Genomic DNA, 57,237 nt, shown 5'->3' with positions numbered 1-57,237 from the left:
CCGCGGCCGGACAGGGAGACGAGGATGTGCAGCGGCTCCGCGTCCCGCGGGTGCTCGGCGGCGCGGCGCAGCGCGTAGGCCAGGGCGTGCGAGGACTCGAGGGCGGGGATGATGCCCTCGTGGCGCGACAAGAGCTGGAAGGCGCGCAGCGCGTCCTCGTCCGTCACGGGGACGTACTGGGCACGCCCGGACTTGGCCAGGTGCGCGTGCTCCGGGCCCACCGCCGGGTAATCAAGGCCGGCGGAGATGGAGTAAGACTCCTCCACCTGGCCGTCCGCGTCGCGCATGAGGTAGGAGCGGGTGCCGTGGAGGATGCCCACGGTGCCCGCGGCGATGGCGGCGCCGTGCTTGCCCACGCCGAAGCCTTCCCCGCCCGGCTCGGCGCCCACCAGCTCCACGCTCTCGTCGTCGATGAAGTCAGCGAACATGCCGATGGCGTTGGAGCCGCCGCCCACGCACGCCACCACCACGTCGGGTAGGGCGCCGATGCGTTCGAGCATCTGGGCGCGCGCCTCGGTGGAGATCACCCGGTGGAACTCTTTGACAATCTTGGGAAAGGGGTGCGGGCCGGCGGCGGTGCCGAGCAGGTAGTGGGACTCGTGGAACGTGGCCGTCCAGTCCCGCAGCGCCTCGTTCACCGCGTCCTTCAGGGTGCCCGCGCCGGACTCCACGCCCACCACCTCAGCGCCCATCAGGCGCATGCGGTACACGTTGGGCTCCTGGCGGGCCATGTCCACCTTGCCCATGTAGATCACGCATTCCAGGCCCAGCAGTGCGCAGGCGAGCGCGGTGGCGGTGCCGTGCTGGCCAGCGCCGGTCTCGGCGATGATGCGGGTCTTGCCCATCCGCTTAGCCAGAAGCGCCTGGCCAATCACCTGGTTGGTCTTGTGGGCGCCGCCGTGCACCAGGTCCTCGCGCTTGAGAAAGATGCGCGCGTTGGCGCCGTCCAGAGGCAGGTTCCGGCACTCGGTAAGGGGCGTCGGTCTGCCGAGGTAGTCGCGCAGGAGGCCGCGGTACTCCTCCATGAACTCGGGGTCCTCGAGCGCGTCCACAAATGCGCGCTCCAGCTGGTCCAGCGCCGGTAGCAGCGATTCGGCCACGAATTGCCCGCCGAACTCCCCGTAGTACGCGGGCAGCAAGGTCGACCCGCCCGCTTTGTTGTCACTCACTGTGGTCTCCTTCATGGTGGTAGTTGCCGATGATGGTGAACGCGCGCCGGATGGCCGCCGCGTCTTTGCGCCCCGGTGCGTACTCCACGCCCGAGTTCAGGTCCACGCCCGCGCAGCCGGTGGCGAGCGCGTCTCGCATGTTGCCGGGTCCGATGCCTCCCGCAAGGAGAGCTTTGTGCTTGACGACGCCCGGGATCCCCGCCCAGTCAAAGCCCTCCCCCGAGCCACCTTGGTGGGCGTCCAGCACGAGCATGTCAACCGCGTCCGCGATCGCGGACGCGACCTCCGGGCCCGCCGCGGTGGTCATGGAGATGGCGCGCCAGACTTGGATGTTCTCCCCCACCTCCGCACGAACCCGCTGGATGAGTCCGAGTTCCGCCTCCACGGAACCCTGGTACGGCGCGTGTACCTGCACGGCCGTGACGCCCTCGAGCACGAGTTCCGCGTAGCCCGCGGCGCGCCGCGACACCGCCACGTAGTCCAGGCCCGGCTCGTGGGCGATGATGTCGCGCGCCGTTTCACGTGAAACATTGCGCGGGCTGGCCTCCTCGAAGATGAGGCCGCCGTAGCGCGCGCCCGCGGCCTTGGCGGCCTGCGCGGCGGACCACTCGGTGAGGCCGCACACCTTGTTCGGCCCGTAGACCAGGTCGCGCGCGGCGCGGTCGATGTCCGGCTGGCTGGTCAGTTGCGAGCCCACCAGGAACGCGTCGGCGTGGCCGGCGAGGCGGCGCACCGTCTGTACGTCGCGGATACCGGACTCGGCCACCACCACCGCGTCCGCCGGGGCGAGCCGGGCGAGGCGCCCCGAGCGCCCGAGGTCAATGCTCAGGTCGTGGAGGTTGCGGTGGTTCACGCCAAAGATCTTCGCGCCGAGGCGGGTGGCGCGTTCCGCCTCCTCCTCGTCGATCACCTCGGTGAGGATGTCCATCCCCAGCGAGGTGGCGAGCTCGGCCAGGCGTGCGTACTCCGCGTCGTCGAGTACGGAGAGCATGAGGAGCACCGCGTCCGCGCCGTAATAGCGGGCGGCGTAGATCTGCACCTCGTCGATGATGAAGTCCTTGCACAGCACCGGCAAGTGCGTGGTGGCGGCCACTGTGGCCAGGTGGTCGTAGTCTCCGCCGAAGCGGTCGGGCTCGCACAGCACGGAAATGCCGGCGGCGTAGCGGGAGTAGACGCTGGCGATGGCGCCCGGCTCGTAGTGCTCGCGGATGGTGCCGAGGGAGGGCGAGGCGGACTTGCACTCCATGATGTAGCCGGTCCCCTCCCGCCTCAGGGAGGCGTAGAGGGAGCGCTCCGATTTAGGTAATGTGCCAAAATCCACGTGTGCCAGGCGTTGGCGGATTCCGTCAAGGTGACGTTTACGGCCCTCGACGATCCCCTCCAGCACCGTGGGCAGCGGGCTCGGGTTAGGCACTGTAATCCGCCTCCTCGTGAGTGGCCAACCAGCGCTGGACGGTGCCGTCGGTAAGCAATGCGCTCGCGTGCGCGGCCCCCTCCGCGATGGTGTCGCTGACGCCGTACAGGTAGAACATCGCGCCCGCGGAGAGCGCCACGGCGTCGCGGTGCGCGGCGGGGCCCTCGCCGGCGAAGGTAGCGCGCAGCATGGCGGCGTTTTCTTCCCCGTCGCCGCCGCGCAGGTCCTCCAGGGAGTGGCGGGTTACGCCGAGCTCCTCCGGCGTGACGGTGTAGTAGGTGATCTGGCCCTCCCGGTCCAGCTCCCAGATCTGGGTCTCGCCGTGCACCGCGATCTCGTCCGTGCCGGCGCCGTGCACCACCATGGCGCGGCCGCGGCCGAGCTCGCGCATCGTCTCCGCGATCATCTGGCCCTGGGCCGGGTTGGCAATGCCCATGATCTGGTACTCGGGGCGCCCGGGCGAGAGCAGCGGGCCCAGGGTGTTAAACAGGGTGGGCACGCCGAGGGACTTGCGCACCGGCTGCACGTGCGCGATTGCCGGGTTATACGCGGGGGCGAAGAGGAACGTGAAGTTGGATTCCTGGAACTGCCGCACGGCGCGCTCGGGGTCCAGGTCCAGCGGAATGTTCAGCGCCTCGAGCACGTCGGCGGAGCCGGATTTGGACGACACCGAGCGGTTGCCGTGCTTGACCATCTTCACCCCGCCGGCGGCCGCGGTCAGCGAGGCCGCGGTGGTGATGTTGATGGTGTTGGCGCCGTCGCCGCCGGTGCCGGCCGTGTCCATGATCCCCTCCCCCGTCACCGGGAACGGGCGTCCGGCGGCCAGGAACGCGCGCGCGGCGCCGGCGATGTCTTGGAACGTCTCGCCGCGGGTGCGGATGGTGGCCAGGAGCGCGGCGATGTGCACGTCGTCGTAGTCGCCCACTGTCAGGGGGGTGAAGGCCTCCACGGCCTCCTCCACGGTGGGCTGGCGGTTGTCCAGGAACCGCCGGAAGACCTCGAGGGATGTATCGCTAGCCATGGGTGGCTCCTTTCGCAAGCAGGTGGTTCACGCAGCGCTCGAGCAGCAGCGGGCCGCACGGCGTGAGGATGGATTCGGGGTGGAACTGGAGGCCGAGGGACATGCCGTCCTCGCTCTCGGCGGCCATGATCACGTCGCCGATGCGCGTGGGCGTCCACGCAAGCGCCCGGACACCGGCGGGCGCGGCGGTGGCGCCCAGGGAGTGGTAGCGGGCCACAGGCACGGTGCGTCCCTCGTCGCCGGGGGCGCCGCCGGTGGTGAACCCCTGGAAGAGGCCGCTTTCCACCCCGGCGTCGGACAGCTCCATGCCAACGGAGGTCCCGTGCTCCGGGCCGCACGGCTGCACCTGTCCGCCAAAGTGCTCGATCAGCGCTTGGTAGCCCAGGCAGATGCCCAGGATGGGGATGCGGCCTTGGGCCCGCTCGATCACCTCCATCATGCAGCCGGCATCGGCGGGGTACCCGGGGCCGGGCGAGAGGACGATCAGGTCCGGGGCCTCGCCGCCATCCTCGCCCAGCACCGTGGCGGCGGAGACGGTGTTTCTGTACACCACCATCTCCTGGTCCACCTGCCCCACCAGCGCGTCCACCAGGTTGTACACAAACGAGTCCTGGTTATCTAGCAGTACAATCACTTCTCCACCTCCAGGGTTGCGCCCTCGGCGAGCGCCAGCGCGGACAGCACGGCGTAGGCCTTGTGCAGGGTCTCGTCCGCCTCCGCCTGCGGGTCCGAGTCCCGCACCACGCCCGCGCCCGCCTGCACCACCGCCGTTTCACGTGAAACATAGGCCGAGCGGATCACAATGCAGGTGTCAAATTCGCCCGAGCCGGTGAGGTAGCCCACCGCCCCGCCGTAGGAGCCGCGGCGCGCGCCCTCCACCTCGCGCAGCAGCTCGGTCGCCCGCAGCTTCGGCGCGCCGGTGAGCGTGCCCATGTTCATGCAGGCGCGGTACGCGTCCAGCGCGTCGAGGTCCCCCGCCAGCGTCGCCGTCACGCGAGAGACCAGGTGCATGACGCGCGAGTAGCGGTCCACCTGCAGCAGCTCGCGCACCTGCCTGGTGCCGGGGGCGGCCACTCGGGCGAGGTCGTTGCGCGCCAGATCCACCAGCATCGTGTGCTCCGCCACCTCTTTCGCGTCGGTGCGCAGCTGCAGCTCCATGCGGGTGTCCAGCTCGTGGTTGACCGTGCCGTCCGGGTTCAGCCCGCGCGGCCGCGTGCCCGCAATCGGGTACAGCTGCGCCTCTCGGGTTGTCGCGTCGAACTTCAGGTTGGACTCCGGCGAGGCGCCGAACAGCTCGTACGCCTCTCCCGCCCGGTCCAGCCCGCGCAGGTAGAACATGTAGGGCGAGGGGTTGGTCTCGCGCAGCCGCTCGTACGCCGCGAACGCGTCTGCGCACGGCGCGCTGAAGCTTCTCGACGGCACCACCTGATAGATGTCCCCGTTCTCAACGGAGCCCTGCAGCTTCTCCACGTCCCCCCGGAACTGCGCATCCGACACGTCCGCGCGCACCCGCAGCCCGCGCCCCGGCTCTTGAGGCTCGGCCGCCGGCCCGCCGGCGGCGCCCGCCCCGAAATCCGCGCCGTCCACCTTCGCCGCCAGCTCGGAGAGGTCGATGCCCTCGCCCGCGGCGTCCACGCCGGCCAGGTACGCGGTCTGCGCCTGGTGGTCGACGCGCAACAGCACCTCGGCCAGCACAAACTGGAAGTCCGGGTAGGTGTTGGGGCCTTCCGCCACTGCCGGTAGGTCCTCGAACGTGCCCACGTAGTCGAAGGCGAACCCGCCGGCGAGCATTGGGAAGTCCGCATTGCCGTAGTCCGTGCGGGTGGTCAGGGCGCGCAGCACCTCCACGGTCGAGGGCGCCGTGAGCCGCTCGCGCTCGTCCTCCGCGCCCGCGCGGGGGAACTCGTACACGCCACCGCCGGCGGCGTACTGCCCCAACTGCTCGGCCACCTGGGCGGCGAGCACGCGGCCGGACTCGGTCAACGGCTCGACCGCCACGCGGTTACCGTCGCACGTCACGCGCAGCGACGCCCGGAGCACGGCGACGGATTGGAGGCCGGACTTGGTGGTGATGTCCGCGGATTCCAGCAGCACCGAGTCGGTGGCCACCGCCGGGTCGGTGCCGCCCAGGTGCTCGAAGAGGCGGGAGGCGTCCGCGTGGTAGCGCACCTCTTGGCGGGTGAAGCGTGGTGGGGATGTGCTCATCGGTACTTCCTTGAGTTCGTGCTTGAGTTCGTGCGCACCGGGGTACTTAGAGCAAAGGCCCGCGGCGCTTGGGGTGCAAGCTGGCGGGCCGGGACTTCTGGGTGGCGCGCCAGTTAGGCGAGCCACCACCACTTGGGAGAAGTCGGAAACGTCACAAAGCAATAGCTTAGCGGAAATGTTCCGCTGCGCCCTGATTTATTCAGGAGATGCCCCCGCAGTGTCGTACTTGTCCACCAGCTCCCACACGTCCCGCTTGATGCCGTCCAGATCCTGGTCCAGGTTCAGGTACTCCACCGTGACCACGCAGCGGGACTCGCGCGGCGTGCCAGCGAAGTGCTCCGGCTGGCGGATGACGTAGCGCACCGGGTGCGCCGGGTCCCGCTCCCCCGCGTACAGCAGCACCACTTCCTCCACCCCGAGCACGCGGGAGTAGGTGATGGATTGGTACAGGTCCGCCTGCTGCGGCTCCTTGTCCTTGAACTTGGTGTCCATCACCAACAGCTGCCCGTGCGGGTACCTCGCCACAATGTCCGGCCGGATGGTGCGGTCCGCACGGTTGGACGCGAGCGGCTCCACGTACTGCGCGCTCACGGTATCCAGTGCCGGGTCGGTCTTCTCAGCCATCGCGCGGGCCACCGCGGCCTCGTAGATGCGCCACGTCTGGATGATCACGCCTGCACCCTCGCGGCTCCCGACCGCCAGCGCCTGGCCCTCGCCCTCTAGGATCAGCTCCGCCACCGCCAGCGCCTCCCAGTAGTGGCGGTTGCGCACGGTGCGCGTCCAGGTTGGGATGCGGCCGTGGATCGGGGTTTGGGGGCCTAGCTTTGCGACGCTCCTCCTCAGCCGCCCCACCATCACCTCACGCTCCGCCCGCTTGTCCATCTCGGAGACCACCACCCGCAGCATGGCCTGGAGCGCCGCGGCAAGGATTTGGTTCTCCGCGATGTTCGGGGAGAGATCCGTAGTCTGCACCTCCAACGGGTACGGCTGCATGAAGCGGCGCGCGAGCTGATCCTCGAAGCGCAGCCGGCCGCGCATGTACCGCGAGGTCTCGTCCACCGCAACGTAACCCTTGAGCACGCCAGCGCTCAGTGCTTCCGTGACCACCTGGTCGAGGTACCCGGCCATGAGCAGCGGCACCGAGTCGTGCTCCACCTGCACGGTTCCTGGGTCCCAGCTCAGGCCCGTGCGGGCGTAGAGCACCAGCTCGAGGAGGTTGCGCACCGTAGTCTTCGGCGCCACCTCAAAGGTGGCGTCGCCGTTGCCGAAGATGCCGCACACGTTGCCCGGGTTGACCAAGAACTGGCCGTTTGCCAGCGGCCTTGCCGAGGCGTGGCCGAGGCTGTTGAGCCACGCCGCGGTCGCCGGGGTGATCTCGCACTGCGTGTCGGAGGCCTCGGTGAGCCTGAAGGTCCGGTGCACGCTAGCGCGCGTCCTGATCCAGCTTGGCCTCGATGGCGGCCAGGGTGAGCTGGGCTACCTTCTCGGGTTCCCCCGGGAACAAGGCGCGCAGCTGCGGCGTGATCTCGTAGTCCCAGATTTTCTTCACGTCCGCCTGGTTCTTCGCGGGACCACCGAGGAAGTAGGACGGGCCGAGGAGCTGGTCCACCTGCACGCCAAGGCGCCGCAGCTCGTCATTAAGTTGGCTCCAGATCTGCGGCAGGCGGGCGTAGGAGGTGTGCGTCTCGGACCACTTCTGCAGGATGTCGCTGGTCGGCTCCTCCAGCGGGTTGAGCGGGAAAATGGCGAAGCGGCGGCGCAGCGCCGCGTCGACCTCGGTGACAGAGTGGTCCGCGCTGTTCATCGTGCCGATGATGTAGAGGTTGCCGGGGAGGGTGAACTCGGACTCCGGGCTGTACATCAGCGGCACCTTCTCATCGCGGTGCTCGAGCAGGTAGTACAGCTCGCCGAAGATGCGCGGCAGGTTGCCGCGGTTCATTTCGTCGAGGATCAGCACGAAGTCCTCGTCCGGCTTCGTGCTGGCCCGCCGGGCGAGCTCGCGCAGCGGGCCCGGGGTGAGCTCCATCTCCAGGGCGCCGGTGTGGCTGCCCTTGCGTGGCCGGTAGCCCTCAAAGAAGTCCTCGTAGCCGTACGAGGGGTGGAACTGCACGATGCGCATGTTCTCTGGCTTCTCTGGCCCCACGAGCTTCTTCGCGACGCGGTTGGCCAGGTAGGTCTTGCCGGTGCCGGGAGGACCGTCGAAGATGATTTGCTTCTTCGACGTCAACAGGTCCGCAACCGTTGCCAGCCAGCCGGAGCTGACATGCATTCTGTTGGCTTCCCCTTGCGTGAACGTGACCACTGGCTTCTGCGGCTCTGTCGACTTGTCTAGCTCGAACTCGAAGTCCGGTTCATTCGTCTCAGCGCGCAGGATCCTGCGGAGCTGGCCCACCTGGAACTGCGCCGACGCAGCGCTGTCCAGCTCGTCCTGGTATTCGGGGTAGGAGCCGAGGATGCTCTTCAAATCGTCCCCGTCCACCACCGGCGGGAATACCTCCGGCGCGAAGAGGAACTGCAGCGCCCGGACCATGGCCGGGGCCCTGTGCGAGGGCAGGCCGCCTTTGAAGATGTCGCCCCGCAGCGTCGCCTCGATGTTCTCCGGCTCCAGCGCCTCCCGGCGCTCCTCCCCGCTCAACTGGGCGAACTTTCGGCCGAGCTCCGCGAGGTATCTCAGGCTCTCGATCCTGCTCGAGCCGTAGTTGGGAAAGTTGGTCAGCGCGCCGGAATCTTCCAACCGGCGATCCAGCTCGACCGGCAGCGCGCTGGGCGCAGCGTCAGCGTCCTCCATCGCCGGGAGGAGCTGCGTCACGGCATCCAGCTTGCCGGCCTTGGCAATGTGGTTCAGCGGGAGGAGGTAGAGCAGGTACAACTCCGCCATCAGCTGGCGGGTTTCCACTGGGGCATCCGACACCGCCGCCACCAACGCCTTGGGCAGCGACTTGGCTTCCGCGAGGTCCGGGGTGGCCAGCACGTCCGCCACGCGGGCGAAGTTGTCCGCGCTCCACAGCCCGTCCATGCTGCCGGCGTCCTCGAAGATGGAGTTCTGGTCGATGAAGCCGGTCTGTTTGAAGCGCCGCGCCGCCTGCGTGGCGTTCTTCACCTTGTCGTGGTGCGTCGGCTTCAGCCGGTAGAAGTCTTTAATAGGCCTGCCCGCGCTCTCCCGCGGGTACGCGGCGTCGGCCATATCGCGGCCCACGTGCTCTTCGAGCTGGGCGCGGGTCAGGCTCTCCACCTGCGCCTCGAGATCGTGGATGACGGCATTACGCACCGTCTGGTAGGAGTACTGCGCGCCAGGGCTGTTCGCATTCACGCCATCCTGGATCTTCGACACGGAAAGCGGCACCTTGGCCTTATCCAGGACGCGGAGGATCGCGTCGTGGAGGGGCTTGGACTTCGATTCTTCGGAGGAAGCGGCGGGGGCGTTGTCGGCGGGCATGCCGACGAGGCTATCGGATGGCGGCGCCTCGTGCCGGGGTTTCGTGCGCTACTTGTCGGCCTGGCCTGCGGCGCGGCGCAGGGCGTCGAGGTCCACGGCCGGAGCGGACTGGGCGCGGGCGGCGGCGGCTTCGTCTTGGGACTGGGCTTCTAGGGCGGCGTCGACAAGCACTGCAGCCCGAGCCCCGAAATTCCCACCGACCGAAAGGGCGATGACCGCGGCGACCACCGCGATGACCGGCGCGACCCACACCCACCCATGGGCGATGAACGCGAAGGCGGCGGCGATGGCCAGCGCCACGCCGGTGAGGATCCAGAACGGGCCCACCACCCGGTGCGCCTGCACCCACGTGGACTCGTGCTTGCGCACCTCCGGCACGCGCAGGCCGATCGTCGCGTTGCCGGGGAGCTTGCCGACGGTGGCCACCGCGCCGAGGACGATGAGGCATAGCGCGCTGGCGAGGAAGATGATGCCGAGGACGAGGTTGAGCGTGGTCATGGAATCCAGCGGTGACATGCACTCAAGCATAAACCGCGCCGAGGTGGGCGCCGAAACGTACGACGCGGGCCGAGGGAGCGCTTCCAACTGGCCGAAGACCGGGATGTAAGTGCGCAGAGTTCCCGTGTACTGGGTGCCCACCAAGTATTCTGTGCGTGTCCCGTCCACCGTCGCGCCCCCCGCGCGCCCTGTCAAGGTCCTGGAACCAATGAAATCGAAACTCCTCAACAGCCTGCTGTTCTGGATCGTGCTCGCCATCATCGGCGGGTACCTCTGCAGCCTGTTCTTCCCCGTGTGGCTGGCCCGCGTGTTTGTCACCTTCAACGGCCTGTTCTCCAACTTCCTCGGCTTCTTCGTGCCGGTGCTCATCTTTGCGCTCATCGCCCCCGCGATCGCCGGCCTGGGCCAAGGCGCGGGTAAGTGGCTCGGCGCCACCGCCGGCATCGCGTACGGTTCCACGATCATCTCCGGCCTGATCGCCTTCGGCACCGCGAAGCTGCTGTACCCGCTCATGCTCAACGGCGGCCTGGTCACCGACGTGGCCGATCCGGAGGAAGGCGGCCTCAGCCCCTACTTCACCGTGGAAATGCCCGCGCCGTTTGCCGTGATGTCCGCCCTGCTGCTGGCGTTTGTGATCGGCGTGGCCATGACCGCGGTGCCGTCGCGCGCCATGAAGCAGGTGCTCGACGAGCTCAACGGGGTGATTCTCAAAGTGGTCACCAGCTTTGTCATCCCGCTTTTGCCGCTCTACATCTTCGGCACCTTCCTGAACCTGGGCATGAACGAGAACTTCGGCTCCACCATCGCCGCCTTTGGCAAGGTGCTCCTGCTCTCCATCGTGATGACCCTGGTGATCATCCTGATCCAGTACCTGGTGGCGGGCGCTATCGCGGGCCGTAACCCGTTCACCGCGCTGAAGAACATGCTGCCGGCGTACTTCACCGCCTTGGGTACCTCGTCCTCCGCCGCCACCATCCCGGTCACCTACGAGTCCACGCTGAAGAACAAGGTGGATGAGGACGTGGCTGGCTTCGTGGTCCCGCTCTGCGCCACGATTCACCTCTCCGGCTCGATGATGAAGATCACCCTTTACGCGCTGGCCATCGTCTTCATGGATAACCTGGACGTGTCCAACGGCCAGATCATCGGCTTCCTGCTGCTGCTGGGCATCATGATGATCGCCGCGCCGGGCGTGCCGGGCGGCGCCATCATGGCCGCCGTGGGCCTGCTGCAGTCCAACCTCGGTTTCGACGATTCCATGGTCTCCCTCATGATCGCCGCCTACATCGTGGTTGACTCCTTCGGCACCGCCGCGAACGTGACCGGCGACGGCGCGATCGCCCTCATTGTGAACAAGTTCGCCGCCGGCAAGATCAAGGGCGATGTTTCACGTGAAACGGACGCCGAATTGGTTGCCGCGGACGGCGCTCCGGGCGACATCGCTCCCGGCGAGGGCTCGACCGTGGTGCGTTAGATCCCGGCACGGACCACTCCCCGTCGGCGCTGATTGTTCAGCCCCGGCGGGGAGTTTCTGTTTGTCCGGGGGCTCCTCGGTGTGCGCATCACTGTGGTGTCAGTGAAGTCTCACTGAAGCGTCACTGAAGAAATTGGGGTTCTCACTGAAAAAGTGACGCCGTCAGTGAATGAAGTGAGCACGTCACTGACGCTGTCACTACCAAATTCGCGTCATCAGTGAACCAAATGGACGTTTTTCACTCTCCTCACTGAAGATTGCAATATATTGACGGTGTGAGTGAACGCATGGATCGCATCATGGCGAGACTCAACCGCCAAGGAGACGACGATAACTACGTTGAGGCAAAAAGCGGCGCCGGCAAACTAGATAAAGGGTTTTGGAGTACGGTGAGTGCTTTCGCGAATACCCGTGGCGGCGTCATTGTTCTGGGAATTTCAGAAGATCAGCAGCTCGGTTCATTCCAGGTCAACCCTGACTTTGACTACCGACGCGCCGCTGATCGGGTCGAGGATGCGTTCCGTCATTCAAAAGAAGACCCGGGTGTCACGCCGATGCCGCGTGTGGAGATTGAATCCGACGAGTTTGAAGACCAGCCGGTTATCGTCCTCACGGTGTACCCGATGCGGGATGACCCAAAGCTCGGGAAACAGATGCCGTGCTTCGTCACATCGCAAGGCCCGCGTAACGGTTCGTATAAACGAGTGTTGGATGGCGACCAACGGCTGTCCTCGTATGAGATCTTCCAGCTATCTTCACTGTTCGAGACAGATATCGCGGAGCTGGCCACGCCGCCGCAGGCCACACTCGATGACCTCGAACGAGCGGCGTGGATCGCCCTCTTGGAATCCTTCGTAAAGTCCGGATCCCGTCTGATGTACGGAACGCGGACCGATGCCGAAGCGCTTGAGCGTCTCCATGTGGTCGATGCCGGCGGTAAACCGACGCTCGCTGGTCTCATGGCGCTGGGATCGTACCCTCAGCAGTTCTACCCGCAGCTCTTCATCGACGTAGCGGTCCATCCGATGGCAGAGAAGTCGGCCAGCGAAGTGCGGTTTCTAGAACGTAAGCAGTGTGATGGGCCGCTGCCAATTGCTGTGGAAACTGCAATCCAGACGGTGTTGGCAAACTTGCGAACGCGGGCCGTCGAGAGGGGTTCTGCGATGGTCGATGAACCGGAGATCCCAGAGATCGCGATCCGCGAAGCCGTGGTCAATGCTGTGATGCACAGGGATTACAACCCCCAGGTGCAGGGCCGGCAAGTGCAGATTGACATCTACCCGGACCGGGTGGAGATCAACAACCCGGGTGGTCTCTGGGGCGACCGAACTTTGGAGAATCTGGACGAAAACCGCTCTACAACGCGGAATCCTGCGCTCGCTAACCTGCTGAGTCATCTTCCATCGCCGGGGGGCTCGTCCCGTGTTGCGGAGAACCAGGGCAGCGGCATCCAGAGAATGAAGCTGGGGATGCAGCACCAAGGACTTCCCCAGCCGGTATTCACAGCCACCATCAGTGATTTCACCGTCACCTTGTATCGATTCGGCCTTCTGACGCCAGAGATTGCGTCTTGGCTAAGCACCATTGCTCCGGATGCCAGCCGCGAAGAGCAGATCGCTCTGGCGATTGCACACGGCCTGGGTGCCGTGTCGGTTCGGGAGCTGAAGAACAACATTGGGCTGGACAGCGATGATGCGAGGGGGGTGCTCAGTGGGCTCGTCGAAAAGCATGTTCTGGTTCCAGCCGGGGACCCTGACGCCTTCACCTTGCCGCCGGCCGCGGCGGTGTCTACCGATGAGGAGATCGCACGGTTGTTGGCTGATGGAGGCGAGCTGTCTGCGCGGGAGATTTCGGCGGCCCTGGAGGTGAGCCTCGGTAGTCTCCGGCCACGCCTTCGCAAACTCGTCGAGAGTGGCGAGGTTACACCGACGGCCCCGCCAACAAGCCGGAATCGGAGGTACCGGCTGGCCTAATGATCTCCCGCTACGCTAGCCGCCATGGCTTATGAGATCATTTCCACTCACTTCGTGGCGCACGAGGAGGACCTCAACGATGCGTATGAGCTCTACCGCGCCCGCGTAAGCGCGAGCCGCGCCGAGGTGGTTGCGATCTCCCCCCAGCCGCACCCGATTGAGAACGACTTCTTCCTCTGGGACCTGCGGTGCGAGGCCGCGTACGCGAATATGCCGGCGCCGGAGGGGATGCAGCTTTACGAGTTGAACGCGTTGGTCGATTTTGTCATTGCGGACCGGGACGAGGCAGTGGAGGACTTCTTCTTCGAAAGCCCCGCTGACCCCACCCGCTACCCGTCGACGCTCGACGGTATCTCGGAGCTCCAAGTCCGAGACGGGATTGAGGGGGAGCTCTCGCTCATCACCGTGGTGTACCTCGGCACAGAGGCTAACGAGGCGGTGGCGCAGCAGCTTTTCGACGATCTGCTTGCAAACGTCAACGCCGTTGCTTTCCATCCCGCCATCTCGGAGATGGAGGGTACGGAGCAGACGAAGTTAGTTGGCCCCCTGTGGGTCCGCGACGCCACGCTGAACATCATTGGCAAGGGGGACGGCATCTTCTCCCCCGGCAAGACAGCGTGGGCGGGGTGGTTCCTCACCTCGGAAGCGCGGGAGAGCGTGGAGGCGAAGCTGACCGAGCGGATCGACGAGCACGCCGTGGTGCTCGCCCGCCTCGAGGCTGAGCCCTTTTAATCCCCCAGCCGCTCCCCCAGCGGCCCGGCCACCACCAGCCGGATGAGGTAGAGGGTGAGCGCCGGCACCAGGAAGGTGGTCAGCGGCACCGCCCACGCGATGGGCAGCGCGACCACGGCGGCCGCGCCGGCGAGCAGGATAGCCACCGCCGCCAGTGTATGGCCTAGGTGCCGGAACGTGGCCAGCACCGCCGCGGGGAGCAGCTCGCCAAAGCCCGTCTCCGGTTTGCGGGATGAGGCGAGCGCGAAGAACCACACGCTCACGCCCGCGATGATGAAGGCTCCCGAGAGCGCAAGCGCCTCGACCACCACCAGCGCCCCGCGGCCCAGGCCGGCGTGGAACACGACCCACTGCTGGTACGCCAGCGCCGCGCCGAGGGCCGCGAGCAGCAGCCAGTAGAGGGTCACCGGCTTCCACCGCTGCGTCAGCTCCCGCAGGAACTGCATGCTGTAGCCGGAACCCACCCCGGCCACCATGTCGCGCACCACCACGGCCGCGGCGCGCACCGCCGCCCCGACCGTGACCACCGGGAGGCAGGCCACCACCAGGAACATGTTGAGAATGACAATGTCCGCCATCAGGGTGATGGCGGACATGAAGCGGGACTCGGGGTGGAACACGCCTTCAGGCTAGCCCTTGACGGCGCCGGCGGCCACGCCCTCCACAATGTGCTTCTGCGCGGACATGTAGAACACCACGATGGGGATGATGGCCAGCACCAGCATGGCCATCATGGCGCCCATGTCGCGGTTGCCCTGGGAGCCAACAAACTGCTGGATCACCACCGGGATGGTGCGGTACGGCGTGGACAGGCCGATGACCAGGTACGGCAGCAGGTAGTCGTTCCACACCCACATAGCGTTCAGGATGGCCACGGTGATCGCGGTGGGCTTGAGCATGGGCAGCACCACGCGGAAGAAGGTCTGTAGCGGGGAGCAGCCGTCGATGGTGGCGGCCTCCTCGATCTCCAGCGGGATGGACTTCACAAACCCGGCGAACATGAACACGGACAGCCCGGCACCGAAGCCCATGTAGAGCACCACCATGCCTAGGGGGTTGTCCAGGTGCAGGCGGTCCGCAATGGCAACGGTGGGGAACATGACCATCTGGAAGGGGATGACCATGGAGAACACGAACAGGTAGTACAGGGCGGAGGTCCACCACGTCTTCACGCGTGTGATGTAGTACGCCGTCATGGCGGAGAAGAACACGATGGCGGCCACGGAGAGGATCGTGATCACAAAGGACCACACGATGGCCATACCGAAGCCCTCGCCCTGGATGCCGGTGACGTAGTTCTCAAACCCCGCCCACATATCCCCCAGCGGCAGCGTGAAGGGGTTGTTGGAGATGGCGAACTTCTGCTTGAACGAGTTCAGCAGGATGAAGAAGATCGGCCCGAGGAACACCACCGTGAGGAAGATCAGCACCGCGTAGATCAGCGTCTTCGCGGGGCCGGAGAGTGTGCCGGCGGTGGCGGAGGGCTTGGGCTTGTTTGCGCTCACGGGGGCGTCGTCAAGCAAAAGCTCCTCCCTCGGAGCCTCGCCGTCGTTCACGGCCGGATTGATGCGGCTAGTCATGGTTTAGGCCTCCACTTCCCTGCTGCGCGTGGCGCGCAGCTGGAACATCGCGATGACAACCACGACCACGACAAAGATCACGGCCTTTGCCTGGCCCACGCCCTCGACCCCGATGCGGTTGAACATGGTGTTGACGATGTTGAGCGCCACCATCTCCGTCTGCCCGCCGGGCGCGCCGTTGGTGAGCGCCAGGTTCTGGTCGAACAGCTTGAACGTGTTGGACAGGGTGAGGAAGAGGCAGATGGTGATGGACGGCATGATCATCGGGATGGTCACGTGCCGCAGCATCTCCCAGCGGGAGACGCCGTCCAGCTCCGCGGCCTCCACCAACTCCGGCGGGACGTTCTGCAGGCCGGCGATGTAGATGATCATCATGTACCCCACCAGCTGCCAGTTCAGCAGGATGATCAGGCCGGCGAAGCCATACTTCCAGTCCGCCACGATGGTGGTGCCGTAGCGGGCCAGCACCGCGTTGATCATCGACTGCCAGGTGTAACCCAGCACGATGCCGCCGATGAGGTTGGGCATGAAGAAAATGGTGCGGAAGAAGTTCGTGCCCTTCAGCTTGCGCGTGAGCACCCACGCGATGGCGAAGGCGAACACGTTGACCGTGATGATGGACACGATGGACACCAGCGCGGTGAACCCGAAGGAGCGCACGAAGCCCTCGCGGGCCTCGAACGCCTGGGCGTAGTTGTCCAGGCCCACCCAGGAGGCGTTGGTGATGGTGGTGAACTCGGTGAAGGACAGCAAGAAGCCCATCACAAACGGCACGAGGAACGCAATCAAAAACGCCAGCAACGTGGGCAGTACGAAGATGGGGAAATACTTTTTCAAGGATTGCTGCATTGGCAAAGCCTCTCTCGGGGGGCGGGAAGACGTCCGGCCTAGCTGGTCTTCTTCTCGGCCTTCCAGTCCTCCTGGAAGGCCTTCACCACGTCGGCCCAGTCCATGTTGCCCGCCGCGTACTGCGCAAGGTTACCGCCGAAGAGGTCCTTGAACTGCTGTGACGGGAAGTACTGGAAGTCCCACGGGATGGTGGAAACGGAGTCGTCCGCGATCGCGGCCTGCACCTGCTTGGCCAGCGGGTCCGCCGGGACGTCGTTCTCGCCGTAGTTCTTAAACGGGGCGATGAAGCCGAGGTCTTCAATCACGTGCTGCTTGCCCTTCTCGGAGGTAAACAGCCAGTCCAGGAAGTCCTTGGACGCCTGCTGGTCCTCCTCGGAGGCCTTGGAGTTCACCGCGAAGTAGTTCTCGGTGCCCACGTTGATGCCGGTCTTCTCCTCGTCCGGCAGGCCCATGTACATGGGGAGGAACTTGATCTTGTCCTCCTTGACCACGTTGCCGTTCACGTCCGCGATCTGGCTCCAAGCCCAGTTGCCGTTCTGCACCATCGCGGCCTTACCCAGGGCGAACTCGGCCATGGAGTCGGACACGGCCTTGGAAGGCGCGAGCGACGGCTGCACGGTGGAGTTCTGCAGGTACAGGTCGAAGAGGTTCTTGAACTCCTCGTTGTACTTGAACTCCACGTCCGCGGTGTTCGGGTCGCCGATCTCGTCGAACTCGTAGTGCATCGGGCCGTTTGCCAGGTGCGTCTGCCAGCGCCAGTCCTCGCCGGAGGCCAGGGAGGTGGAGGCGAAGGTGCCGTCGATGCCCAGCTCGCCGCGCTTAGCCTGCATGTCCTCGGCCAGCTTCTTCAGGGACTCGAAGTTCTTCACCTGGTCGATGGAGGTCACCGCCGCGCCGGGCAGGGCGAAGTACTTGTCCAGGATCTCCTCGTTGTAGAGGATGCCGAAGCCCTCCACGGCGAAGGGGATGCCGCGCACGGAGCCGTCGTCCTCCGTCAACGGGGTGACGTCGTCATTGAGCTGCTTGGCCACCTCGGTGTCGGAGAGGTCCGAGGTGTAGTCGCGCCAAGTGTCAAAGCCGGTGGGGCCGTTCATCTGGAACAGGGTCGGCGCATCGGACTTGGACACCTCGGTGCGCAGGGTCTGCTCGTACTTGCCGGAGGCGGCGGTAACCACCTTGACGGGCACGCCGGTCTCCTCGGTGTACTCCTTGGCAATCTGCTGGTAGGCGGCGTCCTGCTCCGGCTTGAAGTTGAGGAAGTAGACGCTCGCGCCGTCGTCTTCGGCGCTGCCTCCGCAGGCGGAGAGACTGGTTGCGGTCAGCGCGGCCACGGCGGTGGTGGCGAGCACGCGGCTGAACTTGTTCATGGGCATTCCTTTGCTGCGCCAATTGGTTGGGACACACCCAATATTAGAGTCCTGCTCACAGCGGGCAAAACGATGTGTTACGTGTCACCGTTTTCGCGGGGGAGGCGGTACACCATCGCCTCGTCCCGGTGGCCGGGCAGAACCTTCTCAAAGTAGCTCTCGGCAGCCTCCGCCAGCGGCACGAAGCGGGACAGGTTCTGGCTCAGAAACCAGCGGTGGTCCAAGATCTCGTGGAAGATTTGGGCCGGCTCCAGCTTCTCCCGCAGCTCCGGCGGGATCAGGTGCACCACCGGCTCGTACTCCTTGACCATCCAGCGGTGCGCCACCGCCTCCAGCGGCAGCCGCCCGCCGTAGCGCACGGCGCGGTACACCTCCATCTCCCCCAGCAGGCGCTGCGCCTGCCGGTCCTGCACGTCCAGGCCCGTCAGCGCCTGAAGCCGGCGGCGGTTGAAGCCGGTGGAGAACACGGCCGGCTCGATGTGCACCCGGTGGACGTCGCCGGTGTGCTCGATCTGCATCTCCCCAACGTCGAAGCCGAGCTGGTTAATGCGGGCCACGCGCTCGGCGATGGCGTCGAAGGCATCGCCCTCCACCACCAGCTCGCCCGTCATCAGGTCCCACAGCTCCAGGTAGGTCTGCTCGATCGCGTTACCCAGCGCGATCACGTCCACCGACGCGTCTAGGTACTGCCCCGCCTGCAGGTCCATCAGCTCGCCGATGATGTTTACGCGCGCCACGTCGACGTCGTAAAGCCTGCGCCCCGGAGATAGGGGCTCGTGGAACTCCCCCGTCTCGGCGTCGACCAGGTAGGCGGAGAATTGGTCCGCGTCGCGGCGGAAGAGGGTGTTGGACAGCGACACGTCGCCCCAATAGAAGTTCAGCAGGTGCAGCTTGACCAGCAGCACGGCGAGCGCCCGCACGAGCTTGCTCACCGTGTCCGGCTCGAGCACGCGCGAGAACACGTCGCGGTACGGAAGGGAGAAGCGCAGGTGCTCGGTGACCAGGCAGGCTGTCAACGCCCCGCCGTCCGCGTCCTCGCGGTTGGTCACCACTGCCACCGGCACCACGCACGGGGCGTCGAGCTCCTGCAGGCGGCGCAGCATCCGGTACTCGTGGTAGGCCACCGCCTCGCCGATCTCCTTCACCGCAAAGACAAGCCCGCCCGCCGAGATCAGCCGCACCGTGTGGCGCGAGATGCCCCGCGGCAGGGCAGCCAGCAGGTCGCCGCTCCACTCGTCGAGGGGCTGGTCCCACGGCATAGTCAAAAGCGTCGGCGCGTAGGCCGGCGAGACAACGTTGAGTTTTTCCACCCGGCTAGATGCGGGTGCCGGTGGCCTTTGAAAAGGCGTGCAGGCCGCCGTCCTTGATGCGGGCGTGGATCACGTCGCCTTCTCGGGCGCCGGACAGCGGCGGGGTGCGCAGCACGATCTCTCCCGCGTCGCCCTCCTCGCGGCCCTCGCTGCGCCAGCCGCCGCCGGCCAGGTGGCCGTAGATGAAGGAGTCGGAGCCGAGCTCCTCCACAAAGTCCACCTCCACCGGGATGGTGTGCTCCGCCGAGGCGTCCACCAGCTCGAGCGCCTCGGGGCGGAAGCCGAGGATCACCTGGCCGTTGTCCTCCGGGGTGATGCGGGCGAGCACCTCGTCGCTCAGCGGGATGGCGGCCTGGCCGGCGCGCGCGGTGCGGGAGGCGGCGTCCACGTCGAAGGTGGAGAGGTTCATCGCCGGCGAGCCGATGAAGCCGGCCACAAACACGTTGTTGGGGTGCTCGTACAGCTCGCGCGGGGTGCCCACCTGCTGCAGCACGCCGAAGTTCAGCACGGCGATGCGGTCACCCATGGTCAGGGCCTCGGTCTGGTCGTGCGTGACGTAGATGGTGGTCACGCCCATGCGGCGCTGCAGGTTGGCAATCTGGGTGCGGGTCTGCACGCGCAGCTTGGCGTCCAGGTTGGACAGGGGCTCGTCCATGAGGAACACCTGCGGCTCGCGCACGATGGCGCGGCCCATGGCCACGCGCTGGCGCTGGCCGCCGGACAGGGCCTTCGGCTTGCGGTCCAGGTACTGCGTGAGGTCCAGCGTCTTCGCGGCCTCCTCCACCCGGCGGTTGATCTCCGCTTTGTCCATGCCCGCGATCTTCAGCGCGAAGCCGATGTTCTCCCGCACGGTCATGTGCGGGTACAGCGCGTAGTTCTGAAACACCATGGCAATGTCGCGGTCTTTCGGGCTCGCCTTGGTCACGTCCCGGTCACCGATGAGGATGCGCCCCTCATTGGTCTCCTCCAGGCCCGCCAGCATGCGCAGCGCGGTGGACTTGCCGGAGCCTGACGGGCCGACAAGCACCAAAAACTCGCCGTCCGCGATGTCCAGGTTCAGTCGGTCCACGCTGGGCTTGTCCGCGCCGGGGTAAATGCGCGTGGCCTGGTCATAGGTCACAGTTGCCATGATGTTCTCCTCCATCGGCAGGTACGTGCCGAACGATCCGTAGTGGGTAGTAGGAATGTAACACGGGCCTTTGCTTATCGACGCCCCCTTTGAACACCTTTTAATCCCCCTTTCAAACCCGCCCGAACGCCGTACCATGGCGCCATGGCAGACAAGGGCACAGATGCGGGATTCCGCGGATCAAAGAGCACCAAGGGCAAGGACTGGGCCGCCGTGATCGGCGCCACGGCGCTTTTAGCCACCGGCGGCGGCGCGCTGGGGTACGCCGCCAGTGACGTGCCCTCCCCGGACCAGGTGGCCGTTGCCGTGCAGTCCCAGGCCCCGGCAGTGGAGATCTCCGACCCGGCCGATCTGCTCACCCCGGAGGACGAGGCCCGCATGGTGCGAGACGCCGAGCGCCTGCAGCACCCCGACACCGTGAAAAAAATCCATTACCTGGTGCTGAACGAGGGCCGGGACAACGTCAATGACTCCGTGGAAAATTTCCTGCGGGACAACTACCCGGACGAGATCGGCGACGAGCGCTTTGCCAACGGCGTGCTGATCATTGGCGCGGACATGAACTCCCGCCACCAGTTCGTCTTCGCTGGCGTGGACGTGCTGGACCAGCTGAAGCTGTGGGACGGCCAGCGCCTGGACGGCGCGATCGACGCCATGGTGCCGGGCTTACGCGACAACAACATCCCCGCCGGCCTCTTCGCCGGCGCCGACTACGCCACCGATACAGAGGCGGTGGCGGACTGGGTGGTCAGCGGCGCCGAGACGGACCGCGTGATGGGGACCGTGGTGGGCACCCTGCTCCCGGGTAGCGTGGCGCTCGGCGGCGGGGCGATAGCCGCGGCTCGGCGCGAGAAACGCAGAAAAGCGATTGCCCAAGCCCGCGCGGACTACGCGCTGCTGGCAAACGACTACACGGGGCTGAGCCAGCGACTGGACGAGCTGGATATCCGCGCGAACTCCGTCTCCTCCGCCTTTGCCAACGCGGAGCTGCGCAGCGAATGGGAGGACGTGCGCGACAACTTCCTCTCCCTGCATGACGCCACACAGCGCTACAGCGTGGCCACCGACCGGCAGGCGTGGGAGAACCGCAAGGCGCTCGCGGAGGCCGCGGCCACCATGACCGGCACCGGGCACGCCGAGGACAACATCAACCGACTTTTTGACGTGGAGCGCGGCGACGCCGCCGCCCGCCGCCACCTGATCACCGACATCCGCGAGGACATCATCCAGGCCCGCCGCGGCGTGAAGAGCGAGGAGCTCAAGCGCGACCTAGCGGAGCTGGAGCAGCGCGTGGAGTGGCTGGACCAGCACCCGGACTCGCCACAGTTTGTGGACGAGTTCGTGCGCGTGCTGGGTGATTACCGCCTGCTTTTGGACGAGGTGAAGCGCCGCCAGTTCTCCGACGTCAAAGAGCGCGAGCAGCTGCGCCAACCCTCGCTCACCGAGCCCGGCTACATCTACAACGGCTACGTGCCCTACATCGTGCTCAATGACTGGCACGCCTCCAACGTGCGCGCCGAGCAGCAGGCGCAGAGCTCCAGCTCCGGCTCTGGGGCCACCAACACCTCCTTCAGCTCCGGGTTCGCCGGCGGCGGTGGCTCGGGCTCGTTCTAAGGGCCGGGGCTAGACAGCGGGGCACCGGCACCGCTATAGTTGCTGTCGCGGGTCCCCTCGCCCACGGTCCATCCCCCCCGAGACCGGATGAGCGCTCAACCACCCCCCCATTTAGAGCGCGAGCAGGCGAGGGGGCTTTGCTTTGCCCAATATCGCGCGAGCCCGTGCCCTGGGTGGGCGCCATGTGAGCCGCGACTCACACTTTGGTGCGGTGCAGGCGGGAATCACAGAGCGGGGTTACACTGAGGGCGCAGGATGAAATATCGCCCGCGCCGGGTGGCCCGGCCCCCAACGCCTCCGGTGTTTCACATCGCCTCTCAACCCAAAACGGGAGTCGTGTTATGAGTACGGAAGCAATCCTCGACATCGTCTTGCTCGTGGCATTCGTCATCGCCACCGCCATCTTTCTCAAGTGGGGCGGCAAGGAGTACGAGTACGACAAAAACGGCAACCTGGTCGAAGTGAAGGACGACGAAGCTGGCGCGGATGCCGGCGTACCCGGCTCGGACCGCGCCGCGCTGGTGTAGCAGGCGCTGGTGTGGCAGACGCTGCTGTGGCTGATGCGGCCGTAGTTGATACGGGCGCCGCGTGTGGCCCGCGGTTCGCCCCCGGTTCCAGCCCGTTACGTGAACAACAGGTGACATCATTCGCGTTTTCGGGGACGGTAACGGAACAGTTTATGGACAAACGGTGAATTGTTCCGTCTGGGCTGTGCATAGGGCCTGCGCAACTAGATAATTACCCCCTGTGAGCATCACAGTCCTCCTCATCCTCATCATTGTCGTAGCACTGTTCTTCGACTTCACCAACGGTTTCCATGACACCGCCAACGCGATGGCCACCTCCATCGCTACTGGCGCACTTAAGCCCAAGGTCGCCGTCGCACTCGCCGGTATCCTGAACCTTGTCGGTGCCTTCCTCTCCGTCGCGGTTGCGAAGACGGTTGCAGAGGGCATTGTCAAACTCGACGTTTTTAACCTCGACGATCCGCTTGACTCCGAGCGCCTCCTCCTCGTGGTGTTCGCCGGCCTGGCCGGCGGCATCATGTGGAACCTCTTCACCTGGCTGTTCGGTATCCCGTCCTCGTCGTCCCACGCCCTGTTCGGCGGCCTGATCGGTGCGGCCATCGCCGCCATCGGTTTCGACGGCGTGGTGTGGAACGGCGTGTTGGACAAGATCGTCCTCCCGGCCCTGTTCGCCCCGTTCGTGGCCGGCCTGATCGCTGCCATCGGCACCTGGCTGGTGTACAAGCTGACCGCCAACGCGGAGAAGGATCACCGCGACAACTACTTCCGCTGGGGCCAGATCGGCACCGCCTCCCTGGTGGCGCTCGCGCACGGTACCTCCGACGCACAGAAGACCATGGGTGTGATCTTCCTGGCCATGGTTGCCGCCGGCAAGTTCGACTCGGACCACCCGATGCCGTTCTGGATCCAGCTCGCCTGTGCACTGGCCATCGCCATCGGCACCTACTCCGGCGGCTTCCGCGTGATCCGCACCCTGGGTAAGGGCCTCGTGGAGATCCACCCGCCGCAGGGTATGGCCGCTGAGACCTCCTCCGCAGCCATCATCCTCACCTCCTCCCACCTGGGTATGGCGCTGTCCACCACCCACGTGGCCACCGGTTCCATCCTCGGTTCCGGCCTGACCGGCCCGGCTGGCGAGGTCCGCTGGAAGGTCGCCGGCCGCATGGCCCTGGCGTGGATCACCACCCTGCCGGTCGCCGCCCTGGTCTCCTTCGTGGTCTGGTGGATCGGCCACTGGGCAGCTGAGCTCGGCGGCGACCTGGTCTGGGGCGGCATCGCCCTGGCGGCCATCATCGCCCTCGGCGGCGGCTACATGTTCTACCAGGCGCAGAAGAAGCCCGTGCACAAGGACAACGTCAACGACGACTGGGACCACGAGTCCAACTCCGCCGCCTCCACCGGCAACAAGTCCGACGACAACCAGGACTCCGACACCGACGCCGATGCCGACAACCGCGGCACCAAGGTTCGCTCCGGCAAGAACCGCAGCCGCGTGTACGGCGAGCCGGCGGACTTCGTCGACACCAGCGCTGGCCTGCGCGACCTTCCCGGTGGCGGCTCCACCACGGTTGTAAAGCACCCGAAGAAGTAGCCGGACCGGAACTAGATAAGGAACAACAACATGGAACTTCTCAAGTCCCTTTTCATGGTCACCAGCGTTGGCATCCTCCTCGGCGCCGGCCTGCCCGCCCTGTTCTCCCTGAGCATCCACTTCCTGTCCCCGGGCCCGGACGGCACCAGCCCCTCCGGCGGCAAGAAGGCGATCGGCTGGCTCTTCCTGGCCATCGTGGGCATTGCGGTGATCGCGGCGCTGCTGCTCATCGCCCGCGAGCGCATCGAGTACTTCACCGGCTGGGATCCGTACCCCTTCCTCTAACCGCTGAACAGCACGGCTGAACAGCGCGGCTGAACTGAGAAGCTGAACAGCGCGGCTGAACAGCGCAAATAACCGGGCCTTCGGGCCCGGTTTTCGCTATTAGTGGGGCTACACAAATCATTGGTGTTGACAAACGATTGGTATGAACCTAGGGTATCTCCCAAGTGAACGGAAGGTAAACAGATCCCGTTCCGGAAAGGAGAATGTCTCATGATGAAGTTCATGAACGCAATCCGTGAGTGGTTCCACGTCGAGTCCGAGGGTCTCCCCTCCCCGCTCGACGTTTCCCCGCTCGCTGTTCTGCCGCGCACCAACTAGCGCGTGAGGCGCTAGTGAAGCGCTAGTGAGGCGCTTGACCAAAAGCGCCCCAACAGCCCACGGCGGGCTCGGCCATCTCGGCCGGGCCCGCCGTTTCGCTCTTGCTTGTCGTTCGGCTGGGGAGCGTTCCCCGCGTAGCCCGCCCGCGGATGTAGCGAGAGCTACGTTATGGCTATGGCAATCACAGAATTCGAGACAAACGCGGGCGGGACGACAACGTACATGCAGGTCGAGGTAGCGCCACGTTACTTCCGTCCAGAAAACGACGCAATGCCGGGGTTTGCGAACCACATCGTCAACGTGCTGCTTGATACCGCCGACGAGCACGCCGGCACGGATACGGCAAAAGCCCATGTCAACGACCGGGCTGTGCAGTCAGTCGCGCAATCCCTGCAGCTCATTTCTGATATCGAGGACGCTATCGACATGGGCACCACCGCCACGGAAATCATGGAGCAGTTCGAGGCGATCGAGCGTGAGCTCGACGCACTCACCGAGCTCGATTCCCGGTTCGTGGTGGCGCGATGCATAGCGCGCAATGGTTACGTCGCCGCGGGTGATTTCGGTTTGGACACAGCTCTCGAGGTGTGTGACGAGCTGCGCAGCGCGCTCCCCGAACCCCAGGAGGTCGAGGATGGGTGGGAGTTTCCGCCGCAATTGTGGACGCATGACCCCGAGCCGGAACTGGAGATTTCTGCTCTCGTCTCCGATATTTCGGTGACCGTGAACCTTCGCGCCACCGATCCTGACTTCGGACTCCTGCGCGAATACGCCGATGCCGTCGACACGGTCCTCCAACGCCTGCCGGGCCTGCCTGCCGCCGAGTACTACGCCGAGCTGGCCCACGCCAAGCAATTGATCTCGCTACGCCATAGCCAGCGCTTTCAGGAGCAGGATGCTTTTCGACGCTCGCTGCTCACCGCCTTGGCTTCATCCTTCGAGCGCCTAACCGCCCACTCGGGTCGCTTCAACTTCCCGCTGCGGATGGCTAGCGGGGCTGTGCAGCTGGATGAACAGGGCCAGATGCAGGCGCTCCAGCCTCTCCTCGAGAACATCGAGGGCTGGCTGCCCCGTACTGTCAACGAGCTGTTACCGCCGTGGTGGTTCGGCGAAGAGAACGCCGAGGACCTTGATGACGTTTTAGAGTCCCTCACCACCGGCGCCTACGTGCGTCTCGTCGCAGCCGAGACCGGTACGTTTACGGAAGATGGTTTGCCCGAGCGCGAGACTGTTCAAGCCGTCGCGATTCCCAATCTAAACTCGAAGTTGCTGGCCGCATCAAACGTGATGCTGTTTGCTGAGGAGGCGTAGCAATGAATTCCTATGAAGATGCGCGAAGTGATGCCTACTTCGATTTGAACGAGCTTCACCGCGCGATTGAAGAGGCCGAGCAGAAGCTTGCCGCAGCGAAGACGGAAGAAGAGCGCCTCGAGGCCGAAGCCGAGCTCGAAGATGCTAGTGGAGCGCTCGAAGTCGCCGAGATCGAGTTCTTCGACGTGTTCGGCGAGGAACCCTAGTTGCCCGGTCGCGACGGGCAAAGACAGCTCCGCATCAGAGTCCTCGGAGAAAAACGGAAAGTGCGATCCGAATCCTTCGGAAAAACGGTAAGTTAATGGCCGGCAAGATTAAAATCGGCACGATCGTTCCGCACGAGAGGGGTGGAGATGGATATCGGGTCGCTCGGATCCTTCGTCCGCGCTCAGCGGAAACAGCTCCGCCTCACCCAGCTCGAGGTAGCGGAGCTCGCCGATGTCTCAGACCGGTTCATTCGGGAGCTGGAGAAGGGGAAATCAACGGCAGAGATCGGCAAGGTCATAGAGGTCCTAGGTGTGCTCGGATATGACCTTGTACCTGTTTTGCACAGGACTGATCCACTATGACACATCCGGTGGCTGCTGCAGACGTGTACGTGGGCGAGGCATTGGCGGGCAACTTTACTCGGTTGCCGGACGGGCTCACGGAGTTTCGCTACGTCGACACGGCGCCGACCGCGGTGGCTACAACGTTACCTTTCAGCGGGGCACCCTACATCACACCGGCGGGCGCACTCCCGCCGTTTTTCACGAACCTCCTGCCGGAGGGGCGGAGACTCTCCACGCTGAAGCGCACGGTCAAGGCGTCGCTCGATGACGAGCTTGCTCTTCTGCTCGAGGTGGGTTCCAACACTATCGGCAACGTCAGCGTTGTACCCCACGGTCAACCCCTTGAGCCCGCCTCCGCTTCGATTGATCTTTCCGGCCCCCTCGATTTTTCTGCCGCGCTCACGGCCGCAGGTATCGCCGACCCCGTTGCCCTGCCGGGGGTGCAAGACAAGGCTTCCGCTCGCACGATGGCGGCTCCGGTCCGCGGCCACGATACCGACTACATTCTCAAAGTCTCCCCGCCCGAGTACCCGCAGCTGGTAGAGAATGAGGCTGCCTGCTTTGCTATCGCCTCAGCCGCTAAGTTTCCGTTGGCTCAAACGCAGCTGCTTGTCGACGCCTCCGGTCGACCCGGTCTCCTAGTCACCCGCTTCGACCGGGAGAACGGCACCCGTTTCCACGTAGAAGACGCAGCCCAGATCATGGGCCTCTATCCCAGTGCCAAGTACGAACCGGACATGGAGGATGTGGCGGGTGCCCTCATGAGCGTGAGCGCGTCGCCAATCCTGACTGCGCGGTCGATCGCATTCCAGACCGCGTTGGCGTGGCTCACCGGAAATGGCGATCTCCACGCGAAGAACCTGTCGCTTGTGTGGCGCGGTAACGGGGCCCAGGTCGCGCCGATCTACGACATTCCCTCTACCGTCCCATACGGCGATTCCACAATGGCGCTGGCGCTGCAAGGTCGCAAGGACAACATCAGCGCCAGAATCTTCCGGGCCTTCTGCTCGGAGATCGGACTGTCGGAGCGCGCCACCGACCGGGTCATGGCGCAGGCACTTGCAATCACAGCAGGTGCCGCCGAGAGGATCATCGCCGCCACGGATTTCGATCCGCGGCGCTCACGCGACCTGCGGCGGGTGCTCGATCGACGCAGGCGCCTCTGGCAGTAACCCAGCGCGGAACCCCCTAGCGCGCCTGCGCGTTAGCCCACCCACCGTTCGGGTTGTAGGGGCTGAACCAGCCGTAGATAGCTAGGAAGAGAGTGCCAAAGACCAGGACCCCGATGGCGGTGCCGACCGTGCTGCTGGAGCCGGAGTTGGCATTCGCGGCGGTGGTCTTCGCGGTGGTCTTCGCCGGGGTACCGGTGTTGGCGGCACCCGGGTTCTGGTCGATGGGCGTCCTCGCCACGGGCGGGGTGAAGTTGTACTTCTGCTCGGCGGAGGCCGGTGCGGCGGCGATGCCGGAGAGGCCGAGTGCGCCCGCAGTGATTACGGCGGCAAGTTTCTTGTGCATGGGGACCTTTCTGTCGGACCGTGAAGTGGTGGAGGTGTACCTGCATATAGCCCATCTGCCTTCCCAGCCCCTCCGCAACAATAAATTCACCTCGACGCAACCCGGTGCTCACCTGCTGAATTTAAATTGAGAGGTGGCTCGGAAACCCCTGCCGTACACCTGCTTTCGCTCTGGAGATGTCATGCGCACACGCGTTGCCGCCGTAACCGCCCTGGCCTTGCTCACCCCGATCACCCAACTGGCGCTGCCTATGGCGGGCGCCGCAGAAAACCTCGCTTCCCGCTTCACCGTCCAGGTCATGCCGGACACCCAGTTCTACGCCCGCTACGGCACCGAAGCGGCGGGCGACATTTTCGGTTCCCGCTACGGTTCCAACCCGTTCAACTCGCAAACCCGGTTCATCGCGGACAACCATGACAAGCTCGGCACCAAGTTCGTCACCCATCTGGGCGACTTGGTGGATCAGCCGCGGGACCTGGCCAGTTGGGACATCGCCTCGGACGCGATGAAGATCCTCGAGGACGCCAAGGTGGATTACTCGGTGCTGCCGGGCAACCACGATTACGCCATGGTGAATAACACCTCCGTGTTCCAGCGGTACTTCCCGCAGTCCCGCGCAGAGGCCGTCCCCACCTTCCAGGGCCGATTCGAGTCCACTGATATCTATAACAGTGGGCGGAACGATTACGGATTCCCCGGCCAGACGGTGGATTCGGAGTACCACATCTTCGAGGCGGAGGGGCAGCGGTACCTGGTGCTCGCGCTCGGCTTCCGCGCAAACGATGCAACGCTTGACTGGGCGCAGCGCGTCATCGACGAGCACCCGGAGCTGCCGGTGATCCTCACTGCGCACGAAATCGACGCGATCGACGGCCAGGGCAACGTGTTCTACAGCAAGGAGTACGGGCAGCACCTGTGGAACAAGCTCATCCGTAAGAATGACCAGATCTTCCTCACCATCGCGGGCCACAACCACGGCGCCGGCTACCACGTGGAGACCAACGACGCCGGCCACCAGGTGATCAGCATCCTGCAGGATTACCAGATGGCGTACTTGGGCGGCAACGGCCTGATGGGCCAGCTCATGTTCGACCTGAGCAACAACAAGATCGAGATGACGGCGTACTCCCCGTGGGTGAAGGAGAAGCAGCCGGGGCAGCTGACGTCCTTCGACCACCTGCTGCCCGCCGGCAAGGGCGATTCCTACGTCATCGACTTCGATTTCGCCGAGCGCTTCAAGCCTTTCAACCAGGGCTGGGCCAAGGGCGACGAGAACGACCCGGATTACGCCGAGGTCCTCCGCGAGAGCCTGCGGGACGGCTACACGCCGTACACCATCACCGAGGCCGCGCGGCCCAAGGACACCGAGGATTACCCGCACGTGGAGGGCACCGTCGCGCACTGGCGCCCGGGTCAGACGCGTTTTAAGGGGCAATTGCTTGTCGACGCAACCCCAGCGCCCTCCGGCTCCACCATCCCCGACGTCGCCGCGGGCAACGACATGACCCGCGCCCGGTACCGCCTCGGCGCGAAGCAGGAGCACGTCACGTTCACCACCGACAAGCACCCCCTGTCCTCCGACGCCGGCTCGCTGCGCTTCTCCGAGCCGACCTTGAAGCACGGTGTGTCCTGGTTCGAGACGGCCGAAAACGCCCCAGTCAATGACGCCCGCTTTGACAAGGGCTACACCCTCGAGGCCTTCCTGAAGCTGGACGAGGACTGGAACGGCGACGACAACGGCTGGTCCAACGCGCTGGTGCGAGACATCGACGGTACCGGCGTGAACCCGGACGACCCGGACGGCGACCCGATCCAGATGCTCGGCGTGTCCAACCTGCGCGAGCTGCGCTGGTACTCGCTCGGTGAGAACGGCCGCGGCTTCTCCAACTGGACCCACGAGGTGCCCAAGGGCGAGTGGATGCACGTTGCCGTGGTCAACGACCCGGCTGACCAGTCGGTGACGATGTACGTGGACGGCTCGCCGATTCTCCGCGACGGCTACGGCCCCGTTGGCATGGCGGGCGAGGGGTACAAGTGGATCCTCGGCACCTCCGAGTGGGAGACCCGCAAGGTCGACGGCTGGTTTGGCAACATCGGCGAGATCCGCATCGTGGACCACCCCATCGGCCAGGACGAGTGGCTTACCGCCCGCGCGACTACCCAGGAGCCCGAGGCGCCGGGGACGGACACCGAGACCCCGGGGACGGACACCGAGACCCCGGGGACGGACACCGAGACCCCGGCACCGGCCCCGACGCCGGTGCCGGGGGCGGGCGGCGGCTCGGTGGCGTCGTCAAGCAAGAGCTCCTTCTGGGTCTTTGTGGCGGGCACCGTGTTCGGCGCGCTCGGCGCGGCTGGCGCGATCGCCGCGCTGCTGGTGAGCCTCGGCGGCGAGGCAGCCAAGCAGCTGCGGGACATGCTGGGACTGTAGGACCGCGCTGCGGGGCGCAGTGCGTGGCCAGGGCTGCGACGAAAAACACCCGAACACGCCGGCCGCGCCTGTTACGCTCGGACTTCTTACTAGGGACTGAAGAAGGGCCACAGCACCATGTCCACACCGAGCGGCAACTCCGCCGCGGCAAACCAGACGGCAAACCAGGCAGCGAACTCCGATACCGGCGGCAACGGCGAACTCCCCGAGCAGTTCGGAGACGAGCACCTCGAGATGGGGCGGGCCGAGTTCGACAAGGAGAACCTCTCGGACGCGGACATCCAGCAGATCCAGGAGCAGCGCGAGGGCGATGAGCCGGACGGCTCGTTCATGCGGTGGGTGATCACGCTCTTCGGCACCGGCGTGGGCGCGGGCATCCTGTTCCTGCCCATCAACGCGGGCAGCTTCGGTTTCTGGCCGCTGCTGATCGCCACGCTGCTGATCGGCCCGATGGTGTTCTTCTCGCACCGCAGCTACGCGCGCATCGTCTCTGCCTCGCCGGAGAAGGGCCTGGATGTGCTGCAGGTGATCACGGCGCTGACGGGCCGCAAGCGCGGCTTCGCCTCCGCGGTGCTGTACTGGCTGGGTATTTACCCCACGGTGCTCATCTACGGCATCTCCATTACCAACACGCTGGACAGTTTCATTGTGAACCAGCTGGGCGGGGAGTCCGTGAACAGGTGGGTGCTGGCGTCCGCCGCGGTGGGTGTGATGACGGGCGCGTACGCCCTGGGCAAGAAGGTCACGTTGTGGCTGGCCAACATCCTCGTCTACCCGCTGATTGTGGCCCTGGCGGTGGTGTCCTTCTACCTCATCCCGCAGTGGGACTTTGACAGCTTCCGCGCCTACGAGTCCTCCATGCCCATCTGGCAGGGCGTGCTGCTGATCCTGCCGGTGCTGGTGTTCTCCTTCAGCCACATGGCCGCGCTGTCCCAGTTCGCGCTGGACGTGCAGAAGAAGATGGACGGGGACGTGGAGGCCACCGAGCGCGAGGTGGGCAAGGTGGAGCTGGTCACTGCCATCCTCCTAGTCACGTTCACCATGTTCTTCGTCTGGTCCTGCGCCCTCTCCCTCGGCGCGGAGGGCATGGACGCCGCCAACGAGCAGAACGTGCCCGTCCTGTCCTACCTGGCCAACGAGACGGACACGGCGTTCATGGCCTGGATGAGCCCGATCGTGGCTATCTGCGCCATCATCACCTCTTACTTCGGCCACCTGCTGGGCACCGAGGAGGGCACCGGCTACCTCATCCGCGTGGCCGCGCCCGGGTTCGCCTCCCGCATCTCCTCGAACGCGCTGCGCTGGATTGTAAACATCTTCGTCTTCGTCACCGCGGTGCTGGTGGCTGTGGCCAACCCGTCCATTCTGGACATGATCTCCGTGGTGGGCGGCATCTTCGTGGCGTTCCTCGTCTACATCATGCCGGGGCTCCTCTTCAACAAGGCCATCGCCTTCAAGCACTACGCCCGCCGCCCGGACACCATCTTCGTGTTCGCGCTCGGCCTGGTGATCATGGGCGTGACCGTGTGGAATATCGCCGCGGGGCGCAGCTAGCCGCGCGCAGGTGCCGCGCGATTGCCGCCCCGCGTGCCACAATAGGGCCATGGCCTGCAGCGTCTACTACTCCAGCTACTACGGCTCGACGCGCGAGTACGCCGAAGCCCTCGCACAACGCCTCGGCACCACCGCCGAGCGGATCCCGGAGCTCGCGGCCGCGATTGCCCCGCAGGGGCCGATCGTGGTGCTCTCGCCCGCACACGGCCCGCTCAACGACGGCGCCACGTTCGTGCTTTCGCTTGCCGACGACATCCTGGAGCACTACCCCGTCGCCCTCGCCACCGTGGGCATGACCCTAGACGAAGAGGCGGTGGCGAAGGACGCCACGGCCGGGCTGCTGAACAAGCGCGCCGACCGCGTCGCCCGCTTCTACCTACCGGGCCGGCTAAACTACTCCGAGCTGTCCACCCAGCACGCGATGCTGATGAAGGGGCTGATCTCCGCCCTGCGCCTGAAGCCGAAGAAGTCGGACAACGAGAAGAACATGATCGCCACCTACGGCGAGGACGTGGACCGGGTGGACCTGTCCCGCCTCGACCCGTTAGTCGCGTGGGTTGAAAAGAACCAGCCGTAGGGCGGGCGGCACGACCGGCCCCCAATCGCTCCGAATGCCTGCGCGTATGAACGTTGACGCCACCATCGACTCCATCAACGCCTCCGGCATCGAGCTGGTCACCGACGGCGCGCCCGCACGCTGCCGCGCGGGTAGCGCCTGCCCGCGGTGCCGGTGGAACGGGCCCTACTACACTGGCTAACCATGACGAACGCGAGCGACAACCCCGACAACCCCACTGGCCCGTCCCAGCGCTACACCGCGGAGCTGGCCGGGGACATCGAGCAGAAATGGCAGCAGTTCTGGCGCGAGCACGGCACCTTTAACGCGCCGAACCCGGTGGGTGATTTGGCCCCGGATGCGTCGCAAAGCGAGCAGAGCCCCCTTCCCGCGGAGAAGCTCAACGTGCAGGACATGTTCCCGTACCCCTCCGGCGCGGGCCTGCACGTGGGCCACCCGCTGGGCTACATCGCCACGGACGTCTACGCGCGCTACAACCGCATGCTGCGCAAGAACGTCCTGCACACCCTGGGCTATGACGCCTTCGGCCTGCCGGCGGAGCAGTACGCCATCCAGACGGGCACGCACCCGCGCACCACCACCGAGGCCAACATCGAGAACATGACCCGCCAGCTGGGCCAGCTGGGCCTGGGGCACGACAAGCGGCGCGCGGTGGCCACCACGGACCCGGAGTTTTACAAGTGGACGCAGTGGATTTTCCTGCAGGTCTACAACGCCTGGTTCGACGAGGAGCAGCAGAAGGCCCGCCCCATCGAGGACCTAGTGCGCGACCTGATGACGGGCGTGCGCACACTCAAGGACGGCCGAAACTTCAATGACCTCACCACCGCGGAGAAGCACGCCGCGCTGGACGAGTACCGCCTGGTGTACCTGGCGGATTCCATGGTCAACTGGTGCCCGGGTCTGGGCACCGTGCTGGCAAACGAGGAGGTCACCGCGGACGGGCGCTCCGAGCGCGGCAACTTCCCCGTGTACCGCAAGCGCCTGCGCCAGTGGATGATGCGCATCACCGCCTACTCGGACCGCCTGCTGGATGACCTAGAGCTTTTGGATTGGCCGGAGAAGGTCAAGAGCATGCAGCGCAACTGGATCGGGCGCTCCCGCGGCGCGCAGGTTACCTTCGCCTCCGAGGCGGGCCCGATCGAGGTGTTCACCACCCGCCCGGACACGCTCTTCGGTGCCAGCTACGTGGTGCTCGCGCCCGAGCACGAGTTGGTTGACGAGCTTACGGCGGGCGGGTACGAAGGGGGCGTCGACAAGCAATGGCGCTACGGCGAGGACACTCCCGCCGCGGCTATCAAGGCCTACCGGGCGGCAATTGCGGCGAAGTCCGACGTGGAGCGCCAGGAGAACAAGGAGAAGACCGGTGTGTTCACCGGCTCCTACGCGGTCAACCCCGTCAACGGCGAGCGCGTGCCCGTGTTCATCGCGGACTACGTGCTCACCGGCTACGGCACCGGCGCGATCATGGCCGTGCCGGCGCACGACGAGCGCGACTACGAGTTTGCCACCGTCTTCGGCCTGCCCATCACCCCGGTGCTGGACGGCGACGTGAGCGAGGCGGCCTTCACCGGTGACGCGGCGCACATCAACTCCGCCAACGGTTCCGGCCTGGACCTGAACGGGCTGGGCAAGGACGAGGCCATTGACAAGGCCATTGGATGGCTCACGGAGCATGCCGCCGGCGAGGAGAAGATCCAGTACAAGCTGCGCGATTGGCTGTTCGCCCGCCAGCGCTACTGGGGCGAGCCCTTCCCCATCGTGTACGACGAAAACGGCCAGGCCCACGGCATCCCCGAGGACCAGCTGCCGGTGGAGCTGCCGGAGGTGGAGGACTACAAGCCCGTCTCGTTCGACCCGGAGGACGCGGACTCGGAGCCGTCGCCGCCGCTGGCCAAGGCCACCGACTGGGTGAACGTGACCATGGACCTCGGCGACGGGGAGAAGCAGTACCGCCGCGACACCAACGTTATGCCGCAGTGGGCCGGCTCCTCCTGGTACCAGCTGCGCTACATCGACCCGACCAACCAGGAGCAGTTCTGCGACCTGGAGAACGAGGCGTACTGGACCGGCCCGCGGCCCGCCGAGCACGGCGAGAATGACCCGGGCGGCGTGGACCTCTACGTGGGCGGCGTGGAGCACGCGGTGCTGCACCTTTTGTACTCCCGCTTCTGGCACAAGGTGCTGTTTGACCTCGGTTTTGTTACCTCCAAGGAGCCGTACCGCCGCCTGTTCAACCAGGGCTACATCCAGGCCTACGCCTACACGGACGCCCGCGGCGTGTACGTGCCGGCGGCCGAGGTGGAGGAGCGCGGCGGGAAGTACTTCTACCAGGGCGAAGAGGTAAACCGCGAGTACGGCAAGATGGGCAAATCGCTCAAGAACGCCGTGGCCCCGGATGACGTGGTGCGCGACTACGGCGCGGACACCCTGCGCGTGTACGAGATGTCCATGGGCCCGCTGGACACCTCTCGGCCGTGGGCTACCAAGGACGTGGTGGGCGCGCACCGCTTCCTGCAGCGCCTGTGGCGCCTCGCCGTGAACGAGGAGACGGGCGAGTTGGTCGTTACCGATGCCGAGCTGACCAGCGAGGACGCGAAGCAGCTCCACCGCACCATCGCGGGTGTGCGCGATGATTACGAGCACCTGCGCGACAACACCGTGGTGGCCAAGCTGATCGAGTACGTCAACCACCTGACCAAGGCGTACCCCGACGGTGCGCCGCGCGCGGCCGTGGAGCCGCTGGTGCAGATGGTCTCCCCGCTCGCGCCGCACATCGCGGAGGAGCTGTGGTCCCGCCTCGGGCACGAGGGAACCATCACGTTCGTTCCGTTCCCCACCTTCGACGAGCACTTGCTTGTCGACGCCACCGTTGAGCTGCCCGTCCAAATCAACGGCAAGGTCAAGGCCCGCGTGGAGGTGCCCGCCGACGCCTCGCAGGACGACACCCAGGCAGCCGCGATGGCGGATCCCCGCGTGGCCGAGCTGATCGAGGGCAAGCAGGTGCTCAAAGTGATCGTGGTGCCGGGCCGGATGGTCAACCTGGTGGTGAAGTAGCGCCGCGCCGGTACACTTGCTGGGGCGCAAACACCACCGACTGTAAGGAGACGTGTGATGACCACCCCCAGCTCCGGCGGATACCCCCGCTACGGCGAGGAGCCGCAGGGCGGCGAGCCCTACCCGGACTCTACCGGCGCCTACCCGGCGTACGAGGGCCCCTCGTACGACACCCCGGACTATGCCGCCGCCTACGGCTCCGGCTACGGCTCGGGCTCGGGCGACTACTCCCAGTTCGACGTGAACTCCGCGATGACCAACCAGAACGCCCTGGCCTTCCACGGCCAGCAGCTCACGGACGGCTACTACGGGGACGGCACTCAGCCCCACCCCATCAACAACCCGGAGGCCAACGGCTGGACCCACACCAAGGGCACCGGCCGCCTGCGCCCAGGCCAGGCCATCTCCTGGGCCTTCAAGGCCTTTGGCCAGAACGCCGGCCTGTGGCTGGTGGTGGGCCTGGTGCTCTCCGGCCTGAGCATGCTCGCCTCCCTGCCCAACATCAACACCGCGGTGGGCGGGCTCGCGTCCCTGGCCTCCATTCTCATCCTGCCGGTGGCGCTGGGCGCCGCTCTGCAGCAGACGCTGGTGGCCAAGTTCAGCTCCCCCAGCACCCCGGCCTACGGCAAGTCGCTGGCCATGCTCTTCGTGGTGGCCCTGATCGCCTCGGTGGCGGGCATGGTGCTGCTGGTGGTGGCGTCCCTGGTGGGAGCGAGCACGGTGGACCCGGCCGCGATCCCGGCCGACCCGGAGCAGATGCTCCAGGACGAGGCGCTGATGAACGAGCTCATCCGCTCCATGGGCATCGCGCTGGCAGTGGTTGGCCTGCTGATGGTGCTGCTCATGCCGTTTGTGACGTACCAGATGTACTACGCCGCCGATAACAACGGCAGCTTCGGCCACGCGTTCAGCCAGGCCTGGAAGGCGGGCGCCCGCAACTGGCTGCCCACCGTCGGCCTGCTGCTGTTCTGCTTCCTGCTGGGCACGCTTTCCCAGGTGCCCATGTTCCTCACCGCCGGCGGCACCCTCTCGGTCACCGTGGCCGCGGTGCTGTCTTTCCTGATCACCATCGTGGTCTCCCCCATCACCATGCTGGCCGTGGCCCACGCTTACCGCCAGGTTTCCGGCGGCCCGGTGCCGGCAGCGCCCGAGGCTGCGGCGATCTAGCCCGGCCTCGCCGGCCCCGCCGGGCTAGCCGCCGTAGCTCGCAAGCATCTCGCCCACAAGGAGCCGGCCGTCGCGGGAGACCACCAGCTCCTCGTCGAAGATGTGCAGCACGCCGATGTGGCACAGGAAGTCGAATACCGCCTCGTAATCCTCGGGCATGGAGCGGTCCCACCCCGCGTACGGCGCGATGCCGTACATGTGCCCCAGCACCGATACCCAGTGCCGCCACGCCCGCCTGCCGTACACAGCCTCGAAGCCGAGCAGCAGCTCGGTGGGGAACTCCTGCACCGGCTGATCCGCGCGCAGGAAGGACTCGCCGCGCTCCGTGGTGCGCAGGCGGTTGCCGTCGAGCTCGATCAGGCCCGCGCCGGTGAGAAATCGCCGGGCATTGCTTACAGACGCAAACGAGCTCTCCCGCGGCCGCTCCAACCCGTCCGGCAGCCCCATCATCCGCACCAGGTCCCGCACCACCGCGGTGGGCAGGAAGCCGCGGCTGGTCAGGGTCACCGGCTTCCGGAACAGGGCCACGAAGCCCTGCAGCATCTCCCCCGTGGAGTCCAGCTCGGAAGGGTGGGTGGGTGCTGGCTGCCCGCGCCCGAACAGCGGAATCACGTTGTCGTCCGGCTCGTCGAAACCCTCCAGCTCGTCCGGCTCGCCCATCCGGTCCTCGAAGAACTCCGCCACCGCGGCGATGAGGGTGGGGTTGCGGTCTGGATTCGGGTCATGGTGCAAGATGTCGCGCAGCTCGGGGCGCGAGTCCAAAAAGTCCTCGAACTCGTCAGCCAGGGCCGGACCGGGGACGGGCGAGCCCGGCCCGCCGGGCTGGTCGAAGTAGATCTCCTCCGCCACGTAGCCGATGCGGGTAGCCACGGTCACCGGGTCCGCCACGGTGAGCCGGTCGAGCATGCGCTCCGGCGACATCACCGGCATGAAGCTGAGCAAAAGCGGCGTGACCTCCATGTTGGGCTCCAGCCCGGCGCAGACGCGGCGGGCCTCCTCCCGGAACTTGGTCATCAGCTCTGGCCCGTTGGCGGATTCGACGATGTCTGGTCCGGATGCGTCGATAAGCAACGGCGTAGGACCATCCAGCTGGGAGTAGCCGAGCACCTCAACGTGGATGTTCCAGTTCGCGGTGGGGTCGTAGATGTACGTGAGCTCGGTGAACTTGGACACCGTCAGCCCGGTCTCGTCGGACTCCCCCGCGCCGGGCGCCTCGGTGAACACCTGGCGCAGCTCCCCCGCCCCCGTGGTGTAGAGGTGGGTGGCGGCGCCGGAGAAGCCGAACGCCGCGTCGATGACCTGCGCGAGGGTGCCCAGGTCCATCGAGTCGTCCACGTTGACGCAGCGGGAGACCTCCGGGACGGAGCCCTCCAGCGTCATCAGCAGGGTGGTGATCATGCTTGCCACAATACGGGGGCCGGAGGGCTGGTTTTAGATGAACAGCAGCGCGCAGATCACTGCGGTGACCGCGCCTGCGAGCAGCGGCACGAGGGTGCGGCGGACGATGTCGATGGGGTTGACGTCCAGCGCGCCCGCAACAATCAGCACCGCGGCGTTGACCGGGGAGGCCTGGCGCATGGTGTTGGAGGCCGCCCAGATGGAAGTGAGCATCTGCGGCGCGGAGACCGCGGACTCGGCGGCGATGCCGGGCACCATCTCGGAGAACGCGAAGTAGGGCGCCACACCGGAGCCGGTGACCAGGGCCATGACGGAGGTAGCCAGGACGAAGACCAGCACCATCACCACCGCGGCGCCGGAGGAGTTGCGCGCCAAGTCCGTCAGCGCCTCGATCACGCCCATTTGGGTGATGCCCTCCACCAGAATCGCGGCGGCCACGATGAGGGAGACCACGCCCGCGGCACCCTCGCCCAGGCCCTTGAAGAAGTGCTGCACCGAGTCCACGGCCTCGTTCACGTCGCGCAGGCGGATGGACTCGATGATGGCGGTGACCAGCAGGGAGATGACGGTGACGGGGAGGATGCCGGCCTCGAAGGAGACCACGCCGAAGCGATTGAGCAGCGCAGAGACGATGATGAGCAGCAGCGGCAGAAGCGGCAGGAGGGCGTAGAAGCCGGGCAGGCCCTCAGCGCGCTCCACGGCCTCGCGGATGCGGCGCTCGGACTCGGCGTTCTTCGCCGCCGCCAGCTCCGCCTCGGAGGCCGTGCCGGAAGCCGCACCCGGGCCGCCGCCATCCGCCCCGTCAGCGCCGGCACCCGCCGTCGCCCCGGCGCCCACCTTGGCCAGGTCTTTCTTATCGCAGCGGCGCTGCCACCACATGTGCGTAAACGCGATGACCACCAGCGCCGGCACGGTTGCCTTGGCCACGTTGCCGAAGGTGAATTCGGTGACGCTCATGCCGGTCAGGTCCGCGCCCTGAATCAGGCCGGCCTCCAGCGGCGACGGCGCGATGGTGGACGCGGTGGCGATGATCGCGCCAACGGTCAGCGGCGTCAGCCCGGCGGCGATCAGCGCGGGCATCAGCGTGGCCACCAACAGCAGCGACAGCGCGCTGGCGGACGGCACCACGAAGGACAGCAGCGTGGCCACCAGGAAGCCGATGGGCACCAGCCAGTAGGAGCCGTGGAACTTCTGCAGCGGCGCGGAGAGCGCCACCACCGTCTTCGCGTCGGCACCGATGTGGCGCATGTAGCCCACAAAGCCGAAGAGCACCATGATGGCCATGCCGGTGCCGGCGAAGCGGGACTTGAAAAGGGATTCGACGATGAGCAGCTCGTCGTAGAACGCGTTACCGGAGCTCTCGATGTCGGCCGCGCTGTGTTCGATGCGCCCCGTCGCGGCGGCGATCATCAGCAGCAGCACACCAACCACAAAAATCGCGGAGGCCGCGTGGGTCTTCTTGTAAATGAAGTACCCCACGGCCACAACAGCCAGGATTGCTAGGAGGAGGAAGATCACTCCCTCATTGTGGGCCTCCCCCGGCGGGTTTGCAGGGCATTTGGGGCTTTTGCTTAGCGACGGCCCCTCTAACGCCACCCCCTTCTACACCACCGTGTCCCCCTCCAGCGGTGTGCCGCCGAGCAGGACGGCGCTCACCGGCGCGTCGGAGGTGTTGCGGATGCCCCAGGTGCGCCCGCCCGCCGCGGCGAAGGCCACGGCCCCGGCCGGTACGTCGGTGTTCTGCACGGCGATCCCGCCCGCGGTGGGCAGCAGCCCGTACTCGAAGTCCTCCCGCAGGGTCATCGCGATCTCCGCGCCGGGCGCCACCCGCAGGTGCGCGGCCACGAGCGGGCTGTGCGCCTTGACGGCGGAGGAGCGGCCGAACATCTCGCCCACCAGCACGCGCGCCTGGCCGGAGATGGCGGTGGTGACGCTGCGCAGCGCGAAGGGCTCCGGCGCGAAGATCTCCAACGACGCGCCCTGGCTGGCCAGAGCGTCCAGCGCCCCGGCTGGCAGCACCGCGTCCAGCCGCACGCCCGCCGCGTCGGAGGACGGCTGCACCTTGAGGCTGCCCGCGCCCTCCGGGAAGGTGGCCACGCACACCTCGCCGGGCTCGATGTGCTCGTCAAACCCGGCGCGGTCGCTCAGCCGTACCTCGCCGCTGGTCACCCACACCAGGCTCTGGCGGCCGGGGCGGGGCGCGAGGTCGGTGGTGGCGCCGCCGCCGAAGAGGGCGGCGAAGTCCCACGCGCCGACGCGCCCGCCGCCGTCTTGCTGGCGGGCAGGGTCCACGATTTCCACGCCTGGCCGCGCCTGGCGCTGGCCCGGGTTGTTTCCGCGCACGTCGTCCATGCGGCACATCGTACTGAAGGACACCGCCTGAAGGGCGCCATGCGGCGTGCGCGGCGATAAGGTACTCGGGTGCAAAAACTCCCCGCGAGGCTCATGGTCGCGCTGGCGTTCTTCGCCGCTGCGGGCCCGCTGGCCATTGACATGTACCTGCCCGGCCTGCCCTCCCTGCAGCAGGACTTGGGCACCTCGCCCGCGTCCGCGCAGCTGACCATCTCCGGGTTCATGATTGGCATGGCGGTGGGCAACCTGGTGTTCGGCCCGATCTCCGACGCGACGGGCCGCCGCGCGCCGATCGTCGCCGCCGCCGCGGTCTTTTTCGCCTCCTCGGTGATGTGCGCTCTGGCGCCCGGCATCGAGCTGCTGATCGCCGCGCGCGTGATCCAGGGCGCGGCCGGCGGCTGCGCGGTGGTGGTCTCGCGGGCCGTAGTGCCGGCCCTGCTTAACGGCACCGCCGCGGCCCGCGCGTTCTCGGCGCTGCTGGCTCTCACCGGCTTCATGCCCGCCATCGCGCCGGCGTTGGGCAGCCTCTTCCTGCCGCTTCTGGGTTGGCGGGGCATCTTCTGGTTCCTCGCCGCGGTGAACGTGGTGCAGCTGCTCCTCGCGCTGCGCCTGCCGGAGACGCTGCCGCCCGAGCGCCGCACGCCGGGGGTCCTGCGCACGCTGCTGCCGCGCATCGCGCGCTGCTTTACCCGCCCCGCCTACGTGGGGTACATGGCTGCGGGTGCGATCGGCTTCGGCGCGCTGTTCGCCTACATCTCGGCCTCCCCGCTGGTGCTGCAGACCCAGCTCGGCTTCAGCCCCCACGCCTTCGCACTGACCTTCGGCGGTATCGCGCTGCTCTTGCCCGCCTCGAACGCCCTGAACATGCGCCTGGTCAAGCGGATCCCGCCGCGCACCCTGCTGATTCGGGCATTGCTTATCGACGCCCTCGTCGCCGCCACCCTCCTCATCCTCGCCCTCACCGGCCCGTCGGCGCCCCTGCTCATCCCCCTCTTCGCCGCCCTAGCCGCGATGAGCGGCTTCATCACCGCGAACGCCTCCGCCCTGGCCGTCGAGGAGATCCGGGACATCGGCGCCGGCGCCGGCACGGGCGCGATGGGCTTTGTCCAGTTCATCGTGGCCGCGGTGGTGGCCCCGGCCGCCGGCCTGGGCACGAACCACGCCCTGGCCATGGCGCTAGCCTCCCTGGTCTGCGCGGGCCTCGCGCTCGCGCTGGTGGCCACGCTCACCCGGCGGCCCTGACCCGGCGAGCGGGCGTTAGATAATGCGCTTTTCTCGCGCCCGCTGCACCGCGGCTGTGCGGTTGTCCACCCCGAGCTTGCCGTAGATGTGAATGAGGTGGGTCTTCACCGTGGCCTGGGAGATGAAGAGGGACTGGGCGATCTCCCGGTTCGACGCGCCGGTCTGCAGCGCCTGCAGGATCTCGATCTCCCGGCCGGACAGGGCCTCCTCGGGGTGCATCACCCTGTCTGCCAGCACGCCGACGGCCTGCGGCGCCAGCACTCGCTCGCGGCGGGCGGCCTTCACCACGGCCTCGTGCAGCTCCTCCTCGGGGGCGTCTTTAAGCAAATAGCCCAATGCTCCCGCCTCCATGGCCGCCACCACGTCGGACTGCGTGTCGTAGGTGGTCAAGATGAGCACGGGTGGCCCGCCCGCGCCTGTCAGGCGCCGGGTGAGCTCGATGCCGGAGGCCACGGGCATCTGGATGTCCGTCACCACCACGTCCACGCCGGCGGGGACCTCGGCGGCGCCGTTGTCGGCCTCCGCCACCACCTCCACGTCGCCGAAGGAATTCAGCACCGCGCGCAGGCCGGCGCGGACTATTGGGTGGTCGTCGATAAGCATCAGGCGAATCATGGGCGCTCCACGGGGATACTGGCGGCGAGCACGCTGCCGTCGACGGTCAATTCGCCGCCCACCTCGGCCACGCGGGCGCGCAGGCCCTGGAGGCCGAAACCCTCGTCGCCGCCGATGCCCGCGCCGTTGTCGTAGACGTCCACGGTGGCGGTGGTGCCCAGCATATCCACCGTGATCACCGCCTGGTCCGCCTGCGAGTGGCGTTCGATGTTGCTCAGGCCCTCGCGCACCACGCGCTCGATCGCCCCGGCGGCGGGCTCCGGGATGGCGGCGACGCGCTCGGCCTTGACCTGCACGCGGAGCGTCCGGCCGAGCGCCCGCTGCCGCTCCTCGGCGGCCCGGGCCAGCCCCTCGAGGCGGGCGGGCAGCGGCTCGAGCGGCGGGGCGTTATCCGCCACGAACTGCCGCGCGGCCGCCAGGTTCTCCTTCGCCGTGTTGCGGATGGTGGTCAGGGTGGCGCGCGCCTCGGCCACCTGCTGCGCGTTGCCCGGCCCGCCGCTGAGGGCGGCGAGCTGCTTGTCCAGGGCGCGGCCCACGAGCACGATCGAGCTCAGGCCCTGGGCCATGGTGTCGTGCACCTCGCGCGAGAGCCGGGCGCGCTCCTCCGCCACCCCGGCGGCGTGCTCGAGCACCTTGTAGTGCTCCGTCTCCTCACGCAGGGCCTTGTAGGCGTAGACGATGAACACCGCCAGCACCGTGCCGATGGTGGGGCCGATCAGCCCTCCCCAGCTCGACACGGGCACGGTGCGGGTCAGCGTGGCGGCCAACAGTAGCGCCGAGATGGCCAGGCCCAGGCCGCTGGGCAGGATGAAGCAGGCGAGCATGACCAGGGGAAACTCCAGCCACACAAAGGCGGCGGAGCGCAGGGCCAGCATCGTCCACAGCGAGATCACCAGCGTCAGCCACGCCTCGCCGCCGCCCGGTGGCACGGGCTTGCCGCGGTTGAACCACACCGTGCCCGCGAGGTAGATGCCGGCAAACGCCGCCACCAGCGCCACGGTGAACGCGCCGAGCTCAGCGTCGCGCTCCGCGCCCGCCAGCCCCACGCCCAGCAGAACGGCCACGAGGACGTGCAGGCTCACGCCGAGCAGGACGAGGATGCGGTTGGTGGTTTTCACAGGAGCCAAGGCTAGTGAGGCGAGTCAGGCGCGGAATCAACCGAACGGTTGAGGGCCATTTCAACCGGCCGCCCGATGTGGAAAGGCCCAGCTCAGCGCCAAAATAGGGGCCATGTTCCTAGCAATGAGAGAAATCAAAGCGGCGCGTGGCCGCTTCGGGCTGATCACCGGCACCGTCGCGCTGATCACCCTTCTGGTGGTTGTGCTCACCGGGCTCACCAACGGGCTGGGCAAGCAGAACACCTCCGCCCTCGAGGCGCTGGACCCGCAATCCGTGGTGTTCCAGGACAACGATGACCCGTCCTTCACCACCTCCCGCGTGGACGCGCGCGAGGGCACCGCCCCGCTCGGCACCGGCCAGATGTTGCTCACCCGCGCGGACGGCACCGAGGAGTCCGTGGCCCTCATGGCGCTGCCGGAGGGCACCGCCCTGCCCGGCGGCGAGACCCTGGGTAGCGGCGCCGTCGCCTCCGAGTCGCTCGACCTGGGCGAGGGCGAGACCGTCACCGTTGCCGGCGTGGACATCGCCGTGGCCACGTCCACCGCCGACCTGGAGTACTCCCACTCCCCGGTCATGTGGGTACCCACCGAGTTCTGGCGGCAGACGATGCGCACCGAAGCGGACGGCACCGTGCTTCTGGCCAGCGACGATTCCGGCCTGAGCCTGAAGGACTCGTTTGCCGGCCTGCCCGCCTACAGCTCTGAGCAGGGCTCGCTGAAGATGATCCAGGGCTTCCTCTACGCCATCGCCGCGCTGGTGGTTGTCGCCTTCCTCACCGTGTGGACGATGCAGCGCACCCGCGACTTGGCCATCCTGAAGGCCATCGGCGCCCCGAACTCCTACCTGCGGCGAGACGCCTTCGGCCAGTCCGCCGTGATCCTGGCCATCGGCGCTCTCTCCGGCACGGTCATCGCCGTGGCCCTCGGCACCCTGGCCATGCAGGCCGTGCCCTTCTCCCTGTCCGCCGCCACGGCGCTCGTCCCGCCGCTTTTGATCTTCCTGCTCGGCATGATCGGCGCCGTGATTGCCACCCGCTCCATCATCAAGGTTGAACCCCAGCTCGCACTCGGAGGTAACGCGTAAATGTTGCACATGGAAAACGTCACCGTCACGTTTCAAGACGGCCAGGACCGCATCACCGCGCTCGACAACGCCAACTTCGAGGCCCGCCCCGGCCAGCTCACCTTCATCGTGGGCGAGTCCGGCTCCGGCAAGTCCACGCTGCTTTCCGCCGCAGCGGGCCTGATCACCCCGGATTCGGGCTCAGTGCTTCTCGACGCCACCGAGGTCAACGACCACGTGCGCCTGGACAAGATCGGCATGATCTTCCAGCAGGCCAACCTGATCGCGGCCCTGAACGTGCGCGACCAGCTGCTCATCACCGACCACATGCGCGGCATCACACCGCGGAAGGATCGCGCCGACGAGCTGCTGGCCCAGGTGGGCCTCGAGGGACTGGGCGACCGCAAGATGCAGCAACTCTCCGGAGGGCAGCGCCAGCGCGTGGGCATCGCCCGGGCGCTCATGGGCGAGCCGAGCCTGATCCTCGCCGACGAGCCGACCGCCGCCTTGGACTCGCAGCGCTCCGCCTCCATCGTCGAGCTGCTGCGCAACCTGGTGCAGGACAACGGCATCGCCTGCGGCTTTGTCACGCATGACCGCTCGCTGATCAGCGACGCCGACGCCGTCTGGGAGGTGCACGACGGCCAGGTTTCCCCGGCGAGGGAGTGGCGGCGCGAGCTGGCTCCGGTGGCGCGGTAAAGCACAAGCCCCTTGCTACCGCAGCTTCGGGCGCGAGAACGCGGCGAGCGCAACCAGCGCCGCCGCAGCGAGCGCGAGCGTGATCACCAGGGTGCCGCCGAGGTGGCCGCGGTCCACCGCCGCCGCCCCGAGCGCCGAACCCGAGGCGATGCCCACCTGGAAGGTGACCACGTAGATGGAGCTGGCCAGGTCCTGGTTGCGCTTGCCCGCGTGGAGGAAGATCGTGGTGGCGGCGGTGGGCAGCGCGCCGGCGGCCACGCCGAGCACCGCCACGGCGATGAGCATCACCGGGCCCGAGTCCAGCTGCAGGGCGAGCAGGCCGATGGCCGCGGCCGCCATCAGCAGCACTGTGTCGCCGCCGTTGATGCGGATCATGCGGGCGTCGATCCTGCGGCCCGTGAGGAGCACGCCCAGCAGCCCGAACGCGCCGTAGGCCGCCAGGCCCGGCGCGACCCAGCTGGTGCCGGCCGTGGACTCGATGAGCAGCGCCAGGTACGTAAAGCTGGCAAACACTGCGGTGACCGCGAAGGTGAGGAAGAACACCAGAGAGGGGATGGCGGACTGCGTCTGCCCTCTCGCGTCGTCCGTGCGCGGCGGGCGCGCCGGCATGCTTGGCAGGGTGAGCAGGAGCAGCAGCAGCGCGACAATCACCGCGGCGCCCAGGATCCAGGTGGCACCGCGCCAGCCGATGGCGTGGCCAACGGCCGTGCTCAGCGGCGCGCCGATCACCGTGGACATGGTGGAGCCGATGGCGACCGCCGCTACCGCCTTGCCCGTCTGACCCGGGGGCGCGAGGCGGGCGGCCATCGGGTTGGCCAGGGACCAGAACAGCCCGTGCGTGAGCGCCGCCGAGACGCGTCCGGCCACGAGCACCCAGTAGTTGGTGGCGGAAGCCTGCAGCACGATGCCCAGCATGAGGAAGCCGAGCGTGGCGATGAACAGCGGCCGGCGGTCCAGGTTCCGTGTGGCGTGCATCAGCGGGATGGTCACCACCGCCACCAGGCCGGCGTACACGCTCATGAGGAGCCCGATCTGCCCCTCGGAAACGCCCAAGTCCGACGCCATGGGGGAAATCAGGCCCACCGCGAACATCTCGAAGGTCACGTACACGAACGCGGCGAAGCCCATGGCGCTAAGGGGCACGACGGGGAAGGTGGGGGTAGCGGACTTCACCCGGACACCGTACAACTGTCGCCCGCGATCCGTCGGGCCACCTCACGGGCGAAGGGGCTCACACCACCGATGGTTCCCGCGCCCGGGCCGCCCAGCGCGTCGAAGCCGACCACGTGCAGGTTCGGCGTGGAAAGCGGCAGCCCGCGGACGGGCCTGAGCGCCGGGCGGAAGCCGGTGGCCCAGATGATCGTGTCCACGCCGTTATCCCCGCCGTCGCGCTCCAGCTCGTCGAGGCTGGCCACCATCGGGTGGGCCCTGAGCAGGCCGGCGTCGCGGGCGCGGCGCACCTCCGGCACCGCCACGATGTCGCCGTCGAAGTCCGCGCAGCCCGGGTCCTCCCCGCCGCGCGCGATGGCGAGGAAGCGCTCCCGGTTGCGGCGGAACAGGTCGGAGCCGTCGATGCCGTCCGGCATGAACGCCGGCTCGCCCCGCGTGTACCAGCGGGCCTCGATGCCCAAGGCCGGGTCCTCGCGGGCGGCGAGTGCGAGGTCGGCGGCGATCTGCGCGCCGGAGTTGCCCGCCCCGATCACCGCTACCCGCTGCCCCGCGAAATCCGCTGGGCGCCGGTACTGCGCGGCGTGGAGCTGCGTGCCCGTGAAGCTACCCGGCACAAAGGGGATGAACGGGGCGGACCAGATCCCGGTGGCCACCACAACGTGTCGGGCGGTGATGCCCTGGGGCAGAACTCGGAACCCGGCGGGCCCGCCCGCGGCCGCGTCCTGCTCACCCCGCTCCACGCGCTCCACACGCTCCACACGCTCACCGCGGCGCACGGGGAGTTCGTAGCGCTGCTCGTATCGCGTTAGGTAGTCCACCACGTGGTCGCGCGGCGGGAAGCCCTCCGCGGCAGGCATGGGCCAGCCGGGCAGGTTGGAGAACTCGGCCCGGGAGAACAGGGTGAGCGAATCCCAGTAGTGCGGCCACGCCCCGCCCGGCCGTTCACCCGCGTCCAGCACCACAAAGGAAACCCCGTATTTGCGCAGGTAGTAGGCGGTGGCCAGGCCGGACTGGCCGCCGCCGATGATCACGGCGTGGTAATCCCAGCCCGTCATCGTCTCACTCACCGCTCGCGCCGGGTCAGCAGCGCCGTGGCCTCCCGGACGAAGCTCGCGATGCGTCCGGCGGGCGCGGTGGCCTCGCCGTACTCGGTGCGCGCCGCCAGCTTCGCCGCGGCGGCGTGGATGGTCACGGCCTCCACGATCGCCTCCACCACCGCGGCCTGATACAGGTCGGGCAGGTCCCGCCTGTCCTCGCCCGCGGTCGCGCGCGCCACCCGCGCGCCGATCAGGCCCGCCAGCACGTCGCCGGAGCCGGGCGTGGCTGCCCAGGAATTGCCTGCATCCACGGCGTAGGCGTACTCCGCCACCCGCGCGCTCGGCGGGGCGACGATGGTGGCGCGGCCCTTGCGCACCACGGTGCAGTTGAGCTCCGCGGCCAGCGCGGCCGTCTCCTCCAACCGCGAGCGCTGCGCAAGCCCCACCGCCTTGCGCAGCCGCGCAAACTCGCCGTCGTGCGGCGTGAGCACCGTGGGTGCCTGCCTCGCGGCGGCGAGCCGTCGCAGCTCCTCGTGCTGGGTGAGGAGGGTGAGCCCGGTGGCGTCGATAAGCACGGGCACGTCCTGCTCGAGCACCCACCGCAACGCGTCCGCGGTGTCCTCGCCCGCGCCCGGCCCGAACACCCACGCCTGCACACGCCCGGCGTCTTGGAGCGTGCGCGTGGCCACAACCTCCGGGTGCGCCCGCACCACCTCCAGCGCTTGCGGTCCCGCGTAGCGCACCATGCCGGGCGTGGCGTTCACCGCGGCGGCCGCGCACAGGACGGCGGCGCCCGGGTAGTCCTCGCTGCCGGCGTAGATACCCACTACCCCGCCGGTGTACTTGTCCTGCTCGGGGCTGGGTTCGACGCTGCCCACACGCGCGGGTTCAAGCGTGGTGAACACCGCGGGCCAGGGCAGCGCTGCGCGGTCCACGCCGGTGGCGCGGTGGGCGAAGACCATCAGCGTGCCGCCCAGCTCGCCGTTGTCCGACATGGAGCGGAACTGCTCGGTGAGGGAGAGGCCGGCGGCGGAGGCGTCGGCAAGCAACTGCTCCCCACACGCGGGGTGGAGCGCGTGCGCGCGGCGCCAGCCGCCGAAGGTGACCGTGACGTCGGCGCTCACGTGCAGGTCACCGCCCGCGCCCGTGTCGGCCTCGATGCCGGAGGGCACGTCCACCGAGAGCACCTGCAGGGTGGGCAGCGCGAGGTCCTCCACCAGCTCGCGCAGGTCCTCGTCCAGCCCGGCGCGCCCGCCGATGCCGGTGATGGCGTCGATGGCCAGCTGGTAGGTCCACGCCGCCTCCGGCTCGTCCACCACCCGGCCGCCCGCGGAGGTAAAGGCCTTCAGCGCCGGGCGGTGTGCCGTGCCCGCGGTGAGGTAAGCATCCACGCGGTGGCCGTCCCGCGCCAGCTCCGCGCCCGCGTAGAGGCCGTCGCCGCCGTTGCCGCCCGGCCCCGCGAGGACGAGCACTCGGGCGGGAGCGGGCTCCGCGGCACCGACTGTGCCGACCGTGCCGACCGTGCCGACCGCGGTATCGGCGGGCCGAGGCAGGCGCGCCAGCATCATGTGCGCCGCCTCCGCCACGGCCTGCGCCGCCGACTGCATCAGCTCGTCCGGGTAGCGCTCTTTGGCCATAAGCGCCGCCTCCGCCGTCCGGATTTGCTCGACCGTCCACGTGAAGTTGTCCATACCGGCCAAGGCTAATCGCGGGCTCACCGCGGCGGTACTATTGCGCCCATGCCGTACGCGACCGGGTTCGACCGTGAGAAATACATCGAAATGCAGTCCGAGCACATCAGCGCCCGGCGTGCGGAGATCGGGGGGAAGCTGTACCTGGAGATGGGGGGCAAGCTTTTCGACGACAACCACGCGGCCCGCGTCCTCCCCGGCTTCACGCCGGACAACAAAATTGCCATGCTCGACCGGATCAAGGACGAGGTGGAGATTGTCATCTGCTTCAACGCGGGCGACGTGGTGCGCCAGAAAATCCGCGCCGACCTGGGCATCACGTACGAGGACGACGTGCTGCGCCTGGTGGACGTCTTCCGCGAGCGGGGTTTCTTGGTGGAGAACGTGGTGGTGACCCAGCTGGAGGGCCACAACGCCACCGTGGAGGCCTTCCTGGCCCGCCTCGAGCGCCTGGGCCTGAAGGTCTCGCGGCACTACATGATTCCGGGCTACCCGCAGGACACGGCCCGCGTGGTTAGCGAGGAGGGCTTCGGCCGCAACGATTACGTGGCCACCACCCGGGACCTGATTGTGATGACTGCGCCGGGCCCCGGCTCCGGCAAGCTGGCCACCTGCCTGAGCCAGGTGTACCACGAGAGCAAGCGCGGCATTCCCGCGGGCTACGCCAAGTTTGAGACGTTCCCGATCTGGAACCTGCCGCTCTCCCACCCGGTGAACCTGGCCTACGAGGCGGCCACGGCGGATTTGGACGACATCAACGTGATCGACCAGTACCACCTGGATGCTTACGGGGAGCAGGTGACCAGCTACAACCGGGATATCGAGGTGTTCCCCCTGCTGCGCACGCTGTTGCGGGAGGTGACCGGCAAGGAACCGTACAAGTCCCCCACCGACATGGGCGTGAACATGGCCGGCTACTGCATCTCCGACGACGCCGCCTGCCGTCACGCCGCCGAGCAGGAGATCATCCGTCGCTACTACAAGGCGCTGGTGGACGAGCGTCGCCTGGAGGCGGACTCCACCATCTCGGACCGCGTGGCCAACGTGATGCGCAAGGCGAACGTGGAGGCATCCCGGCGCGCGGTGGTCGGCCCCGCACTCGCCGTTGCGGAGGCCTCGGGCAAGCCGGGTGCCGCGCTCGAGCTTGCCGACGGCACCATTGTGACCGGCAAGACCTCCGACCTGCTCGGCCCCTCCGCGGCGGTGCTGCTCAACGCGCTGAAGACCCTGGCGGGCATCCCGGACGACGTGCACCTGCTCTCGCCAGCCGCCATCGAGCCGATCCAGACGCTGAAGACCAGCTACCTGGGCTCCGTCAACCCGCGACTGCACACCGACGAGGTGCTTATCGCCCTGTCCGTGTCCGCCTCGGCGGACGCGAACGCCGCGCTGGCGCTGGAGCACCTGAAGGACCTGCGAGGCTGCGACGCCCACACCACCACCATCCTCGGCTCGGTGGACGAGGGCATCTTCCGCTCCCTCGGCGTGCTGGTGACCTCCGAGCCGCAGTACTGGAAGAAGGCGCTCTACCACAAGCGCTAGGCCGCCCCCCGGGCGTTCGTTGCGCTGGTTGCGGTTGCGACCTATGCTGGGCAGCATGGCTGCAACCCCCATTCAATCCCCCATCGAACAGGCCCTGGCGGAGCTCAACGGCAACCTCGCCGAATCCCGCAAGCACGCGACCGACAGCGTGACGGTGCCCAAGGAAACGGCCGTGTGGCTGCGCGATCTGCTCGAGGACATCGCCGAGGGCCGCATGGTGCGCTCCCCCGAGCCCGAGGAGGAGATGACCACGCAGCAGGTGGCTAACTTGCTCGGCGTCTCCCGGCCCTTCGTGGTCAAGCTGATCGACGAGGGCAAGCTCTCCGGGCACAAGGTGGGCACCCACCGCCGCGTGTTCACGCGCGACGCCATCGCATACAAGGACAAGATGGGCCAGCAGCGCTAGCACCCGCCGCGCGATTTGGTTCCCCACCAGCCGGTCTTACACTGCTGGGTATGACCGGCAAGATCCTCCTCTACTACAAGTTCCAGCCCGTCGCGGACCCCGAGGCCGTCCGCCTGTGGCAACGCGACCTGTGCGAGGGGCTCGGGCTGAGGGGGCGGATCCTCATTTCCCCCCACGGCATCAACGGCACCGTCGGCGGGGACATCCGCGCGTGCAAGACCTACGCCAAGAAGACCCGGGAATACTTCCGCGGCATGGAGTTTAAGTGGTCCGAGGGGGGAGCCGGGGACTTTCCCAAACTTAGCGTGAAGGCGCGCGATGAGATTGTGGCGTTCGGGGCCCCGGGCGAGCTCGAGGTGGGCGAGGAAGGCGTGGTGGGCGGCGGCACCCACCTGACCCCGGAGCAGGTGAACCAGCTGGTGGAGGAAAACCCGGACGTGGTGTTCTTCGACGGCCGCAACGCCCGCGAAGCCGAGATAGGCAGGTTCAAGAACGCCGTGGTGCCGGACGTTGATACCACGCACGACTTCATCCGCGAGCTTGAGTCAGGCAAGTACGACTGGATGAAGGATAAGCCGGTGATCGCCTACTGCACCGGCGGCATCCGCTGCGAGGTGCTCACCCCGCTCATGAAGAACCGCGGCTTTAGCGAGGTGTACCAGATCGACGGCGGGATTGTCCGTTACGGCGAGAAGTACGGCAACTCCGGGCTGTGGGAGGGCTCCCTGTACGTGTTTGACAAGCGCATGCACACCGAGTTCGGCGCGCCGGGGGACCCGGACTTCGTGCAGCTGGGCCACTGCGTGCACTGCGGCGCGGACACCAACCAGTTCTACAACTGCGCCAACGAGCCGCAGTGCCGCAACCAGTACTTGAGCTGCGAGGCGTGCCGGGAGCGGGCGCCCTACTGCGCCGACTGCGCGTCGAACGCCAGCATGCCCACCGTGATGACCAGCCACAGCATGGTGAAGGGGACGACTGCCAACCAGAACACGCCCATCCACGGCACCCACCGCTCGTAGCGGTTGAGCTTGCGCACCATGATGATTGCGCAGCCGATCAGGCCCGCCACCGGCGGGATGGACGTGAGCACCGCCCACCACGTGCGCCACGAGCTGGTGCACAGCCAGGTGGCGCCGCCCCCGCTGCACAGCGGGCCGCCCTGGGCGCGCGAGATGAGCCCCAGCACGAGCGCCACTAGCAGCGTGACCGCCACGGTGGCTACGCCATAGATGACGGCATTGCGGGTGGAGGTGCGGTTCTTCTGGGCGGTGACCAAGGGGTCGGGGCCGTCCGCCAGCTCGTCGAAGTCGCGCGGCTCGGGCCGCGCCCGGCTGAAGCGGTCAACGCCAGAAGTGAGGTCATTTTCCGGGTGCTCGCGCATGCCCCCACCCTATTCCGCGCCGCGCGGGTAGATCAGCACCGGCACCGGGGCGAAGCGGATGAACTCACCCTCGGTGGAGCCGACGAAGACGCGGCGGTATAGCTCGGACGGCTGGGAGCCGAGGCACATCAGGTCGCCCTTCTTCCACTTCACCGAATCGATGGCGCGCTTCCACCCCTTGCCCACCGCGATGATGCTGTGCACGTCCAGGGAGTCCGCGCAGCTCGGGTCGATGGACGCGGCCACGCCGAACGCCTCGTCCCGGGCCCGGTCCAGCAACCCGAGGGTGGTCTCGTTCCACTCCGCGGCGTGCTCGGACACCCCGGAGTTCTCCGCGCTGGGCGAGAACGCGATGATGCGCAGGGGCACCCCGAGCACGCAGGCCAGCGTCGCCGCGTAGGGCAGGCCAGAGAAGACCTCGCCCTCGGCCGCGGCGCCCGGTTCCCCGCCGGTGCCGCGGTCAACCACGGCGTAGGTCACGCGGGTGATGCCCTTGCGGGAAAGGTGCACGTCGCGCGGCGCGAGCCCGAGCGGGACCGGGGAGGCGTGCATCAGCGCGTCCGCGGTCGAGGTGGGGCGGAACCGGCCCTTCTGCGTCTTCGCACTCGAGCCCAGCAGGATCAGGTCCGCCGAGAACTCCTGGGCTGACTCGCACAGGCTGTCGGTGAGGTGGGCGCTGGGCGCCAAGTGCGCCGAATGCTTTGCCCACTGGGCGCGCGGCACGTGGGCTTTGAGCACCTTGCGGGCTTGCTGCTCGAACTCGGCGGCGCGGTCCTTGAACCACTTCTTATACTTTTTGCCGCTCAGCGGCTTCTTCCACGAGTTCTCCACCGCCGAGACCACCTGCACCGACACCGGCAGGGAGCGCCCCAGCCAGGCGGCGAACTCCACGGCCTCGGTGCTCAGCGAGTCCCAGCCCACCACCACGCGCAGGGGTCGGCCGCCCGCGGTGCACTCCGCGAGGTCGGAGGTGAAGGAATGGCTAGACATTAGCCAGAATTTTACCCGCCAGATCCGAGCAAAACCGAATCTTTGGCTGCGCAGTTGCAGCTGTTGCAGCTGGTGCAGCTACAGCGCGGCTCTCGGCTCGGGGCGCTGCGTGTAGGCGTTCGCCAGCGCGTCGATGGCGTCGGTGACCTCAGAGATGTGCTCCAAGTTTGCGTCGTCAAGCGTTGCGAACATCTCGGCGAGGAACTTGGTGCGCTCCTCCCCCACCAGCTCGAGGCGCTGCCGGCCCAGGTCTGTGATCTGCACCATCACACCGCGCCGGTCATCCAGCGCCCGCTCGCGCGAGACCAACCCGGCGCGCTCCAGCTGGTTGATGGTGTTTGAGGCAGTGGGCATGCGCACACCCTCCGCCTCGGCCAGCTGGCGGATACGGCTGGGGCCGAACTCGTCCAGCCGCTGCAGGACGGAGAGCTGGGGGCCAGAGAGCGCCGAGTGCTCCGCGGTGCGGAAGTAGGCTACGTAAATCTTGGTCAAAGCGGGGCGGAGCCGACGCGCGACATCAACTGGATCGGGCCCGGTGCCGTTTGTGTCCATCATCACTTCTTACAAGCTCGAGACTTGATACAACGGCTGCCAAGCCTACAGACTGGTCCCCATGTTCGGGTACACGCACGAGTTGTCGCACGAATGGGAGCGCAGGACCACCGTCCGGGACTTTCACGCGGGGCTTGTGCCTATCGACGCCATCTGCGACGCCGACTTCCTCCTCAAAGCCGCCGCCGAACACCACGGCGCCGACTCCGAGCGGCCGTGCCCCGTGTGCGAATCGACGATGCGGGTGGTGACGTGGGTGCACAGCGAGCGCCTCGGCCGGCGCACCAACACCGCCCGCAGCGAGGAGGAAATCGACCGCCTCGTGGCCGAGGTCGGGCCGATCACCGTGCACTTCGTGGAGGTCTGCCGCCACTGCGGTTGGAACTACCTTCTCAAGGAGGTCACGGCTGCGCCTGTCGTGTGATGGCCGAACGCCAAGGTAGGGTGTGCCCTAGTAAAACTAGGAGTAGTACACGCCGCTTCAGCCCGTGACCGCGGGGAAGCGGGAACCGAGCATGCAGGATTAACGGGTGACAGACAATACAACAGGCCGCGCAACCGGCCGCGCTGCCGGTGAGGCCGAGAACGCGGAACCGGAGGTTACAACCGGCGGCAGCACGAAGGTGACCAAGAGGAAGAAGTCGCGCGCGTGGCAGTGGGTGGTCGCGTTCCTGCTGTTCATGGCGCTGCTCGCCGCGGTTCCGCTGACCTGGTTCGCCTACCGCTACGCACAGGCGGACATCCCGCAGCCAAACGAGATCGAGACGGCGCAGATCTCCAACATCTACGCCCAGGACGGCACCACGGAGCTCGCGCGCGTGGTTCCCCCGGAGGGCAACCGCCAGCAGATCGCGCTCGACGCGGTGCCGGTTGAGGTGCAAAACGCCGTCCTCGCCGCCGAGGACCGGGACTTCTGGAACAACTCCGGGTTCTCCTTCACCGGCTTCGCCCGCGCCGCGCTCGGCCAGATCACCGGTAACCCCGGTGCCGGCGGCGGCTCCACCATCACCCAGCAGTACGTGAAGAATGCCCTGGTGGGCAACGAGCACTCCTACGAGCGCAAGGCGCGCGAGCTGGTGTACTCGGTGAAGATGACCAACTCCTGGAGCAAGGAGGAGATCCTCAACGCCTACCTCAACACCGTCTACTTCGGCCGCAACGCTTACGGCATCGAGGCCGCGGCCCACGCCTTCTTTGGCAAGCCGGCGAGCGAGCTGACGCTGGAAGAGGGCGGCGTGCTAGCGGCCTCCATCCAGCTGCCCAGCCAGCTCGACCCGTGGACCAACCCGGAGGGTGCCAGAGCCCGCTGGGATTACGTCATGGACGGCCTTGTGGAGATGGGCGAGCTGACCCCGGAGCAGCGGGCCGGGCTGCACTACCCGGAGACCCGCGACCCCGCCTCCTACTCCGCCTACACCGAAGCGACGGGTGCCAACGGCCTGATCAAGAACCAGGTGATGACGGAGCTGCAGACGCTGGGCATCACCGAGGACGACCTGACCAACCGCGGCCTGCAGATCACCACCACTATCGATTCCGCGGTGCAGGCGGACGTGGAGCGCATTGCCACAGACCGCCTGGCGGGCTTGCAGGACGACGCCCGCACGGCCGTGGTAGCAGTGGAGCCGTCCACGGGCGCGGTGCGCGCCTACTACGGCGGCGACGACGCGAGCGGCTGGGATTACGCCAACGCCGGGCTGCAAACCGGCTCGACCTTCAAGATCTTCGCGCTGGCGGCCGCGCTGCAGCAGGGCATCCCGCTGACCGCCACCTTCGATTCCTCCCCCGTGACCCTTCCGGGCAACATCGAGGTGACCAACTGGGACGGCGGCGGCGGTGGCCTGCTAACCATGAAGGAGGCCACCCGCACCTCCTCCAACACCGCGTTCATGCGCATCCAGGACGACCTGGACAACACCACCCAGGACACGGCCGACATGGCGCACGCGCTCGGCGTGGCCCGCTCTATCCCGGGCATCCCGGTTACCCTGCGCGAGAACGGCGGCCAGCCGTACGAGGGCATCGTGTTGGGTCAGTACCAGTCCCGCGTGCTGGACATGGCGTCTGCCGTGTCCACCCTGCTGGACCGCGGCGTGTACCACCCCGCCCACTTTGTGCAGAAGGTGACCGACGCCGAGGGCGAGGTGCTCTACGAGGTGGACCAGCAGTACGCGGAGCGCCGCCTGGCTGCACAGGTGGCTGACAACGTCATCGAGGCGATGCAGACCGTGGTGGGTTACTCCAACGCCACCCTGGCTGGCGGGCGGCCGTCCGCCGCCAAGACCGGCACCGCCCAGATGGGCGACACGGGCCTGAACAAGGACGCGTGGATGGTGGGCGGCACCCCGCAGCTCGGCGTGGCCGTGTGGGTGGGCACCGCGGACAACACCTCCCCGATCTTCAACGAGTGGGGCGGCAACATGTTCGGCTCCAACACCCCGGCCAAGATCTGGAAGGACGTGCTGGACACCGCCCTGGAGAACCAGGAGTTTGCGGAGTTCCACGAGGCGCTGCCGGTGTACTGGGGCGTCGAGCCCTACTCCGGCGGCACCAACCTGGGTGGGTCGGACTACACCTCCTACAGCACGCCCACCACCGGCGGGTACGCCAACAGCCCGGTCCCGACGCAATCCGCCGCTCCCGCAGCCCCGGCGACCCCGGCACCTGGCCCCGCGCCCGCGCCGGCGCCAGCCCCGGCACCTGCCCCAGCGCCGGCTCCGGCGCCCGCGCCGCTGCCGGCACCCGGCCCCATCCAGGACGCCCTCGGCGGCGTGCTCGAGGGCCTGAACCAGGTCCTCCCCTAGCAGAAAGGTAAGCACCCGTGGAGACACCCGTGGCTGAGCGCCCGGCCGCCGAGGAGCGCACCGAACCGTCAATCTGGCCGCACCCGGCTCGTCGCGTCCAACCCGGGCGCACCGAGCGACTAGCACGCGGCTGGGTCGAGTTCCTGGGCGGGCCAATGGGTCGCTTCGCGCAGATCGGCCGCTCGCGCTTCTGGTCCCCGCTGCGGGCAATCATCGCCGTCGCCTACGTCTTCCTCTCCCTCGGGTTCCTGTCCAAGGCGAACTGCTCGCTGGGCAAGCCCGACGACAGCGGCACGCTGCAGCTGAACTGGGCGGGCAACCGCCAGTACACGTCCTTCTGCTACAACGACGTGGTCCCCCTCTACGGTGCCCGAGGCTTGGACTCGCCGGGCTTTGTTTACGACTACTCCTGGGTCGAGGACGGCATCACCCGCTACATGGAGTACCCGGTGCTGGCCGGGCTGTTCCAGCAGTTCAGCGCGTTTCTTTCGCGCCACACCTACTTCTTGGTGCACCGGC

52 protein-coding genes (2 of these 52 cut by a window edge) are annotated in these 57,237 nt (G+C 67.2%); 26 read left to right on the top strand and 26 right to left on the bottom strand.

What is annotated here, in order from left to right; all coding sequences use genetic code 11:
- From trpB to BN4252_RS07085, 8 genes are all read right to left on the bottom strand, one after another.
- Positions 1-1,184, bottom strand: the 5' portion of a protein-coding gene (gene trpB, locus BN4252_RS07120; protein WP_066528181.1) for a tryptophan synthase subunit beta. The gene continues 112 nt to the left of window position 1, outside the view; the window shows 1,184 of its 1,296 coding nt (coding positions 1-1,184); it begins with the start codon at positions 1,182-1,184; its stop codon lies beyond the left edge, outside the window.
- Complete coding sequence (trpCF, locus tag BN4252_RS07115) at positions 1,162-2,583, bottom strand: bifunctional indole-3-glycerol-phosphate synthase TrpC/phosphoribosylanthranilate isomerase TrpF (protein ID WP_066528171.1); 1,422 nt, start codon at positions 2,581-2,583, stop codon at positions 1,162-1,164. The genes trpB and trpCF overlap by 23 nt, the downstream gene beginning before the upstream one ends.
- Complete coding sequence (gene trpD, locus BN4252_RS07110) at positions 2,576-3,604, bottom strand: anthranilate phosphoribosyltransferase (protein ID WP_066528169.1); 1,029 nt, start codon at positions 3,602-3,604, stop codon at positions 2,576-2,578. The genes trpCF and trpD overlap by 8 nt, the downstream gene beginning before the upstream one ends.
- Entirely contained in the window at positions 3,597-4,238 is a 642-nt protein-coding gene (locus BN4252_RS07105) for a glutamine amidotransferase-related protein (RefSeq protein WP_066528167.1), read from the bottom strand. Before BN4252_RS07105 ends, trpD begins: the two co-directional genes overlap by 8 nt.
- Positions 4,235-5,809 carry an anthranilate synthase component 1 gene (locus BN4252_RS07100; RefSeq protein WP_066528165.1) on the bottom strand — a complete coding sequence of 525 codons (1,575 nt, stop codon included), beginning with the start codon at positions 5,807-5,809 and terminating at the stop codon, positions 4,235-4,237. The genes BN4252_RS07105 and BN4252_RS07100 overlap by 4 nt, the downstream gene beginning before the upstream one ends.
- Before the next feature lie 195 nt (positions 5,810-6,004).
- Positions 6,005-7,231, bottom strand: coding sequence for an McrC family protein (locus BN4252_RS07095; RefSeq protein WP_066528163.1), 1,227 nt, complete (start codon positions 7,229-7,231; stop codon positions 6,005-6,007).
- A gap of 1 nt (position 7,232) precedes the next feature.
- On the bottom strand, positions 7,233-9,245 hold the full coding sequence (locus BN4252_RS07090) for an McrB family protein (RefSeq protein WP_066528160.1): 2,013 nt from the start codon (positions 9,243-9,245) through the stop codon (positions 7,233-7,235).
- Positions 9,246-9,293: 48 nt separating this feature from the next.
- Positions 9,294-9,761 carry an SdpI family protein gene (locus BN4252_RS07085; protein ID WP_230208600.1) on the bottom strand — a complete coding sequence of 156 codons (468 nt, stop codon included), beginning with the start codon at positions 9,759-9,761 and terminating at the stop codon, positions 9,294-9,296.
- A gap of 190 nt (positions 9,762-9,951) precedes the next feature.
- On the opposite strand from BN4252_RS07085, the gene BN4252_RS07080 reads away from it, so the two are divergent.
- The 3 genes from BN4252_RS07080 to BN4252_RS07070 all read left to right on the top strand — a co-directional run bounded on the left by BN4252_RS07080 (position 9,952) and on the right by BN4252_RS07070 (position 13,922).
- Entirely contained in the window at positions 9,952-11,217 is a 1,266-nt protein-coding gene (locus BN4252_RS07080; RefSeq protein WP_066528157.1) for a dicarboxylate/amino acid:cation symporter, read from the top strand.
- A gap of 275 nt (positions 11,218-11,492) precedes the next feature.
- Positions 11,493-13,190: an ATP-binding protein gene (locus BN4252_RS07075; protein ID WP_143341184.1), complete on the top strand. Its 1,698-nt coding sequence runs from the start codon at positions 11,493-11,495 to the stop codon at positions 13,188-13,190.
- 24 nt (positions 13,191-13,214) lie between these two features.
- Positions 13,215-13,922: a hypothetical protein gene (locus tag BN4252_RS07070; protein ID WP_066528151.1), complete on the top strand. Its 708-nt coding sequence runs from the start codon at positions 13,215-13,217 to the stop codon at positions 13,920-13,922.
- Here BN4252_RS07070 and BN4252_RS07065 read toward each other — a convergent pair.
- The 6 genes from BN4252_RS07065 to BN4252_RS07040 form a co-directional block, all read right to left on the bottom strand.
- The gene (locus BN4252_RS07065; RefSeq protein WP_066528148.1) at positions 13,919-14,542 is read right to left on the bottom strand and encodes a MusI family membrane protein; all 624 of its coding nucleotides are present in this window, start codon (positions 14,540-14,542) and stop codon (positions 13,919-13,921) included. The genes BN4252_RS07070 and BN4252_RS07065 overlap by 4 nt on opposite strands.
- A 9-nt stretch (positions 14,543-14,551) precedes the next feature.
- Positions 14,552-15,502 carry a carbohydrate ABC transporter permease gene (locus BN4252_RS07060; protein ID WP_078056823.1) on the bottom strand — a complete coding sequence of 317 codons (951 nt, stop codon included), beginning with the start codon at positions 15,500-15,502 and terminating at the stop codon, positions 14,552-14,554.
- A 3-nt stretch (positions 15,503-15,505) separates the two neighbouring features.
- Positions 15,506-16,351, bottom strand: coding sequence for a carbohydrate ABC transporter permease (locus tag BN4252_RS07055; RefSeq protein WP_066528145.1), 846 nt, complete (start codon positions 16,349-16,351; stop codon positions 15,506-15,508).
- A gap of 38 nt (positions 16,352-16,389) precedes the next feature.
- Complete coding sequence (locus BN4252_RS07050; RefSeq protein ID WP_066528142.1) at positions 16,390-17,718, bottom strand: ABC transporter substrate-binding protein; 1,329 nt, start codon at positions 17,716-17,718, stop codon at positions 16,390-16,392.
- Between the two features lie 77 nt (positions 17,719-17,795).
- Complete coding sequence (locus BN4252_RS07045) at positions 17,796-18,977, bottom strand: DUF4032 domain-containing protein (protein ID WP_066528140.1); 1,182 nt, start codon at positions 18,975-18,977, stop codon at positions 17,796-17,798.
- Positions 18,978-19,032: 55 nt separating this feature from the next.
- Positions 19,033-20,157, bottom strand: coding sequence for an ABC transporter ATP-binding protein (locus tag BN4252_RS07040; protein ID WP_066529282.1), 1,125 nt, complete (start codon positions 20,155-20,157; stop codon positions 19,033-19,035).
- 144 nt (positions 20,158-20,301) lie between these two features.
- On the opposite strand from BN4252_RS07040, the gene BN4252_RS07035 reads away from it, so the two are divergent.
- The 8 genes from BN4252_RS07035 to BN4252_RS07000 all read left to right on the top strand — a co-directional run bounded on the left by BN4252_RS07035 (position 20,302) and on the right by BN4252_RS07000 (position 27,526).
- Positions 20,302-21,771 carry a DUF5129 domain-containing protein gene (locus BN4252_RS07035; protein ID WP_230208599.1) on the top strand — a complete coding sequence of 490 codons (1,470 nt, stop codon included), beginning with the start codon at positions 20,302-20,304 and terminating at the stop codon, positions 21,769-21,771.
- A gap of 341 nt (positions 21,772-22,112) precedes the next feature.
- Positions 22,113-22,298: a hypothetical protein gene (locus tag BN4252_RS07030; RefSeq protein WP_066528138.1), complete on the top strand. Its 186-nt coding sequence runs from the start codon at positions 22,113-22,115 to the stop codon at positions 22,296-22,298.
- Positions 22,299-22,518: 220 nt separating this feature from the next.
- Complete coding sequence (locus BN4252_RS07025) at positions 22,519-23,889, top strand: inorganic phosphate transporter (RefSeq protein WP_078056822.1); 1,371 nt, start codon at positions 22,519-22,521, stop codon at positions 23,887-23,889.
- 30 nt (positions 23,890-23,919) lie between these two features.
- Positions 23,920-24,174, top strand: coding sequence for a hypothetical protein (locus tag BN4252_RS07020; RefSeq protein WP_066528135.1), 255 nt, complete (start codon positions 23,920-23,922; stop codon positions 24,172-24,174).
- A gap of 492 nt (positions 24,175-24,666) precedes the next feature.
- Entirely contained in the window at positions 24,667-25,803 is a 1,137-nt protein-coding gene (locus tag BN4252_RS07015; RefSeq protein ID WP_143341183.1) for a hypothetical protein, read from the top strand.
- 2 nt (positions 25,804-25,805) lie between these two features.
- Entirely contained in the window at positions 25,806-26,009 is a 204-nt protein-coding gene (locus BN4252_RS07010; RefSeq protein ID WP_066528131.1) for a hypothetical protein, read from the top strand.
- A gap of 147 nt (positions 26,010-26,156) precedes the next feature.
- The gene (locus tag BN4252_RS07005) at positions 26,157-26,372 is read left to right on the top strand and encodes a helix-turn-helix transcriptional regulator (RefSeq protein WP_066529275.1); all 216 of its coding nucleotides are present in this window, start codon (positions 26,157-26,159) and stop codon (positions 26,370-26,372) included.
- 8 nt (positions 26,373-26,380) lie between these two features.
- Positions 26,381-27,526: a type II toxin-antitoxin system HipA family toxin gene (locus BN4252_RS07000; protein ID WP_230208598.1), complete on the top strand. Its 1,146-nt coding sequence runs from the start codon at positions 26,381-26,383 to the stop codon at positions 27,524-27,526.
- 16 nt (positions 27,527-27,542) lie between these two features.
- Here the strand turns inward: BN4252_RS07000 and BN4252_RS06995 are convergent, their stop codons facing one another.
- Complete coding sequence (locus BN4252_RS06995; protein ID WP_066528126.1) at positions 27,543-27,869, bottom strand: hypothetical protein; 327 nt, start codon at positions 27,867-27,869, stop codon at positions 27,543-27,545.
- A gap of 181 nt (positions 27,870-28,050) precedes the next feature.
- Between BN4252_RS06995 and BN4252_RS06990 the strand changes: the two genes are divergently transcribed.
- From BN4252_RS06990 to BN4252_RS06970, 6 genes are all read left to right on the top strand, one after another.
- Positions 28,051-30,300, top strand: a complete 2,250-nt coding sequence (locus tag BN4252_RS06990; protein ID WP_066528125.1) for a LamG-like jellyroll fold domain-containing protein — start codon at positions 28,051-28,053, stop codon at positions 30,298-30,300.
- Positions 30,301-30,417: 117 nt separating this feature from the next.
- Complete coding sequence (locus tag BN4252_RS06985; protein WP_066528121.1) at positions 30,418-31,854, top strand: SLC5/6 family protein; 1,437 nt, start codon at positions 30,418-30,420, stop codon at positions 31,852-31,854.
- 49 nt (positions 31,855-31,903) lie between these two features.
- Positions 31,904-32,431 (top strand): flavodoxin domain-containing protein, encoded by a 528-nt coding sequence (locus BN4252_RS06980; RefSeq protein WP_066528119.1) that lies wholly within the window; start codon positions 31,904-31,906, stop codon positions 32,429-32,431.
- Between the two features lie 34 nt (positions 32,432-32,465).
- Positions 32,466-32,612 (top strand): hypothetical protein, encoded by a 147-nt coding sequence (locus BN4252_RS11190; RefSeq protein WP_154670156.1) that lies wholly within the window; start codon positions 32,466-32,468, stop codon positions 32,610-32,612.
- 2 nt (positions 32,613-32,614) lie between these two features.
- Positions 32,615-35,488, top strand: coding sequence for a leucine--tRNA ligase (gene leuS / locus BN4252_RS06975; protein ID WP_066528117.1), 2,874 nt, complete (start codon positions 32,615-32,617; stop codon positions 35,486-35,488).
- Between the two features lie 57 nt (positions 35,489-35,545).
- On the top strand, positions 35,546-36,655 hold the full coding sequence (locus BN4252_RS06970) for a hypothetical protein (RefSeq protein ID WP_066528110.1): 1,110 nt from the start codon (positions 35,546-35,548) through the stop codon (positions 36,653-36,655).
- A 24-nt stretch (positions 36,656-36,679) separates the two neighbouring features.
- Here the strand turns inward: BN4252_RS06970 and BN4252_RS06965 are convergent, their stop codons facing one another.
- From BN4252_RS06965 to BN4252_RS06955, 3 genes are all read right to left on the bottom strand, one after another.
- Complete coding sequence (locus tag BN4252_RS06965; protein WP_066528109.1) at positions 36,680-38,053, bottom strand: IS1096 element passenger TnpR family protein; 1,374 nt, start codon at positions 38,051-38,053, stop codon at positions 36,680-36,682.
- Positions 38,054-38,086: 33 nt separating this feature from the next.
- The gene (gene dcuC / locus BN4252_RS06960; protein WP_066528105.1) at positions 38,087-39,571 is read right to left on the bottom strand and encodes a C4-dicarboxylate transporter DcuC; all 1,485 of its coding nucleotides are present in this window, start codon (positions 39,569-39,571) and stop codon (positions 38,087-38,089) included.
- An 84-nt stretch (positions 39,572-39,655) separates the two neighbouring features.
- The gene (locus tag BN4252_RS06955; protein ID WP_066528102.1) at positions 39,656-40,405 is read right to left on the bottom strand and encodes a pirin family protein; all 750 of its coding nucleotides are present in this window, start codon (positions 40,403-40,405) and stop codon (positions 39,656-39,658) included.
- A 69-nt stretch (positions 40,406-40,474) separates the two neighbouring features.
- On the opposite strand from BN4252_RS06955, the gene BN4252_RS06950 reads away from it, so the two are divergent.
- The gene (locus tag BN4252_RS06950; protein WP_066528095.1) at positions 40,475-41,647 is read left to right on the top strand and encodes a Bcr/CflA family efflux MFS transporter; all 1,173 of its coding nucleotides are present in this window, start codon (positions 40,475-40,477) and stop codon (positions 41,645-41,647) included.
- Between the two features lie 15 nt (positions 41,648-41,662).
- On the opposite strand, the gene BN4252_RS06945 is transcribed toward BN4252_RS06950, so the two are convergent.
- Positions 41,663-42,262 (bottom strand): response regulator transcription factor, encoded by a 600-nt coding sequence (locus BN4252_RS06945; protein WP_066528089.1) that lies wholly within the window; start codon positions 42,260-42,262, stop codon positions 41,663-41,665.
- Complete coding sequence (locus BN4252_RS06940; RefSeq protein ID WP_066528081.1) at positions 42,259-43,380, bottom strand: sensor histidine kinase; 1,122 nt, start codon at positions 43,378-43,380, stop codon at positions 42,259-42,261. The genes BN4252_RS06945 and BN4252_RS06940 overlap by 4 nt, the downstream gene beginning before the upstream one ends.
- A gap of 112 nt (positions 43,381-43,492) precedes the next feature.
- On the opposite strand from BN4252_RS06940, the gene BN4252_RS11330 reads away from it, so the two are divergent.
- A complete protein-coding gene (locus tag BN4252_RS11330; protein WP_066528074.1) occupies positions 43,493-44,464 on the top strand; it encodes an ABC transporter permease in 972 nt (323 codons plus the stop codon).
- On the top strand, positions 44,465-45,142 hold the full coding sequence (locus BN4252_RS11325; RefSeq protein ID WP_066528069.1) for an ABC transporter ATP-binding protein: 678 nt from the start codon (positions 44,465-44,467) through the stop codon (positions 45,140-45,142).
- Positions 45,143-45,157: 15 nt separating this feature from the next.
- Here the strand turns inward: BN4252_RS11325 and BN4252_RS06930 are convergent, their stop codons facing one another.
- From BN4252_RS06930 to BN4252_RS06920, 3 genes are read right to left on the bottom strand one after another with little or no spacing between them, the layout of a single operon-like run.
- Positions 45,158-46,270, bottom strand: a complete 1,113-nt coding sequence (locus BN4252_RS06930; protein ID WP_066529272.1) for an MFS transporter — start codon at positions 46,268-46,270, stop codon at positions 45,158-45,160.
- 41 nt (positions 46,271-46,311) lie between these two features.
- The gene (locus tag BN4252_RS06925; RefSeq protein WP_066528066.1) at positions 46,312-47,367 is read right to left on the bottom strand and encodes an FAD-dependent oxidoreductase; all 1,056 of its coding nucleotides are present in this window, start codon (positions 47,365-47,367) and stop codon (positions 46,312-46,314) included.
- 8 nt (positions 47,368-47,375) lie between these two features.
- Positions 47,376-49,040: a bifunctional ADP-dependent NAD(P)H-hydrate dehydratase/NAD(P)H-hydrate epimerase gene (locus BN4252_RS06920; RefSeq protein ID WP_066528053.1), complete on the bottom strand. Its 1,665-nt coding sequence runs from the start codon at positions 49,038-49,040 to the stop codon at positions 47,376-47,378.
- Positions 49,041-49,088: 48 nt separating this feature from the next.
- Here BN4252_RS06920 and BN4252_RS06915 point away from each other — a divergent pair, with 48 nt between their 5' ends.
- From BN4252_RS06915 to trhO, 3 genes are read left to right on the top strand one after another with little or no spacing between them, the layout of a single operon-like run.
- Positions 49,089-50,582 carry a DUF1846 domain-containing protein gene (locus BN4252_RS06915; RefSeq protein ID WP_066528051.1) on the top strand — a complete coding sequence of 498 codons (1,494 nt, stop codon included), beginning with the start codon at positions 49,089-49,091 and terminating at the stop codon, positions 50,580-50,582.
- 55 nt (positions 50,583-50,637) lie between these two features.
- The gene (locus BN4252_RS06910; RefSeq protein WP_222859811.1) at positions 50,638-50,988 is read left to right on the top strand and encodes an excisionase family DNA-binding protein; all 351 of its coding nucleotides are present in this window, start codon (positions 50,638-50,640) and stop codon (positions 50,986-50,988) included.
- A gap of 50 nt (positions 50,989-51,038) precedes the next feature.
- Positions 51,039-52,010 carry an oxygen-dependent tRNA uridine(34) hydroxylase TrhO gene (trhO, locus tag BN4252_RS06905; protein WP_078056820.1) on the top strand — a complete coding sequence of 324 codons (972 nt, stop codon included), beginning with the start codon at positions 51,039-51,041 and terminating at the stop codon, positions 52,008-52,010.
- Here the strand turns inward: trhO and BN4252_RS06900 are convergent.
- From BN4252_RS06900 to BN4252_RS06890, 3 genes are all read right to left on the bottom strand, one after another.
- Positions 51,893-52,372 (bottom strand): hypothetical protein, encoded by a 480-nt coding sequence (locus BN4252_RS06900; protein WP_066528046.1) that lies wholly within the window; start codon positions 52,370-52,372, stop codon positions 51,893-51,895. The genes trhO and BN4252_RS06900 overlap by 118 nt on opposite strands.
- A gap of 9 nt (positions 52,373-52,381) precedes the next feature.
- Positions 52,382-53,362 carry a universal stress protein gene (locus tag BN4252_RS06895; RefSeq protein ID WP_066528045.1) on the bottom strand — a complete coding sequence of 327 codons (981 nt, stop codon included), beginning with the start codon at positions 53,360-53,362 and terminating at the stop codon, positions 52,382-52,384.
- Between the two features lie 78 nt (positions 53,363-53,440).
- Positions 53,441-53,854: a MarR family winged helix-turn-helix transcriptional regulator gene (locus tag BN4252_RS06890; protein WP_316244772.1), complete on the bottom strand. Its 414-nt coding sequence runs from the start codon at positions 53,852-53,854 to the stop codon at positions 53,441-53,443.
- A gap of 121 nt (positions 53,855-53,975) precedes the next feature.
- Here BN4252_RS06890 and BN4252_RS06885 point away from each other — a divergent pair, with 121 nt between their 5' ends.
- The 3 genes from BN4252_RS06885 to BN4252_RS06875 all read left to right on the top strand — a co-directional run.
- A complete protein-coding gene (locus BN4252_RS06885) occupies positions 53,976-54,338 on the top strand; it encodes a DUF5318 family protein (RefSeq protein ID WP_066528042.1) in 363 nt (120 codons plus the stop codon).
- Between the two features lie 106 nt (positions 54,339-54,444).
- Entirely contained in the window at positions 54,445-56,718 is a 2,274-nt protein-coding gene (locus BN4252_RS06880; RefSeq protein WP_392389925.1) for a transglycosylase domain-containing protein, read from the top strand.
- A gap of 155 nt (positions 56,719-56,873) precedes the next feature.
- On the top strand, positions 56,874-57,237 hold the 5' portion of the coding sequence (locus BN4252_RS06875) for a glycosyltransferase family 87 protein (RefSeq protein ID WP_078056861.1). 1,031 nt of this gene lie beyond the right edge of the window; 364 of the gene's 1,395 nt are visible here — the first part of the coding sequence; its start codon is at positions 56,874-56,876; the stop codon falls past the right edge of the window.

It is taken from the genome of Corynebacterium bouchesdurhonense (genome assembly GCF_900078305.2).
GTDB lineage: Bacteria > Actinomycetota > Actinomycetes > Mycobacteriales > Mycobacteriaceae > Corynebacterium > Corynebacterium bouchesdurhonense.
Note: the sequence above shows the minus strand (reverse complement) of the source record. Positions and strands in the feature narration are given on the sequence as shown.

Excerpts from the sequence above, each read along its gene's own strand:
- trpD (WP_066528169.1), bottom strand. The coding sequence starts at position 3,604 with ATGGCTAGCGATACATCCCTCGAGGTCTTCCGGCGGTTCCTGGACAAC.
- BN4252_RS07100 (WP_066528165.1), bottom strand. The coding sequence starts at position 5,809 with ATGAGCACATCCCCACCACGCTTCACCCGCCAAGAGGTGCGCTACCAC.
- BN4252_RS07090 (WP_066528160.1), bottom strand. The coding sequence starts at position 9,245 with ATGCCCGCCGACAACGCCCCCGCCGCTTCCTCCGAAGAATCGAAGTCC.
- BN4252_RS07085 (WP_230208600.1), bottom strand. The coding sequence starts at position 9,761 with ATGTCACCGCTGGATTCCATGACCACGCTCAACCTCGTCCTCGGCATC.
- BN4252_RS07080 (WP_066528157.1), top strand. The coding sequence starts at position 9,952 with ATGAAATCGAAACTCCTCAACAGCCTGCTGTTCTGGATCGTGCTCGCC.
- BN4252_RS07070 (WP_066528151.1), top strand. The coding sequence starts at position 13,215 with ATGGCTTATGAGATCATTTCCACTCACTTCGTGGCGCACGAGGAGGAC.
- BN4252_RS07060 (WP_078056823.1), bottom strand. The coding sequence starts at position 15,502 with ATGACTAGCCGCATCAATCCGGCCGTGAACGACGGCGAGGCTCCGAGG.
- BN4252_RS07055 (WP_066528145.1), bottom strand. The coding sequence starts at position 16,351 with ATGCAGCAATCCTTGAAAAAGTATTTCCCCATCTTCGTACTGCCCACG.
- BN4252_RS07050 (WP_066528142.1), bottom strand. The coding sequence starts at position 17,718 with ATGAACAAGTTCAGCCGCGTGCTCGCCACCACCGCCGTGGCCGCGCTG.
- BN4252_RS07045 (WP_066528140.1), bottom strand. The coding sequence starts at position 18,977 with ATGCCGTGGGACCAGCCCCTCGACGAGTGGAGCGGCGACCTGCTGGCT.
- BN4252_RS07040 (WP_066529282.1), bottom strand. The coding sequence starts at position 20,157 with ATGGCAACTGTGACCTATGACCAGGCCACGCGCATTTACCCCGGCGCG.
- BN4252_RS07035 (WP_230208599.1), top strand. The coding sequence starts at position 20,302 with ATGGCAGACAAGGGCACAGATGCGGGATTCCGCGGATCAAAGAGCACC.
- BN4252_RS07030 (WP_066528138.1), top strand. The coding sequence starts at position 22,113 with ATGAGTACGGAAGCAATCCTCGACATCGTCTTGCTCGTGGCATTCGTC.
- BN4252_RS07020 (WP_066528135.1), top strand. The coding sequence starts at position 23,920 with ATGGAACTTCTCAAGTCCCTTTTCATGGTCACCAGCGTTGGCATCCTC.
- BN4252_RS07015 (WP_143341183.1), top strand. The coding sequence starts at position 24,667 with ATGGCAATCACAGAATTCGAGACAAACGCGGGCGGGACGACAACGTAC.
- BN4252_RS07010 (WP_066528131.1), top strand. The coding sequence starts at position 25,806 with ATGAATTCCTATGAAGATGCGCGAAGTGATGCCTACTTCGATTTGAAC.
- BN4252_RS07005 (WP_066529275.1), top strand. The coding sequence starts at position 26,157 with ATGGATATCGGGTCGCTCGGATCCTTCGTCCGCGCTCAGCGGAAACAG.
- BN4252_RS06995 (WP_066528126.1), bottom strand. The coding sequence starts at position 27,869 with ATGCACAAGAAACTTGCCGCCGTAATCACTGCGGGCGCACTCGGCCTC.
- BN4252_RS06990 (WP_066528125.1), top strand. The coding sequence starts at position 28,051 with ATGCGCACACGCGTTGCCGCCGTAACCGCCCTGGCCTTGCTCACCCCG.
- BN4252_RS06985 (WP_066528121.1), top strand. The coding sequence starts at position 30,418 with ATGTCCACACCGAGCGGCAACTCCGCCGCGGCAAACCAGACGGCAAAC.
- BN4252_RS06980 (WP_066528119.1), top strand. The coding sequence starts at position 31,904 with ATGGCCTGCAGCGTCTACTACTCCAGCTACTACGGCTCGACGCGCGAG.
- BN4252_RS11190 (WP_154670156.1), top strand. The coding sequence starts at position 32,466 with ATGCCTGCGCGTATGAACGTTGACGCCACCATCGACTCCATCAACGCC.
- leuS (WP_066528117.1), top strand. The coding sequence starts at position 32,615 with ATGACGAACGCGAGCGACAACCCCGACAACCCCACTGGCCCGTCCCAG.
- BN4252_RS06970 (WP_066528110.1), top strand. The coding sequence starts at position 35,546 with ATGACCACCCCCAGCTCCGGCGGATACCCCCGCTACGGCGAGGAGCCG.
- BN4252_RS06965 (WP_066528109.1), bottom strand. The coding sequence starts at position 38,053 with ATGATCACCACCCTGCTGATGACGCTGGAGGGCTCCGTCCCGGAGGTC.
- BN4252_RS06955 (WP_066528102.1), bottom strand. The coding sequence starts at position 40,405 with ATGGACGACGTGCGCGGAAACAACCCGGGCCAGCGCCAGGCGCGGCCA.
- BN4252_RS06945 (WP_066528089.1), bottom strand. The coding sequence starts at position 42,262 with ATGATTCGCCTGATGCTTATCGACGACCACCCAATAGTCCGCGCCGGC.
- BN4252_RS11330 (WP_066528074.1), top strand. The coding sequence starts at position 43,493 with ATGTTCCTAGCAATGAGAGAAATCAAAGCGGCGCGTGGCCGCTTCGGG.
- BN4252_RS11325 (WP_066528069.1), top strand. The coding sequence starts at position 44,465 with ATGTTGCACATGGAAAACGTCACCGTCACGTTTCAAGACGGCCAGGAC.
- BN4252_RS06930 (WP_066529272.1), bottom strand. The coding sequence starts at position 46,270 with ATGGGCTTCGCCGCGTTCGTGTACGTGACCTTCGAGATGTTCGCGGTG.
- BN4252_RS06925 (WP_066528066.1), bottom strand. The coding sequence starts at position 47,367 with ATGACGGGCTGGGATTACCACGCCGTGATCATCGGCGGCGGCCAGTCC.
- BN4252_RS06920 (WP_066528053.1), bottom strand. The coding sequence starts at position 49,040 with ATGGACAACTTCACGTGGACGGTCGAGCAAATCCGGACGGCGGAGGCG.
- BN4252_RS06915 (WP_066528051.1), top strand. The coding sequence starts at position 49,089 with ATGCCGTACGCGACCGGGTTCGACCGTGAGAAATACATCGAAATGCAG.
- BN4252_RS06910 (WP_222859811.1), top strand. The coding sequence starts at position 50,638 with ATGGCTGCAACCCCCATTCAATCCCCCATCGAACAGGCCCTGGCGGAG.
- trhO (WP_078056820.1), top strand. The coding sequence starts at position 51,039 with ATGACCGGCAAGATCCTCCTCTACTACAAGTTCCAGCCCGTCGCGGAC.
- BN4252_RS06900 (WP_066528046.1), bottom strand. The coding sequence starts at position 52,372 with ATGCGCGAGCACCCGGAAAATGACCTCACTTCTGGCGTTGACCGCTTC.
- BN4252_RS06895 (WP_066528045.1), bottom strand. The coding sequence starts at position 53,362 with ATGTCTAGCCATTCCTTCACCTCCGACCTCGCGGAGTGCACCGCGGGC.
- BN4252_RS06885 (WP_066528042.1), top strand. The coding sequence starts at position 53,976 with ATGTTCGGGTACACGCACGAGTTGTCGCACGAATGGGAGCGCAGGACC.